This is a genomic window from Brevibacillus sp. 7WMA2, from assembly GCF_010748895.1.
In the GTDB taxonomy this organism is placed as follows: Bacteria; Bacillota; Bacilli; order Brevibacillales; family Brevibacillaceae; genus Brevibacillus_B; species Brevibacillus_B halotolerans.
In genome coordinates, this window is the sequence record NZ_CP048799.1 from 4,898,529 (window position 1) to 4,956,199 (window position 57,671).

The 57,671-nt window shown below is 40.9% G+C and carries 51 protein-coding genes and 1 pseudogene (2 of these 52 cut by a window edge); 35 read left to right on the forward strand and 17 right to left on the reverse strand.

Annotated elements, in window-relative coordinates; genetic code table 11:
- From nirD to GOP56_RS21245, 24 genes are all read left to right on the forward strand, one after another.
- A protein-coding gene (gene nirD, locus GOP56_RS21130; protein WP_163246556.1) for a nitrite reductase small subunit NirD crosses the window boundary here: on the forward strand, positions 1-114 show its final stretch. Its footprint begins 213 nt before the window's first position; only the last 114 of its 327 coding nucleotides appear in the window; the start codon falls outside the window, past its left edge; its stop codon occupies positions 112-114.
- A gap of 362 nt (positions 115-476) precedes the next feature.
- Positions 477-2,741: a formate C-acetyltransferase gene (gene pflB, locus GOP56_RS21135; protein ID WP_003339000.1), complete on the forward strand. Its 2,265-nt coding sequence runs from the start codon at positions 477-479 to the stop codon at positions 2,739-2,741.
- Positions 2,742-2,882: 141 nt separating this feature from the next.
- Positions 2,883-3,623 (forward strand): pyruvate formate-lyase-activating protein, encoded by a 741-nt coding sequence (gene pflA, locus GOP56_RS21140; RefSeq protein WP_003335101.1) that lies wholly within the window; start codon positions 2,883-2,885, stop codon positions 3,621-3,623.
- Positions 3,624-4,101: 478 nt separating this feature from the next.
- Entirely contained in the window at positions 4,102-5,571 is a 1,470-nt protein-coding gene (locus tag GOP56_RS21145; protein WP_163246557.1) for a PTS mannitol transporter subunit IIBC, read from the forward strand.
- Between the two features lie 34 nt (positions 5,572-5,605).
- Positions 5,606-7,774 carry a BglG family transcription antiterminator gene (locus tag GOP56_RS21150; protein ID WP_163246558.1) on the forward strand — a complete coding sequence of 723 codons (2,169 nt, stop codon included), beginning with the start codon at positions 5,606-5,608 and terminating at the stop codon, positions 7,772-7,774.
- A complete protein-coding gene (locus tag GOP56_RS21155) occupies positions 7,771-8,193 on the forward strand; it encodes a PTS mannitol transporter subunit IIA (RefSeq protein ID WP_163246559.1) in 423 nt (140 codons plus the stop codon). The genes GOP56_RS21150 and GOP56_RS21155 overlap by 4 nt, the downstream gene beginning before the upstream one ends.
- 1 nt (position 8,194) lies before the next feature.
- Positions 8,195-9,343, forward strand: coding sequence for a mannitol-1-phosphate 5-dehydrogenase (locus tag GOP56_RS21160; protein ID WP_163246560.1), 1,149 nt, complete (start codon positions 8,195-8,197; stop codon positions 9,341-9,343).
- Positions 9,344-9,480: 137 nt separating this feature from the next.
- Positions 9,481-10,617, forward strand: coding sequence for a KamA family radical SAM protein (locus GOP56_RS21165; RefSeq protein WP_163246561.1), 1,137 nt, complete (start codon positions 9,481-9,483; stop codon positions 10,615-10,617).
- On the forward strand, positions 10,614-11,978 hold the full coding sequence (locus GOP56_RS21170; RefSeq protein WP_003335093.1) for an ATP-grasp domain-containing protein: 1,365 nt from the start codon (positions 10,614-10,616) through the stop codon (positions 11,976-11,978). Before GOP56_RS21165 ends, GOP56_RS21170 begins: the two co-directional genes overlap by 4 nt.
- 11 nt (positions 11,979-11,989) lie before the next feature.
- A complete protein-coding gene (locus tag GOP56_RS21175; protein ID WP_163246562.1) occupies positions 11,990-13,234 on the forward strand; it encodes an MFS transporter in 1,245 nt (414 codons plus the stop codon).
- Between the two features lie 235 nt (positions 13,235-13,469).
- The gene (locus GOP56_RS21180; RefSeq protein ID WP_003335091.1) at positions 13,470-15,269 is read left to right on the forward strand and encodes a M3 family oligoendopeptidase; all 1,800 of its coding nucleotides are present in this window, start codon (positions 13,470-13,472) and stop codon (positions 15,267-15,269) included.
- A 116-nt stretch (positions 15,270-15,385) separates the two neighbouring features.
- Positions 15,386-16,864, forward strand: a complete 1,479-nt coding sequence (locus tag GOP56_RS21185) for an aminoacyl-histidine dipeptidase (RefSeq protein ID WP_163246563.1) — start codon at positions 15,386-15,388, stop codon at positions 16,862-16,864.
- A 42-nt stretch (positions 16,865-16,906) separates the two neighbouring features.
- Entirely contained in the window at positions 16,907-18,322 is a 1,416-nt protein-coding gene (locus GOP56_RS21190) for a sigma-54 interaction domain-containing protein (RefSeq protein ID WP_163246564.1), read from the forward strand.
- 171 nt (positions 18,323-18,493) lie between these two features.
- Entirely contained in the window at positions 18,494-19,858 is a 1,365-nt protein-coding gene (gabT, locus tag GOP56_RS21195; protein WP_163246565.1) for a 4-aminobutyrate--2-oxoglutarate transaminase, read from the forward strand.
- Between the two features lies 1 nt (position 19,859).
- On the forward strand, positions 19,860-21,284 hold the full coding sequence (locus GOP56_RS21200; RefSeq protein WP_163246566.1) for an aldehyde dehydrogenase family protein: 1,425 nt from the start codon (positions 19,860-19,862) through the stop codon (positions 21,282-21,284).
- Between the two features lie 271 nt (positions 21,285-21,555).
- Positions 21,556-22,020, forward strand: coding sequence for a DUF1284 domain-containing protein (locus GOP56_RS21205; RefSeq protein WP_163246567.1), 465 nt, complete (start codon positions 21,556-21,558; stop codon positions 22,018-22,020).
- A 165-nt stretch (positions 22,021-22,185) separates the two neighbouring features.
- Positions 22,186-22,515, forward strand: coding sequence for a hypothetical protein (locus tag GOP56_RS21210; protein WP_254068499.1), 330 nt, complete (start codon positions 22,186-22,188; stop codon positions 22,513-22,515).
- A 90-nt stretch (positions 22,516-22,605) separates the two neighbouring features.
- A complete protein-coding gene (locus GOP56_RS21215) occupies positions 22,606-23,133 on the forward strand; it encodes an ACT domain-containing protein (RefSeq protein ID WP_003335082.1) in 528 nt (175 codons plus the stop codon).
- Between the two features lie 561 nt (positions 23,134-23,694).
- Positions 23,695-24,714: a cytochrome c oxidase subunit II gene (gene coxB, locus GOP56_RS21220; RefSeq protein WP_003335081.1), complete on the forward strand. Its 1,020-nt coding sequence runs from the start codon at positions 23,695-23,697 to the stop codon at positions 24,712-24,714.
- A gap of 36 nt (positions 24,715-24,750) precedes the next feature.
- Positions 24,751-26,598: a cytochrome c oxidase subunit I gene (gene ctaD / locus GOP56_RS21225; protein ID WP_003335080.1), complete on the forward strand. Its 1,848-nt coding sequence runs from the start codon at positions 24,751-24,753 to the stop codon at positions 26,596-26,598.
- Positions 26,598-27,224 carry a cytochrome (ubi)quinol oxidase subunit III gene (locus GOP56_RS21230; protein ID WP_003335079.1) on the forward strand — a complete coding sequence of 209 codons (627 nt, stop codon included), beginning with the start codon at positions 26,598-26,600 and terminating at the stop codon, positions 27,222-27,224. Before ctaD ends, GOP56_RS21230 begins: the two co-directional genes overlap by 1 nt.
- Position 27,225: 1 nt before the next feature.
- Positions 27,226-27,540: a cytochrome C oxidase subunit IV family protein gene (locus GOP56_RS21235; RefSeq protein WP_003338982.1), complete on the forward strand. Its 315-nt coding sequence runs from the start codon at positions 27,226-27,228 to the stop codon at positions 27,538-27,540.
- Positions 27,541-27,858: 318 nt separating this feature from the next.
- Positions 27,859-28,764: a cytochrome c oxidase assembly protein gene (locus GOP56_RS21240; RefSeq protein ID WP_068792067.1), complete on the forward strand. Its 906-nt coding sequence runs from the start codon at positions 27,859-27,861 to the stop codon at positions 28,762-28,764.
- Positions 28,765-28,795: 31 nt separating this feature from the next.
- A complete protein-coding gene (locus GOP56_RS21245) occupies positions 28,796-29,254 on the forward strand; it encodes a DUF420 domain-containing protein (RefSeq protein WP_003335075.1) in 459 nt (152 codons plus the stop codon).
- 159 nt (positions 29,255-29,413) lie between these two features.
- On the opposite strand, the gene gerQ is transcribed toward GOP56_RS21245, so the two are convergent.
- Together gerQ and GOP56_RS21255 are read right to left on the reverse strand one after the other, a co-directional pair.
- Positions 29,414-29,896 carry a spore coat protein GerQ gene (gerQ, locus tag GOP56_RS21250; protein WP_003335074.1) on the reverse strand — a complete coding sequence of 161 codons (483 nt, stop codon included), beginning with the start codon at positions 29,894-29,896 and terminating at the stop codon, positions 29,414-29,416.
- Between the two features lie 18 nt (positions 29,897-29,914).
- The gene (locus GOP56_RS21255) at positions 29,915-30,337 is read right to left on the reverse strand and encodes a cell wall hydrolase (protein WP_163246569.1); all 423 of its coding nucleotides are present in this window, start codon (positions 30,335-30,337) and stop codon (positions 29,915-29,917) included.
- A gap of 184 nt (positions 30,338-30,521) precedes the next feature.
- Between GOP56_RS21255 and GOP56_RS21260 the strand changes: the two genes are divergently transcribed.
- Together GOP56_RS21260 and ald are read left to right on the forward strand one after the other, a co-directional pair.
- Entirely contained in the window at positions 30,522-31,931 is a 1,410-nt protein-coding gene (locus tag GOP56_RS21260) for an amino acid permease (protein WP_163246570.1), read from the forward strand.
- 258 nt (positions 31,932-32,189) lie between these two features.
- Complete coding sequence (gene ald, locus GOP56_RS21265) at positions 32,190-33,314, forward strand: alanine dehydrogenase (RefSeq protein WP_003335070.1); 1,125 nt, start codon at positions 32,190-32,192, stop codon at positions 33,312-33,314.
- Positions 33,315-33,499: 185 nt separating this feature from the next.
- Here ald and GOP56_RS21270 read toward each other — a convergent pair whose 3' ends face one another.
- Positions 33,500-34,075 (reverse strand): YqaA family protein, encoded by a 576-nt coding sequence (locus tag GOP56_RS21270; protein WP_003335069.1) that lies wholly within the window; start codon positions 34,073-34,075, stop codon positions 33,500-33,502.
- A 252-nt stretch (positions 34,076-34,327) separates the two neighbouring features.
- Between GOP56_RS21270 and GOP56_RS21275 the strand changes: the two genes are divergently transcribed.
- The 6 genes from GOP56_RS21275 to GOP56_RS21300 all read left to right on the forward strand — a co-directional run bounded on the left by GOP56_RS21275 (position 34,328) and on the right by GOP56_RS21300 (position 40,470).
- A complete protein-coding gene (locus GOP56_RS21275) occupies positions 34,328-34,546 on the forward strand; it encodes a hypothetical protein (RefSeq protein ID WP_163246571.1) in 219 nt (72 codons plus the stop codon).
- An 82-nt stretch (positions 34,547-34,628) separates the two neighbouring features.
- On the forward strand, positions 34,629-35,735 hold the full coding sequence (mqnC, locus tag GOP56_RS21280) for a cyclic dehypoxanthinyl futalosine synthase (protein ID WP_163246572.1): 1,107 nt from the start codon (positions 34,629-34,631) through the stop codon (positions 35,733-35,735).
- Positions 35,736-36,097: 362 nt separating this feature from the next.
- Positions 36,098-36,970 carry an FMN-binding protein gene (locus GOP56_RS21285; protein WP_163246573.1) on the forward strand — a complete coding sequence of 291 codons (873 nt, stop codon included), beginning with the start codon at positions 36,098-36,100 and terminating at the stop codon, positions 36,968-36,970.
- Positions 36,971-37,050: 80 nt separating this feature from the next.
- Entirely contained in the window at positions 37,051-38,931 is a 1,881-nt protein-coding gene (locus GOP56_RS21290) for an FAD-dependent oxidoreductase (protein WP_163246574.1), read from the forward strand.
- 134 nt (positions 38,932-39,065) lie between these two features.
- Positions 39,066-39,503: a hypothetical protein gene (locus tag GOP56_RS21295; RefSeq protein ID WP_003335064.1), complete on the forward strand. Its 438-nt coding sequence runs from the start codon at positions 39,066-39,068 to the stop codon at positions 39,501-39,503.
- Positions 39,490-40,470, forward strand: coding sequence for a polyprenyl synthetase family protein (locus tag GOP56_RS21300; protein ID WP_163246575.1), 981 nt, complete (start codon positions 39,490-39,492; stop codon positions 40,468-40,470). Before GOP56_RS21295 ends, GOP56_RS21300 begins: the two co-directional genes overlap by 14 nt.
- A 542-nt stretch (positions 40,471-41,012) precedes the next feature.
- Here the strand turns inward: GOP56_RS21300 and GOP56_RS21305 are convergent.
- The 14 genes and pseudogenes from GOP56_RS21305 to GOP56_RS21370 form a co-directional block, all read right to left on the reverse strand.
- A pseudogene (locus tag GOP56_RS21305) lies at positions 41,013-41,273 on the reverse strand (transposase); the annotation flags it as partial.
- 541 nt (positions 41,274-41,814) lie between these two features.
- Complete coding sequence (locus tag GOP56_RS21310; RefSeq protein WP_163246576.1) at positions 41,815-42,627, reverse strand: hypothetical protein; 813 nt, start codon at positions 42,625-42,627, stop codon at positions 41,815-41,817.
- Between the two features lie 273 nt (positions 42,628-42,900).
- Positions 42,901-43,068: an aspartyl-phosphate phosphatase Spo0E family protein gene (locus GOP56_RS21315; protein WP_096886555.1), complete on the reverse strand. Its 168-nt coding sequence runs from the start codon at positions 43,066-43,068 to the stop codon at positions 42,901-42,903.
- Between the two features lie 300 nt (positions 43,069-43,368).
- Complete coding sequence (locus GOP56_RS21320) at positions 43,369-43,506, reverse strand: hypothetical protein (RefSeq protein ID WP_163246577.1); 138 nt, start codon at positions 43,504-43,506, stop codon at positions 43,369-43,371.
- 19 nt (positions 43,507-43,525) lie between these two features.
- The gene (locus GOP56_RS21325; protein WP_163246578.1) at positions 43,526-44,800 is read right to left on the reverse strand and encodes a helix-turn-helix domain-containing protein; all 1,275 of its coding nucleotides are present in this window, start codon (positions 44,798-44,800) and stop codon (positions 43,526-43,528) included.
- Positions 44,801-45,320: 520 nt separating this feature from the next.
- On the reverse strand, positions 45,321-46,193 hold the full coding sequence (locus tag GOP56_RS21330) for a UbiA-like polyprenyltransferase (protein ID WP_163246579.1): 873 nt from the start codon (positions 46,191-46,193) through the stop codon (positions 45,321-45,323).
- Positions 46,168-47,622, reverse strand: coding sequence for a menaquinone biosynthesis decarboxylase (locus GOP56_RS21335; RefSeq protein ID WP_163246580.1), 1,455 nt, complete (start codon positions 47,620-47,622; stop codon positions 46,168-46,170). Before GOP56_RS21335 ends, GOP56_RS21330 begins: the two co-directional genes overlap by 26 nt.
- Before the next feature lie 27 nt (positions 47,623-47,649).
- Entirely contained in the window at positions 47,650-48,927 is a 1,278-nt protein-coding gene (locus GOP56_RS21340) for an aspartate aminotransferase family protein (RefSeq protein ID WP_101667589.1), read from the reverse strand.
- A 27-nt stretch (positions 48,928-48,954) separates the two neighbouring features.
- Positions 48,955-50,889: a peptidase U32 family protein gene (locus tag GOP56_RS21345; RefSeq protein ID WP_163246581.1), complete on the reverse strand. Its 1,935-nt coding sequence runs from the start codon at positions 50,887-50,889 to the stop codon at positions 48,955-48,957.
- The gene (locus GOP56_RS21350) at positions 50,873-51,703 is read right to left on the reverse strand and encodes an energy-coupling factor transporter transmembrane component T family protein (RefSeq protein WP_163246582.1); all 831 of its coding nucleotides are present in this window, start codon (positions 51,701-51,703) and stop codon (positions 50,873-50,875) included. Before GOP56_RS21350 ends, GOP56_RS21345 begins: the two co-directional genes overlap by 17 nt.
- Positions 51,697-52,596, reverse strand: a complete 900-nt coding sequence (locus GOP56_RS21355) for an energy-coupling factor transporter ATPase (RefSeq protein ID WP_163246583.1) — start codon at positions 52,594-52,596, stop codon at positions 51,697-51,699. The genes GOP56_RS21350 and GOP56_RS21355 overlap by 7 nt, the downstream gene beginning before the upstream one ends.
- Entirely contained in the window at positions 52,572-53,417 is an 846-nt protein-coding gene (locus tag GOP56_RS21360) for an ATP-binding cassette domain-containing protein (protein ID WP_254068500.1), read from the reverse strand. Before GOP56_RS21360 ends, GOP56_RS21355 begins: the two co-directional genes overlap by 25 nt.
- A gap of 22 nt (positions 53,418-53,439) precedes the next feature.
- Complete coding sequence (locus tag GOP56_RS21365) at positions 53,440-54,006, reverse strand: Gx transporter family protein (RefSeq protein ID WP_003338964.1); 567 nt, start codon at positions 54,004-54,006, stop codon at positions 53,440-53,442.
- Complete coding sequence (locus GOP56_RS21370) at positions 53,990-54,376, reverse strand: NusG domain II-containing protein (RefSeq protein ID WP_163246585.1); 387 nt, start codon at positions 54,374-54,376, stop codon at positions 53,990-53,992. The genes GOP56_RS21365 and GOP56_RS21370 overlap by 17 nt, the downstream gene beginning before the upstream one ends.
- 254 nt (positions 54,377-54,630) lie before the next feature.
- Between GOP56_RS21370 and GOP56_RS21375 the strand changes: the two genes are divergently transcribed.
- The 3 genes from GOP56_RS21375 to thrS form a co-directional block, all read left to right on the forward strand.
- Positions 54,631-55,683 carry an FAD:protein FMN transferase gene (locus tag GOP56_RS21375; RefSeq protein WP_003335046.1) on the forward strand — a complete coding sequence of 351 codons (1,053 nt, stop codon included), beginning with the start codon at positions 54,631-54,633 and terminating at the stop codon, positions 55,681-55,683.
- 183 nt (positions 55,684-55,866) lie between these two features.
- Entirely contained in the window at positions 55,867-56,784 is a 918-nt protein-coding gene (ytxC, locus tag GOP56_RS21380) for a putative sporulation protein YtxC (RefSeq protein WP_035317835.1), read from the forward strand.
- A gap of 333 nt (positions 56,785-57,117) precedes the next feature.
- On the forward strand, positions 57,118-57,671 hold the 5' end (the start) of the coding sequence (gene thrS / locus GOP56_RS21385; protein WP_022584098.1) for a threonine--tRNA ligase. The gene runs 1,360 nt beyond the window's last position; 554 of the gene's 1,914 nt are visible here — the first part of the coding sequence; its start codon is at positions 57,118-57,120; its stop codon lies beyond the right edge, outside the window.

Here is a 57,671-nt window from a genome sequence, read left to right on the forward strand (position 1 = left end):
TGGAAGATTTGCTTAGAAAGCGGTCAGGTTCAAGCGCCTGACACAGGCCAGGTCAAAACCTATCCATTACAGGTGATAGATAATATTGTTTCGATTAATATGGAGTGCAGGTGAAAATGAATGATACAGGTATATAACCTGTATCATTTTTCTTTTTTTATAATCCGAAATGTGTTATATATCAACGGTTTTTGGTTTTAAAACAGTTTTATGAATGAAATGAAACAAATTTGTGAACCATATCACAAAATAGGTGCATATGTGATCTTTTTCACACACCGAGCCGCAATCTCTCTTGTATGATGAAACTGTAAAGAGCAGTTGTTCAGAATCGAAACAAGCTCTTTTACGTATTAAATCCTTCAATAGCTTTTTTAATCATATAGATGGCCTTCGTTACAGGCAGAGACACCTCATGTAAAGAGTTGTGCTGCCGAGTACAGAACAACGAGCCAATACTTGAGGAGGTATGTAAGATGGCGATTCAAGAGAAAGACCTGCAAACATTTGAACACGCATGGAGAGGCTTTAAGCCAGGGAAATGGATGAAAACGATTGATACTCGTGACTTCATTGAAGAAAACATCACTCCTTACCATGGCGATGATAAATTTTTGGCTGGTGCTACCGCTAATACAAAAGCACTATGGGACATCATCTCTGACTTAACAAAAAAAGAACGTGAAAATGGTGGGGTTCTTGACGTAGATGTTAACACTCCTTCTACTATTACATCCCATAAACCAGGTTATTTGGATAAGGATAAAGAAAAGGTTGTAGGCTTACAAACAGACGAACCATTCAAGCGCTCTCTTCAGCCTTTCGGTGGAATCCGCATGATGATTGATGCTTGCAAAGCGTACGGCTTTGAAGTGCCAGAATCAATCATTAAGTTGTTTACCGATATTCGCAAAACCCATAACCAAGGTGTATTCGATGCCTATACAGAAGAAATGAAAAAGGCTCGTCGTGCAGGTATTATCACAGGTCTTCCAGATGCTTACGGTCGCGGCCGCATCATTGGTGACTACCGTCGCGTAGCTTTATATGGTGTTGATCGCCTAATCGCTGAGAAAAAAGGCGACCTCCAACAATTAGAAGTGGATGCTTTAACAGAAGATGTTATTCGTTTACGGGAAGAAATCGCCGAACAAATTCGCTCCCTTCAAGAACTAAAATTGATGGCAAAAGAACATGGATTTGATATCTCTGTGCCGGCTAAGAACGCACATGAAGCATTCCAATGGCTATACTTTTCCTACCTAGCTGCAATTAAAGAACAAAATGGAGCCGCAATGAGCTTAGGACGTGTTTCCTCATTCTTAGATGCTTACATTGAGCGTGATCTTGCTGAGGGTACATTGACAGAAGAAGCGGCACAGGAATTAGTTGATCATTTCGTCATGAAGTTGCGCATTGTTAAATTCTTGCGTACTCCTGATTACAATGAGTTATTCTCCGGCGACCCAACTTGGGTAACCGAATCCATCGCTGGGATGTCGTTAAGTGGTAAAACTCGTACAACGAAAAACTCTTTCCGTTTCTTGCATACACTCTATAATCTTGGTCCGGCTCCAGAGCCAAACTTGACTGTTCTTTGGTCTAAAGATCTTCCTGAGAACTTCAAAAAGTTCTGCTCAAAAGTATCCATTGAAACAAGCTCTATCCAATATGAAAACGACGATTTGATGCGTCCATACTTTGGTGACGATTATGGTATCGCCTGCTGCGTATCCGCTATGAGAATTGGTAAGCAAATGCAATTCTTTGGCGCACGTGCTAACCTTGCAAAAGCACTGCTTTATACAATTAATGGTGGTGTGGATGAGAAATCAGGCACACAGGTAGGACCTCAATTCGCTCCTATTACTTCCGAAGTGCTTGACTTTGATGAAGTCATGGCGAAGTTTGACAATGTTATGGAATGGCTCGCTAAGCTATACATGAATACATTAAACGTAATTCATTATATGCATGATAAATACTCTTATGAGCGTATTGAAATGGCATTGCACGATCGTGAAATCCTTCGTACGATGGCTTGCGGTATCGCTGGTTTATCCGTAGTAGCAGACTCCTTATCTGCTATCAAGTATGCGAAAGTAAAACCGATTCGTAATGAACAAGGTATTGCGGTCGATTTCGAAACAGAAGGCGAATATCCTCAATATGGTAATAACGATGATCGTGTTGACTCCATCGCAATTGATATCATGGAGCGCTTCATGAACAAAATTCGTAAGCATAAAGCCTACCGTAATGCGTTGCCAACAATGTCAGTACTCACAATCACCTCCAACGTAGTTTATGGTAAAAAGACAGGTACGACTCCAGATGGACGTCAAGCTGGCGAACCATTTGCACCGGGTGCGAACCCAATGCATGGACGCGATAAAAAAGGTGCTTTAGCATCCTTGTCTTCCGTAGCTAAACTTCCTTATGAGCATAGCTTGGATGGTATTTCTAATACATTCTCAATCGTGCCAAAAGCGTTGGGTAAAGACCTAGAATCTCGCGTTACTAATATGGTTGCGATGATGGACGGTTACATGACACCAGATGGCGGACATCACCTAAATGTAAACGTATTTGACCGTGAACAATTGCTGGATGCGATGGAACGCCCAGAAGAATATCCACAATTAACAATTCGCGTATCCGGTTATGCGGTTAACTTCATCAAATTGACTCGTGAACAGCAATTAGATGTTATCAACCGTACTTTCCATGGCAAAATCTAGGTTTACATGTATCCCGACTGTTTCCGAGGCAGCTAGCTGGCTGCTTCGGACAACAGCAAGGGAAGGAAAGTGACGGAGCATAACACACTAACTTAGAACAGCTTTCCTTCTCTTGCTGTTGTGTAGAAAGGATTGATCAACATGAAAGGTCGAATTCACTCCCTTGAAACATTTGGTACTGTAGACGGTCCAGGTATTCGATTTGTCTTATTTTTACAAGGTTGTGCTTTAAAATGCAAATTTTGCCATAATGCAGATACATGGGATACAAGCGGTGGAACAGAGATGACGGTAGACGAGGTCTTGGCTGAAATTGAGCCCTACCTGAATTACTATCGTAACTCTGGTGGAGGTCTGACAGTCACAGGTGGCGAGCCGACCTTACAAGCTCCTTTTGTAACGGAAGTATTTACTGCTGTTAAGGAAAAATGGGGTCTTCACACTACGCTAGATTCTTCAGGCTTCTGTGACACAGCTAAGGCGGATAAATTACTGGAAGTGACCGATTTGGTCCTTCTTGATCTAAAACAGATGAATCGTGAAAAGCATATCTGGCTTACCAGCCAACCAAATGATCGGACATTAGCATTTGCCAAGTTTTTATCTGATCGCGGCAAAAAAATGTGGATTCGTCACGTGTTAATCCCAGGTATTACGGATTCGGCTAGTCATTTGCTTGAAATGGGGGAATTTATCGGCTCCCTACAAGGAGTGGAAAAAGTAGAAATTCTACCTTACCATGAAATGGGTATATATAAATGGGAGGAGCTAGGCAAAGCGTATCCACTGAAAGGACAGCGCTCTCCCTCAGAGGAAGAAGTTAAACGTGCCTATGAATTAATTGAGAAAGGCAGAACCAATCAGCTTCAAGTCATTAAATAATAGATAGTTGATAAAGCCAAACTCTCCACTTTGGATTCAGGAGGGTTTGGCTATTTTATTGTGACAAATAATTCGGCGTGCAATCTTTTTATTTCTCATTCCTTTTTACGATAGAAAGGAATGGAATTTGGATATAGATAAGAAATGGTTTGGCCTTTTTTATGGTCAAGCTTTTTTACTGTTGCTTGATTAGTCCAAATCACTTGAGTAGCTGCTTACATTGCTCCTAATCCTCTTCAGTCACATATTCGAAAAAGAGATTCATGATTTCCTATCTACATAAAGTGCCAAATAAGGAGATTGGAAATGCCTTATAACAAAGCCTTTTTCCGCTATTAATTTAACTTTTGTCAACATTCTTCATGACGAAACTAGATTTTCATTTTGTTGAATAAGAAACGAGACCATTCTAGTATTAAGTCATGAACAAGACATTATTGTTACTCATATGGAGCTTGTGTTTGAAAGGAGTATGATTATGAATCAGACATCTGTAGCAGCGCAGCAGTCTCAAGATACAGGTCTACGAGTAAAGGTTCAAAAATTTGGACGTTTTCTAAGTGGGATGGTCATGCCAAATATCGGTGCCTTCATTGCTTGGGGACTGATCACTGCTCTGTTTATACCGACCGGCTGGATTCCTAATGAAGAATTGGGTAAAATGGTAGGCCCTATGATCACTTATCTTCTGCCGTTACTGATTGGCTACACGGGCGGTAAAATGATCTATGATGTACGCGGTGGCGTACTCGGTGCGATAGCTACAATGGGCATTATCGTTGGTGCAGAAATTCCGATGTTCCTTGGCGCGATGGTCATGGGTCCACTTGGCGGATACGCTATGAAAAAGGTGGACGGGTTATTTGAAGGGAAGATCAGGGCAGGTTTCGAGATGCTGGTGAACAACTTCTCAGCGGGGATTCTTGGAGCGATTTTGGCCATTATTGCCTACACAGGTGTAGGTCCTGTTGTTTCTGCTCTTACAAATGCTTTAGCGGCAGGCGTTCAAGCTATTGTTGATCTGGGGCTTTTACCGCTAGTTAGTATCTTCATTGAACCGGCAAAGGTTTTATTTTTAAATAATGCAATCAATCATGGAATCTTAGGCCCTATTGGATTAAAAGAAGCGGCAGAAACCGGTAAATCGATATTCTTCCTGCTTGAAGCAAACCCAGGTCCTGGATTTGGAATTCTGCTAGCTTATTGGCTGGTAGGGCGTGGTGCAGCAAAGCAATCAGCTCCGGGTGCAGCAATTATTCACTTCCTAGGCGGGATTCACGAAATTTATTTCCCTTATATTTTGATGAAGCCAAAGCTAATTCTAGCAGCAATTGGCGGTGGCATCAGTGGGGTATTTGTTTTCAAATTGCTAGGTGCCGGTTTAGTAGCGACTGCATCTCCGGGTAGTATCTTTGCGATAGCTGCTATGGCGCCGAAAGGTGGATTATTCCCAGTATTAGCCGGGGTAGTCATTAGTACGATCGTTTCTTTCCTACTTGCATCTGTATTCTTAAAAGCTTCTGCTGCATCAGATGAAGAGGATGGACTAGACAAAGCAACTGCACAAATGAAAGCAATGAAAAACAACAAAGAAGAAAGCGCTGTTGTAAGCGCTGACGTAAAAAATCAGGCAGACCAAGCTGCCACTAGCAATGCTTTACCTGCAAAGGAACAGGTGAAAAAAGTAATTTTTGCTTGTGATGCTGGAATGGGTTCAAGTGCTATGGGTGCTTCTATTTTACGCAAGAAGTTCCAAAAGGCAGGCATTGATGTAGAAGTAACAAATAAAGCAATAAATGATTTACCAAAGAATGTAGACATTGTTGTTACACATAAATCTTTGACCGAACGTGCTAAACAAACGGTACCCCAAGCGCATCATATCTCGGTAGATAATTTCCTAAGCAGTCCTAAATATGATGAGTTAACCACCTATCTAAGTAAGTAATCGATAGGAAATCCATGAGAAAGGCGGTGTACATGTGCAAATTTCAGCGAGACAACAACAGATGATCATGATACTACTACGGGAGAACAACGGGATTACGATTGCTAAAATTGCTGATGAAATCCATACGAGCACACGCACTGTACACCGTGAATTACCTGAGATAGAACCGCTGATGGAGCAGTACGGACTTCACCTAATGAAACGGTCGGGGGTTGGCTTGATTCTCCAAGGAGCGGAACAAGATAAAGAGCGATTAGAACGAGCACTGGAGAGGGCTATACAGCATTCCACCAAGCATGTATCTAATCCAGAGCAACATCAAGAGGCATTTCAAGTGACCCAAAGGGAGTTTAGCCCTGAGGAGCGACGCAGTATTATTTTGTGTACCCTGCTAGCGGCCAACGAACCCATCAAGCTATTTTTGCTGGCACATAATCTGAAGGTGGCGGTTCCTACTATTAGTCACGATTTAGATCAATTGGAAGAGTGGGTTAGAGGTTTGCAGTTACATTTGGTACGTCGCAGAGGATACGGCATTGAGTTGAAGGGGACGGAGGCAGCAAAGAGAAAAGCCATGATGTCCCTACTCTCCGAAAACTTAGATGAAACACAACTCATTGGGTTATTAAAAGAGAATATCCAGCAAAAAACGGCTCAAAGGGTAAACAGTGCTTCCGAGCAGTTATTAGGTCTGATTCAACGAGACAGATTGATTGCTGTGGAAAATACTCTACAGCGTGTACGGAATGATTTGCCTTATCCATTAGCTGATAGCTCCTATATTGCTTTAGTAGTTCATTTGTCCCTCATGATTGAACGACTCATGAAAGGCGAGCATATCGAGATTGATCAGCATTACTTTGAAGATTTGAAAAGGCAAACCGAATATAAAGTTGCTAAGCAAATCATTAATGAATTAGCAGGTACCTTTGCCATTTCATTTCCTGAAGCAGAAATTGCTTACATCACCATGCATCTCCAAGGCTCTAAGCTACGAATGAGTCAGCATGATCTATTAGAGATCAATAATGTAGAAGTAACCGCCGTAGCACAGAAGCTAATGGAGGGTGCCGGAAGAAGATTAGGGGTCAATTTTTATGAAGATCGCTCATTGTTATCAGGACTCTTAACTCATTTGGAGCCGGCAATGAATCGAATGAGGCGAGGCATGCACATTCGCAATCCGTTGCTCCATAAAATCAAACAAGATTATGAGCAAGTATTCAAAGTGATAGCGGAAACAGTCAAGGAAGCATTTCCCCCTGTACAGGTTCCAGAGGAGGAGATTGCTTATCTGGTTCTCCATTTTGGTTCCTCAATGGAGCGGTTAAAGAGAACACGTACCAAATACAGGGCACTAATCGTTTGTTCAAGCGGGATCGGATCTTCTCGTATGCTGGCAGACCGGATTGAAGCAGAAATTCCAGAAATAGAAGTTTTTAAACATGCTTCTATCTTTGAGGTACATCAAATTGCTTTTACAAAGTACGACCTAATTATCTCAACGATTCCTGTCCCATTTGAGCAGAAGCCGTACATTACAGTAAGCCCGTTATTATCACGTGAAGAAATTGTTAGTATTCGGAATTTCCTCAGTCAGGTACCAATAGAACCTTTGAATGATGCTAAGCCTAGTCAACCGCAAACGATAGAAAAAATTCTGGATCATATGGAGGCAGGCGAATCCTACTTTAGGTATACGCTAACTATTTGCAAGGGCTGGTATGATGTCCAACTAAATAACCAGAGCCAGGATATTATCGAAACGCTGGAAACGATATGTGAACAATTAGAGGATCTTGGGATCATGCGTGACTATCGAGAGGTTGTTCGTAAATTACTAGAACGCGAGGAGAAAAGCGGTCTTGGTATACCAGGTACCACGCAGGTTCTCTATCATGTAAAAAGTGCGGAAATCGTACAACCCTCCTTTTCCATTGGATATTTACAAGAACCGATCATTCGCCGGTCGATGAATGGGGAAGAGATGAGTGTTACTAAACTACTAATTTTGGTAAGTCCACAAGAAATGCGGAGTGAAGGAACAGAAATTCTGAGTGAAATCAGCTCTTTATTAATTGAAGAAGAGACAATGAATGTAATAGAAAACAAGCAGCCTATCGAGATTAAAACCTACTTTATAGAAAAATTGAAACAGTTTTGTTTCAGAAAAGTTAAAGAGAGAGGAAATCACCTATGACAAACATCGTAATTGCTAGAAATCAAAAAGCAAACAACAAACAAGAAGCAATTGAGCTAGCAGGTAAATTATTAATGCAAGCAGGTCATGTTGAAGCGGACTATATTACTAAAATGCAAGAGCGTGAAGAGCTGTTAACCACTTATCTTGGCAATGGTGTGGCAATTCCTCATGGTACGAATGAGGCAAAGACATTGATTAAAAGTACAGGAATTTCAATTGTACAGCTTCCAGATGGAGTAGATTTTGGGGAAGGGAATAAAGTGCGTTTATTGATCGGTATTGCAGGTGTAGGTGATGAGCATCTGGATATCTTGTCTGATTTAGCGATTGTGGTATCCGAGGAAGAAAATGTAGAGAAATTGGTTCATGCTACTACCGATGAAGAGATCATGGATATCATCAAGGGAGGTATGTAGGATGCGTGCCATTCACTTTGGAGCAGGTAACATTGGACGAGGCTTCATTGGACTGTTACTAGAACAGGCAGGGTTTGAGGTATGCTTTGTAGATGTTAATGAGGAGCTTGTTAAGGAAATAAACCAACGTAAATCTTATACCGTACAGATCGCTGAAGAAGAAACACAAGAATTCACGGTTCAACATGTAAGTGCCCTACATGGAGCAGACGAACAGGCAGTAGTTCAAGCCATTGCTACTGCCGATCTCGTCACGACAGCGGTTGGGCCTCATATTCTCCCATACATTTCTCAATCAATTGCTCTGGGCATGAAGGAACGTATGAACCAAACCAATGAGCCACTTAACATCATTGCTTGTGAAAATGCGATCGGTGGAAGCACTTTACTCAAGCAATACGTGTATAGTCACTTACATGAATCAGAGCAGGCAAGAGCGGATCAACAATTTGGGTTTCCAGATTCTGCTGTAGACCGAATTGTTCCGATGCAAAAGAATGATGACCAGCTAATGGTGATGGTGGAAGCTTATTTCGAATGGGTCATCGACCAATCACAGGCAAAAGGTAAATTACCTGAATCTTCTGATATATTGTATGTAGATAATCTAGAACCCTATATAGAGCGGAAACTATACACGGTTAACACAGGACATGCTACAGCGGCTTATCTTGGCTATTTAAAAGGTTATTCCTATATAGAAGAAGCGATGAAAGATCCACAGATTCGCCACTTAACAGAAGAAGCATTGCAAGAAACGGGTAACGTGTTGCAGAAAAAATATGGTTTTCAGGCAACAGAGCATGCTGCCTATATTAGTAAAATCCTTCGTCGCTTCGAAAATAAACACCTACAAGATGAAGTGACACGTATTGCGCGTTCGCCAATTCGTAAGTTGGGCTGTAACGATCGTTTTATTAATCCAGCTCGTCAAGCATTGATTTATCAAATGGAGCCCAAGGCACTTTGCTTAGGAATAGCAGCGGCTCTTTCGTTTGACTACAAACAAGATTCAGAAGCAGTCGAGCTGCAAAATAGTATTAGACAGCAAGGCTTGAAGGAAACGATCATGAAATATTGTGAGTTGCCAGAAGAGAGTCCGTTGATAGAATGGATTTTGGAAAAACATGAGATACTTCAAAAATCATAGTAAATTTTTCCTAGAAGGATCGGGAATTCCCCGATCTTTTTTCTTATGAACGAGCAAGAAACCTATTATTGACAAAAATGTAAATTAAATATAAGGTTTAAATGGAAAAATCAAATTATATTAAGGGAGGTAACAAAATGTCAAGAATGACGGAAACAATCGTTTCTGAAAGAGCAAGAGAGATGCAGAAGCAGGTAATGCAAAAATTCCGTTCCAAAATTAGTCCTTCTCTAGCAAAGATTGTGAAACAATCTCAGGGTGTAGCCAAGCAATTTGTACCAAGTCCCTATGAAGCATTAGAATATGGCACAGAAAAGCCTTTTGAAGAGGGTAAAAATAATAAAGGAATATATGGACTTGAAAGAATATACGAGGATCGAGCAGTATTAACTCCTTATTTCGAATGTTCTGCCTATTGTAGATACTGTTTTAAGAAAACCCGTACGTTAGCGGGAGAAGCCAAGCGGATGTCAGATGAAAATATTGCAGATGCGATTAACTATATAAGTAATGATGATCGGATTAAAACGGTATTAATTACCGGTGGAGACCCGTTTCTCGATGTAACATTACTGCACAAGGTTCTACAGCAAATCAAGGAAATTGATCATGTACGAAACATTCGGGTAGGTACCAGAAATATTTTATTTGCTCCTGAAAACATCACGGATGAAACAGCAGAGATGTTATCAGAATTTAATGAAATTAACTATGAAAATCCACGTTTATCCAAGAACCTTTCCATTGGCTTATCACTAAATCATCCAGATGAACTTACCCCAGAAGTTATTCGCGCTGCGCAAAAGATCATTTCCCGAGGCATTACGATAAGAGGACAAATAGTTTTGATGAAAGATATTAATGATGATACCAAAACGATGCGAGAATTAATAGAGCTGTTTCTCTGTAATGGGATTGTACCTTATTATCTGTTCCATTGTATGGCTGTAGTCGGCGCTAAGCATTTCCGTACATCAGTCCAAAAGGGAATTGATATTATACGTGAACTATCCGCTTTCTCTGGAAGCATTGCTCCGCATTATGTTTATGTAACCCCTATTGGAAAGCATAGAGTCGGTACGAATTCCCAGCTCGATTATGTAGAGATTGATGGTCAACGTTATATTCGTTCCACTACACCATATAAAGCGGCTGATTTCTTACATTTCTCTGATAACACGATGCTACCACCTCTTCATGAAATAAATGAAAACGGATACATTGTGTCTCATTATCTTGACGGGGATGATAATCCAATGGAGGCATTGATATGAAAGAATTAATCGTATTTATTGAAAATCTCTCGGTAGTTCCTACCATTAATCGCGCTGTTCATGTTACGAAAATGGGATACCAGTGTGCAATCATTACTCGCCCTCTCACAGAGCATGAAAGAACGAAAATCGCTCAATTAGAAGCAGAAAACGACATTCCTGCTTTATTTGCCGAAATAATGGAGACTACTGATTTTGGCTATGAGGAATTAGAAAAAAAGATGTGCATGCTTGAGGAAACATATAAAATTTCTGCTGTACTTAGTATTCTTGGGTTATTTTCAAGCGCTGGTTTATTAGGGGCTGATGTCGCTAAGATAGCAGAAAAAAGAGGATTACCATCTCAGGACTCAGATGCGTTGTATCGTACAAATAACAAATACCTTATGCGTGACGCACTAAGACATGCGGGAGTGCTAACGGTTGATTATGGACTAGCTGTCGATGTGGATTCAGCAGTCGCCCATGCGGAACGGATTGGCTATCCGGTGATTTTAAAGCCGATTAACGGAGTTGCTTCGCATTTAATTCTCAAATCCCACAATCAACAAGAGGTAAGGGATAATTTTACATACGCCCTGCAAAAGCTACCTGACTGTAATTATTCCAATCTTTATGCATCCTGTCACACCTATGCGACGAAGGATGGGAAGCTTATTGATTTTAATCCGATGGGTTGCATGCTAGTGGAAAAATATATGAATGGTCGGGAAGCTAGTGTAGAGATGGTGATCACAGAGAAGGAAATCATTCCTCTACTTGTGCATGATAAGCTAAAAGTCACAGAAGAAAAGCAGGTGTTCTATGAGCATCTTCTGGTCGTTCCCCCTCTTCGCTTTACGGAGAAGGAAATTGAGGAGCTCAAGAATTATGCAGTGGAAGCCGTTCGCGCTGTTGGCTTAAAGAATTCGTTGTCCCATGTTGAATTACGCTATGACGAAAAATTAGGCCCACAGGTATTAGAAATCAATCCGCGTATAGGTGGTATGTGTGTTAAGGATAGCTTAGAAACAATGCTTGGATTTGATTCTGTAAAAGCCCAATTGGGAATTGTTTTAGGAACCTTTGAACTACCAACTCTACCAAACCAAGAACAAACTCCTCATGCCATGTTTACTTTATATCCAAAGGAGAGCGGGATTCTTCGAGCGGTAAACGGACTAGAGGAGCTTGAAAAAATTCCTGGGGTATTAAGAGTAACACAAGTCTATCCAATAGGAGCAGAGATAAGAGGGGACGAGGAAGAAGTATTTCTCGTTATGTGCTGGATGCGTGGAGAAAGCTATGAACATATTGAACAAGTCTATGAAAAGGCGTGCGAGCTAGTCACGTTTGAAATCGAGAAATTGGTTAAGGTGTAGGAGGAAAGAACATGACAACAACAATTCCAGCAGGACAGAATAATAAAATGCGGTACATTTACCAGTTGATTGCTGGAAGAACCATTTCAGATATAGGCAGTTATTTAGATATGATTGCGCTAAATCTGTATGTGTACCTATTAACGGGCAGTGCTGTTTACATGGGATTATTTATGGCTGTTCGTTTATTGGGAAGCTTTTTAGCAGGTTTTTATTCTGGTATGCTAGCAGATAAATTTAACCGTAAAAAGCTAATGATTATTAGTGACGTTGCAAGGTTTTGTCTTCTCTTTTCTCTATTTATTACACCACAGGAATATCATTTTTATATGCTGTATTTTGTGATCTTTGGTATGGGAATGTTTAGCTCGATGTTTAACGTATCCATGCAATCCAGTATTCCTATGCTTGTGTCACCAGAAAATAGAGTAAGAGCCAATGCTTTATTACAGTCGTGGCAAGCCATTGCCATGGTTGTCGGGATGCTATCAAGTGGGATTCTCATTAATCTGTTAAGCTATCAAAATATTTTCTTGCTTGACTCCCTGACTTATTTGCTTTCGGCTGTGAACCTAATTAGCCTCCCCATTAAAACGAATGAAACACGAACCCAATCAGATCAAAAGGCTTCGTTTTTTTCAGAGTTTTCGTTTATTTATCGGTATTTACGTGTAATTCCTGTTTTATTATCTTTAATGACGATTCGATTATTTGATACGTTTGGTTCCGCAGCGCATAATGTAGGGATACCGATTTATTCGTCTATGATTAAGCCGGACAATCCCTCTATTATTATGGGCTTTATATGGGGAATCTGGGCAATTGGGAATCTTGTCGGTTCTCGTTTTATGAGTAAGCATTCTAAAAATGCTAAGGAAGTATTTACTGAAAAAGCATTTGGCATCTCGACGATTTTAATGTCGTTCTTCTTTATTTTACTGTTTGCATTCTCTACAACGTATCTTCTGCTTATCTGTGCTTTCCTAGCGGGAGTATCTGATGGTATATCGGCCATTTGCTATAACTCACGCCTACAGCAGGTATCAGATGATAAGCGCGGTCGTGTTTTTGGAGTATCCTCCACCTTGCAAACAATTGGATTTGCGTTTGGAATGCTAATTTGTTCCCCTTTATTTGAAATCATGCTGCCGATATGGGTAGTAGGTATCCTACATGGTGTACCTATGGTCATGGCGCTGATATTCACGATCTATTTCTATCGGAAATGGAAAGCACCAACTGAACTCACTTCATAAGAAAAGAAGAGATCAGCTTGGCACCGCCAAATGTAGCGGTGCCTTTTGTATCGTGGCGTCAGGTTATACACTCCGACACCTTGCTTTTAACCTTTACCTAGTTTTGCGTTATCGTTTACAATCAAAAAATTTTTTTCGGTAAAAAAAGCATACCATTCTAGCAGGAAACAGGTACAATGAGAGCTAAGACTTATACATAACAGGCGAGTTTTGCCAAGACAAAGGAGGATATTACATGCTACAAAATCTTAAACCCGTATGGGACTTAGATAGCATCTTTCCTGGAGGAAGCGAATCAAAGGAATTTGCTGCATTCTTGGATAAATTAAAGGAACAAACGTCTTCTTTAACGGCTGATTTAAAAGCATTAGAAGCTCCTACATCGCTAGAGCAGCTAAAAAAATTAGAAGCGATTGTAGCACGTTTTGAACAAGTACGCTCTGATTGGATGCAGGCAAGTTCATTCGTCTCCTGCCTTGAGGCACAGAATGTACATGATGGAAAAGCTCATTTCCTTCGTGACCGTGTAACACAATTAGGAGCGGCAAATCAAGAAACAGGAACATTGTTTGATCAGTACATTTTAGAAGTGCCTGAGGAGCTTTGGAAGCAATTCCTAGCGTTAGATAGTATGAAACCAATCGCTTTTATTCTAGATGAGCGCCGTCAATTAGGGGCAGCTAAGCTTCCTACTGAGCAAGAGATTTTGGCAGGAAACTTAGCAGTAGATGGGTATCATGCATGGTCGCAGTTATATGACGTGATCGTTGGACGCATGCATATCCCAAGTGAGAAAGATGGGAAAATTGAGAATTTATCAGTTGGGCAAGCCTTTAACCTGCTATCTGATACTGATCCTACAGTTCGCAAGCAGATGTTTGCCAATTGGAAACAAGCTTGGTCTGAAAATGAAGACCTATGCGCAAAAGCATTGAATCATTTAAGCGGTTTCCGTTTAGCCTTATATAAAGAGCGTAAATGGGATGACTTTTTGAAAGAGCCGGTCGAGATTTGCCGTATGAGTGAGAAGACGCTGAATGTCATGTGGGAGGTTGTAGAGAAGAATCGTGAGCGCCTCGTTCCTTATTTAAAACGGAAAAAGGAATTACTTGGCATCGATTCTCTGTCTTTCTACGATTGGACGGCACCATTGCCTGGCAGTACCAGCAAAATGAGCTATGATGAAGCAGCCCAATTCATTACAGAGCAGTTTGAGAAATTTAGTCCCAAAATGGCTGAATTCGCAACAATGGCTTTTGAAAAACATTGGATTGAAGCTGAGGATCGTCCTGGTAAGCGACCAGGTGGCTTCTGCACCGATTTACAGTCCAGCAAAGAAACGCGTATTTTCATGACGTTTGACGGTAGTATGTCTAGCACCTCTACACTAGCTCATGAATTGGGACATTCCTATCACACGTATGTAATGAAGGATTTGCCTGAGCTGGCGAAGGATTATGCCATGAACGTTGCCGAAACAGCTTCCACCTTTGCAGAATTAATCGTGAAGGATGCTGCCTTAAAAAATGCCAAATCTGATGCAGAACGTATTTCCATGATCGATGATAAGCTTGGTGATGCCGTTTCCTTCTTTATGGATATCTTTACTCGCTTTACATTTGAGAAGAAATTCTACGAACAACGCAAGAATGGAATGCTAAGTGCGGAAGAAATGAATCAACTAATGGAAGAAGCGCAGAAGTTCGCATTTGCGGGAGCTTTAGACGAATACTTCCCTAACTTCTGGTCCGCTAAGCTTCACTTCTATATTAGTGATGTTCCGTTCTATAACTTCCCATACACATTCGGATACATGTTAAGTGCTGGTTTGTTTGCGCAGGCACAAAAAGAAGGGGCTTCCTTTGAGGAAAAGTATATTGACTTCTTAAAAGACACAGGTCGCATGACAGTAGAAGATCTGGCGAAGGCTCATCTACATGTAGATTTGACACAACCAGATTTCTGGCAAAGTGCTGTAGATGCTGCTTTGGCAAACATTGATGAATTTATGACGCTTACAGAGAAAAAAGCGTAAAAATTCTATCTAACGTAACAAGCAGGAAGAAAAGGGAAAAGCTCTCATATAAGAGGGCTTTTTCCTGCATCTAAAGCAATCATCTAATCTACTAATTTAGAAGCGAGGGACTACATATGGCTAAAACACTTGAGGAAGTTTTACAGCATCCCGTATTTCATTATTTTGCAGAAATATCAAAAATTCCAAGGGGATCAGGCAATGAACAAGCAATCAGTACCTATCTATTAGATTTTGCGGCACAGCATGGATTAGATGCTACACGGGATGAGGCATTAAATGTAGTGGTTCGCAAGCCAGCTTCCGCAGGTTATGAGGCATTGCCCACCATTATTTTACAAGGGCATATGGATATGGTTTGTGAAAAAAATCAAGGAACCGTACATAATTTTCTAACAGATCCCATTCAGCTACGGGTAGTGGACAATATGCTATATGCTACGGAGACCACATTAGGTGCAGATAACGGTATAGCCGTAGCTTACATGCTTGCTCTGCTAGCTGATACGACTCTCCTGCATCCTGCCCTGGAAGCACTTATAACCACCGAGGAGGAGTCATCAATGGGTGGGGCTATGCATTTTGATTTTAATCAATTAAAGGGCTCCATTCTGCTTAATATTGATTCGGAAGAAGAAGGACGTTTGCTGGTAAGCTGTGCAGGTGGTGTCACGGCGAGACAACGACTTGAAATAGAATGGGCTGACGCCGATGATCAAAGTACCGCATTTCGATTGTCTGTACATGGATTACAAGGAGGACATTCAGGGGCTGAGATTCATAAGGGACGCGGCAATGCTAATAAACTGCTAGGTCGTGTGCTGCATGGTCTTCAGCAAGTGATCCCTTATCAGCTCCAGCATGTGCAAGGTGGAATGAAAACCAATGCGATTCCCCGAGAGGCAGAGGCCATTTTGTATATAAAAGGGGAAGAAATAGAAAAAGCAAAGCAGCTAGTGGGCGATCTTCAAGAACGATTTGTTACAGAATTACGGGCAAGTGATCCTGAGGTTTGTGTCAAACTCACAGAAGTACAAGGGAAAGAAAAGTGTGTATTTACTACCCAGACATGTGAACATGTACTTGCCTCTCTGATGCTCACACCAAATGGAGCTCAAAGCATTAGCCAAGAAATCGAAGGACTCGTAGAAAGCTCCACGAATTTAGGTGTTATACGAACAGATGACACTTACATTTATTTGGAAAATGAGGTAAGAAGCTCTGTGGCTAGCTTAAAGGGAGTTATTGTGAAACAGTTGGAAATGCTCGCCTCCTTAACAGGCTCTGAGCTTATCACCGATTCCGATTACCCAGAGTGGGCATACCGCCCGGATTCTGTGATTCGGGAGATTTGTGAGCAGGTATATGAAAAGATGAATGGTCAAAAACCAGAAATTACGGCGGTTCATGCTGGCTTAGAATGCGGTGTATTTGCAGAGAAAAATCCCAACCTAGATATGATCTCTTTTGGGCCAAATATTTATGGAGCACATACACCACAAGAGCATGTTGAAATTGATTCAGTGACTCGCATTTGGGAATATCTAGTAGCAATTCTGGCTGCAATGAAAGAGGCCGAGCGTTTCGCTGCATAGCAAGCGTGTTATGATGGAGGAAAAGATTTACGGAGGATAAAGATGGACAAGGCAGACACGGACAAATGGATGGGTCGTATTTTAGAACAGATCGTCCACTATTCGCATGAGCACCTGCTTATTACCGATGGAGATGGTGTAGTTCGGCTAGTTGGGCCTACGTGCGAAGCCATTTATGGTAAAAAGCAACAGGAATTACTTGGACGAAATGTAAGGGAATTGGAGGGAGCTAAAATTTTTTCTCCGTCAGCTACTCGTTTGGTTCTGGAATCAGGGGAAGCCCAGACAATGATGCAGGAGACGATTTATAAGCAAAAGCTGATGGTGTCTGCCTTTCCCATTTGGAAAACGCCTGATGAATTGGAAGGTGTAGTTAGTTTTTCACATGATTTGACTGAGATTCTTGAATTAAAACGCCGCTATGAGAATCTAACACAGCAATTGAAGCAATTCGAAAATGAGATTGAGGAACTGCGTGAGAAAAATAGTGGTTCCGATCAAGTTGTAGCAGTTAGCCCAGCTATGAAAGAAATTTATCGTTTAGTAGAAAAAGTAGCGGGGGTAGATTCAACGGTTCTTATTTTAGGGGAATCAGGCGTGGGGAAAAACGTTATCGCCCGGGAAATACATCAGCGAAGCCGTCGTTCACATGGAGAATTGGTGGAAATTAATTGCGGGTCAATACCCGATGGACTATTAGAGTCTGAGCTATTTGGTTATGAGGCAGGTTCTTTTACGGGAGCTGCTAAAGCTGGGAAGATGGGGATAATCGAACGGGCTAATCAGGGAACCCTATTCCTAGATGAATTGGGAGAGCTACCCTTGTCCTTACAAGCCAAGCTGTTAAAAGTCATTCAGGAAAAGCGGCTACAGCGTATCGGAAGCACTACGTATCGAGAGGTGGATTTTCGCCTAATTGCGGCTACGAATCGAGATTTGGAGGAAATGGTCAGGAATGGGACGTTCCGCCAAGACCTGTACTTTCGCTTACATGTGATTCCGCTACGAATACCACCTTTACGTGAGCGAAAGGAAGATATCGCTGCCCATTTGAAATGGACCTTACGTTCTTTAAATGATCGGTACGGACTACAAAAGCGACTTTCCTCTCAAGCGACCCAAGTACTCCTAAAATATGATTGGCCGGGTAATGTTCGAGAGCTTGAGAATGTTTTAGAAAGAATGGTGGTCATTGCTGACGAGGATACGCTAACAGCCGAACATCTACCAGCTGAAATCCGTTCGTTACGTCTTCCTGCAATTCTCTCAGGTGAACATTCCTTACCTCCAACTGTTCCCCTGAAAGAAGCTGTGGAGAGATTAGAGAAAAGTATGCTAGAACAGGCAGCTAACATTTGCCAGACAACGGTAGAAATGGCACAAATGTTAGGAATCAGTCAGCCTTCTGTAGTGAGGAAGGTAAAAAAGTATCAGATAAAACGATTCAAAAATGAATAATTATTTATAAATGAATAAAAATCTGATTTCTAGATAGAGTGTTTTGTATGGTCATGTTATTTTCTCCACTTCAATACTTTGGCACGATAATTGCTAGTGATAAAATAGTAGAAAATTGGCTGAGTAGCAAATATATAAAAGCGTAGCCAAAATATGAAGGGGGAGTATAACATGGCAACTACTAGATGCGTATCCATAAACACCAGCATTCCAGGACCAAAATCAATGGAGCTGATTGAGAAGCGAAAGACCTATGTACCTAAAGGTGTAGGTAATAATTCACCTATTTTTGTAGAAAAGGCAGATGGGGCACTGGTTCATGATGTAGATGGTAACGTGTTGCTTGATTTTGCAGGCGCAATTGGAACATTGAATGTAGGGCACCGCCCGGAAGAAGTCGTTGAAGCCATCAAAGCCCAGTTAGATAAATACATTCATACATGCTTTCATGTAGCGATGTATGAGCCCTATCTTGCTCTTGCTGAAAAATTGGCAGAAATCACTCCAGGCTCTTTTGAGAAAAAAACAATTTTATTGAACAGTGGGGCAGAGGCAGTTGAGAATGCCGTAAAAATTGCTCGTAAATATACAGGCAGATCAGGTATCGTTTCATTTACACGCGGATTTCATGGGCGAACATTGCTCGGCATGTCTCTTACCAGTAAAGTGAAGCCATACAAATTCCAAATGGGGCCGTTCGCACCAGCTATCTATAAAGCGATGTTTCCCTATCCCCTACATCGTCCAGGTGGTATGACAGAAGAGGAGTATGCTGAGTTCTGTGTTGGACAATTTGAGGATTTCCTGTACACAGAAGTAGCCCCGGAAGAATTGGCTGCAGTAATTATGGAGCCGGTACAAGGCGAAGGTGGCTTTATAGTTCCACATCAAAGATTCGTGCAAGGCATATATAACATCTGCCGCAAGCATAACATTTTATTTATTGCCGATGAGGTACAAACAGGCTTTGGGCGCACCGGTGAGATGTTTGCCTCCACGCATTTTGGTATTGAGCCGGATTTGATTACTATGTCTAAGTCTCTTGCCGCTGGTTTACCCATCAGTGCGGTTCTCGGGCGTGCGGAAATTATGGACGCACCTGCGCCTGGAGAAATTGGCGGAACCTATGGAGGAAGTCCGCTTGGATGCGCAGCCGCCCTAGCTGTTATTGAGAAGATAGAAAAAGAAAATCTAGTAGAACGAGCTCGCCAGATTGGTGAACAAATCATGGAGAATTTTACTGCCTTACAACAAGAGGTGCCGATTATCGCAGAAGTTCGCGGGTTAGGGGCAATGTGTGCCATTGAACTTATTCATCCTTCGACCAAGCAGCCGATGAAAGAATTTACGGCTATTTATACAAAAGCCTTATGTGAACAAGGTGTCATTGTGCTATCAGCAGGTGTACATGGGAATGTGCTACGCTTTTTGACACCACTTGTTATTACTGATGAGCAATTGCAAGAAGGTCTAAGCATAATGAACCGTCTTTTAGTCAGCATGTATCAATCAACAGTAGCGACGGAGGTAAAATAACATGAAGAAGCATTTATATATCAACGGTACTTGGAAGGAAGCAAAGGAATACCAAGCACTTACATCACCATTTTCGAAAGAAGTCATTGCACAGATTGGTCAGGCTGATCGAGATGATGTAGAGGAAGCGATTGAGGCGGCAAAGCAGGCAACTGCGATTATGGCGAAAATGCCTGCCCACCAAAGAGCTACCATTCTGGAAAAAGCAGCGGCGATTATGGAAAATCGCAAGGAAGAATTAGCTCGACTCCTAGCATTAGAAGCGGCTAAACCATTGAAGACTGGTCGAGCAGAACTAGCCCGTACCATTCAAACCTATAAATTTGCTGCGTCAGAAGCCCGGAGTATTCACGGTGAAACCGTTCCGTTAGATGCCGCTCCTGGCGGAGAAGGCCGACTTGCTTTTACTGTACGCAAGCCAATCGGAGTTGTAGGGGCAATTACTCCATTTAATTTCCCATATAATCTCGTAGCACATAAAGTAGGCCCAGCTATTGCTGCCGGTAATACAGTCGTTTTAAAACCTGCCGGGCAAACTCCACTCGCCTCCTTGGTATTGGCTGAGATTTTTGAAGAAGCAGGTTTACCAGCAGGGGCACTTAATGTGTTGCCAGGGAAAGGAAGCGTAGTTGGAGAGGCACTTGTTACAGACCCGCGTATTGCTGCTATTACCTTTACTGGCAGCCCAGAGGTTGGAATCTCTCTAAAGGGAAAAGCAGGATTAAAACGCGTTACTTTAGAATTAGGCTCCAATGCGGCACTGATTATCAATGATGATGTAGAGCTGACCCAAGAGCTGATTGATCGTTGTACATTTGGTGCATTCACATTTGCAGGACAGGTTTGTATTTCTGTACAACGGATATTTGTACACGAGAGCAAATTTGCAGACTTTGTGGAAAAGATGAAGCTAGCCGCAGAGAAGATGGTAGTGGGAGATCCGCTTGATGAGGCAACGGATCTGTCCTCCTTAATAGCTCCAAAAGAGATTGATCGAATGGAGGAATGGGTTAGTCAGGCTCAGGGCTTAGGTGCTAACGTGGTGACAGGTGGGAAAAGACTGGCTGAGCGTTTGTATGCACCAACGATCCTAACCGATGTGCCTACTCATGCAAAGGTATCTTGCCAAGAAGTGTTTGGACCACTAGTAATGATAACCCCATTTTCAACATTAGATGAAGCAATTGCCATGGTTAATGATTCTCGTTATGGCCTACAGGCAGGTATTTATACAAATAATATTCATGCAGCGATGAAAGCGGCCGAAGAGCTTGAGGTCGGTGGCGTTATGATTAATGATTTTCCAACATTCCGTGTAGATAACATGCCGTATGGTGGTGTTAAGGAAAGCGGTTTTGGTCGTGAGGGCATTAAATATGCTGTTGAAGAAATGACTGAATTAAAGCTAATCAGTATCAAATTATAATTAGGATAAAATTGGAAGGGGTCAGAAAGCAGGGAATAAATATCCCTATGAAGAAATAATTACATTTGTTCAAAAATAAGAAAAGATGGTATTATGAATGCAAGGATCTTTGTCCATATTGTTTTTTTCATAGACAAAGTTCACTTACTACCCAATCCAAATCTTTACCCTGTTCGAGCAGTTTGCTTGGATAGGGTATTTTTTTATTCGTTTTTAGGTGGGGCTTTGGGGGATTACATGCTATAGTCGAAATGACACGGGAGGTGGTTGGGTGGTAACAGATAGAGATGCCAAAAATAGTATTACATTACGCGGACATCATTTATTGTGTGTACATGGGTTTAGGGGAATGGGTTATAGCCCGGCCTTTGCGGTCAAAATGAAGGAGATTGTTGAAAGAATTAGGGATCATCAAGACGACTTCCCTATTCGAGTGGTTCATGCTTTAGATGATACCTGTCAATATTGTCCGAATAAAGGAGAAGGGATTTGTGTAGCTGACCCAACCTCAGAAGAGCATGTGCAGACAATGGATTTGGCTGCTCTTGAACAACTGGGTCTGATACCTGGACATATATACCGCAAGTCTGAATTGATTGAGCGGACAAAAAACAGGGTGGAGCCTGCCGACTTAGATCGGATTTGTGCAGGCTGCTCTTGGTTATCTTACGGGGTTTGCAAAAAAGGAATTGCGTTGCTAAAGGAAAACAAGTACATGGAGATAGATGCCATTTGATGGTTTAGAGCAGGGAGCAGATCACTTTATCGCAGCAGTAGCAAGATCTGTACAAATCTTTTAGGCATAGTCCATCGAGCATTTTTTAGTCAGGCTCTGTGTGGAAAGGTATGGAAAAGGAGAGAGGAGGGCATAAAGAAAGAAAAAAGCAGGTAAAGAAAGGAGATGTCTTACTTGTCAACAACACCAGCTCCTGATAAAAAACCATATTATTTATCCATTCACCCTCATTCTGTAAAGGGAGATATTATCGACAATCCTACAGATACGTCTTTTGATTATGAAGTATTAGCTACACCAGGCGAGATTAGACAGCTTCAGGAGTTATTTGAAATGGCCTACGACGAAGACCTAGGCGGCGAACCTGAGGAATATGATGAGGCTCTTGATCAGATCTATCAGCTTATTTACCACTTAGGCAGCTCAGACACTCGCAGGAGATTAGAGAGTATTGGCATCCATGGTGAAGATCACAGTGGAAGTACAAATATGTAAAAAAGTAGAGTTTTCCCTTCTGTAGGCATTGCTAATTATCCTCGGACGATGTATATATATGATACATTGACAGACGAGAGGGGAAACAGTATGACAGACTACTCAGGGCTACGCTCATTGGCTAAATTAGTGGAGCGTTTTGAGTCCAACATGGAACAAGTAACACTTACCATCATGACTGCAGATGACCGAGAACAAATTGTTACTTTGTTACTTGCCGGATTGCACGAATTAAATCCAGATATGCAAATAAAAATAGAAAATAGTACAGGGGAATACGCCAGTCATGTTGCCCAGCTTATCGTGGGAGACAACAAGTATGTGTTCTCCAAGGATTATAGAGAAACCTTTATAAGTGAGATGAATGTATACGCGTGCCGTATAACAGCAGAGACTCATGGGTTATTGGTGTACCATCATGATTACCCTGGCGTTATTCACGATGTTTCACGTATTTTGGCGCAGCATGAAATTAACATTTCAAAATTGAACGTCTCTCGTGAACAAAAGGGAAAGCTGGCGTTACTGGTTTCACTAACGGATGAGGAGATACCAGCCGAAGCAATTGAACAGATTGAAACGTTGCCTAATGTTACGAAAGCGATTTCATTGCAGTAACTTCAAGGCAAAACAAAAAAGCATGAAAAATGGAGAAAAAGGAAACTAGAGCGGAAAACATGGGTTTTCCGCTCTTTGATAGCGCTTGCAAAACATGATATGATTATTTTGTGATCAATGAAAAAAATCACAAAGGAAAGAGTCACCAGAGTCAAAAGAGTTACATTTGTATGAACAATTTGTGAATTCTTATCGCTCTTTTCCTAAAACAGCCGGAAATTGTTTACAATAGATGTATCTGTTTTTAAAATTAGCTTTTGTCAGTCTAGCCTCAATTTATTGTTTATTTACAATTGCGGCAAAACGACGCTACATATGAATGAGAAGGGGGCTATAATGGAACAGATAACCCAGTTTGTAAAAATTTTCATTTAGTAAGAAGAAAGATTTGTTATCATGATTTGTTCTTTTTACCAAATTTACATAATAACTATTGCCTCTAGTGGTAAAGATACGGAGCACATTCTAGATAACAAACATGATTGCATTAGTAGACTTAGTGTGATTACTATTAGTAAGTCTATTAAAGGTAAAAAGGAGAGAAAGTGAGGCTAGATCGCAATGATGAGACGATTGCAGCAAGTCGGGCGCCTGCTTCCTATGTTAGTAATGGTAGCGCTTTTACTAACTGGATGTGGCGACCCTTATCTGTCTGCACTGCAGCCTAAAGGGACTGTAGCAGGCATGCAATATGACTTGATTAAGCTTAGTGTTACCATCATGTTAGGCGTCTTCACTGTGGTTGTCGTTATCTTTACCTATGTATTGATCCGATACCGTAAACGTAAGGGCGATAACAGTATTCCAGAACAAATCGAAGGAAACCACAAGTTAGAAATTATTTGGACGGTTATCCCTTTCATTCTTTTGATTGTTCTTGCGATTCCGATGGTTTCGACAACATTTACATTGGCAAAGGATTATTCAAACGACAAGGATGCTCTTCAAGTCAAGGTAACAGGACACCAATTCTGGTGGGAGTTTGAATATCCAGATTTAAAAATTAACACTGCTCAGGAATTATACATCCCTGTCAACAAAAAAGCGTACCTTTCTTTAGAGGCTTCTGATGTTATTCACTCTTTCTGGGTACCAGCACTAGGCGGTAAAAAAGATACAAACCCAGGTATGACCAACCATATGTGGCTAGAAAGTCCAGTTGAAGGAACCTTCCAAGGACGATGTGCCGAGCTCTGTGGTCCGTCTCATGCTTTGATGGATTTCAAAGTAAAGGTTGTATCACAAGAAGAGTTTGATAAATGGGTAGTACAAATGACAAAAGGTGAAAATGCACCTGCTGAAAATAAAGCTGTTGCAACGCAAGGAGAAGAAGTCTTTAAACAAAGCTGTATTTCCTGCCATGCTGTTGATGGCAATGGTGGTAAAATTGGTCCAGACTTAACTAATTTTGGTAATCGCCAAACTGTAGCAGGTGTGTTGCCTAACGACAAGCAACACGTTGCTGAATGGTTGAAGGACCCAGAATCAGTGAAGCCTGGTAACTTGATGCCTAACCTGAAGTTAAATGATGATCAGGTGGATGCTCTTGTTGAATACCTGTCCAGCTTGAAACGTCAATAATAGCTGAATTTTGAATCTAAAAGAGGGGGCAAAACCGTGGCTCAACATGTTCGTCCAAGAAATACGGGCTTGTGGGATTGGATCACAACCGTGGACCATAAAAAAATCGGCGTTCTGTACCTATTAGCCGGTGGATTCTTTTTCTTGCTTGGTGGACTTGAAGCATTGCTGATGCGTATTCAGCTCATGTATCCAAATAGTAAAATGTTCATTGGCTCCACGTTTAATGAATTGCTAACGATGCATGGTACCACTATGATCTTCCTAGCTGCCATGCCATTGATTTTTGCTGTCATGAACGCAATCGTACCGCTACAAATCGGTGCGCGTGACGTAGCATTTCCATTTGTAAACTCACTAGGCTTCTGGCTGTTCTTCTTTGGTGGGTTGTTGCTTAACGTAAGTTGGTTCATGGGCGGTGCACCTGATGTAGGTTGGACAGCGTATGTGCCATTATCTTCAAACACATACAGTCAGACCGCTGGGGTAAGCTTCTATGTACTAGGTTTGCAGATAGCTGGTTTGGGAACATTAATCGGGGGGATTAACTTCCTGGTTACAATCATTAACATGCGCGCACCAGGGATGACCTTTATGCGTATGCCGATGTTTACTTGGACAGCATTTATTACTTCTGCATTAATCTTGTTCGCGTTCCCTGCGATCACTGTAGGTTTAGTTCTATTGATGTTTGACCGAATTTTCGGAGCACAGTTCTTTGAAGTAGCTGGCGGCGGTAACGTACTGTTATGGCAGCACTTGTTCTGGATCTTTGGTCACCCAGAGGTTTACATCCTAATACTTCCAGCATTTGGTATGATCTCTGATGTTATCAGTACCTTTGCGAAAAAACGTCTGTTTGGATATTCCGCTATGGTTTTTGCGACCATGGTTATCGGTTTCTTAGGCTTCATGGTATGGGTTCACCATATGTTTACAGTAGGTTTGGGTCCGGTAGCTAACTCGCTCTTCTCGATTGCGACGATGCTGATTGCCGTTCCTACCGGTATTAAAATCTTTAACTGGCTATTCACTTTGTGGGGCGGTCAAATTCGCTTTACCACAGCTAATCTGTTCGCTACAGGCTTTATTCCGACATTTACCATCGGTGGTATGACCGGGGTTATGCTTTCTGTAGCACCAGCAGACTATCAATATCAGGACTCTTACTTTGTAGTAGCTCATTTCCACTATGTTCTTGTTGGTGGTATGGTGCTGGGGCTGTTTGCAGCCTTCTACTACTGGTGGCCAAAAATGTTTGGTAAATTACTAAATGAAGCAATTGGTAAATGGAACTTCTGGCTATTCTTTATCGGTTTCCATTTAACATTCTTCCCTCAGCATTTCCTTGGCTTGATGGGTATGCCGCGTCGTGTATACACCTTCTTACCAGGTCAACAGCTGGAATTAGGAAACTTGATTTCCACTGTAGGTGCCATCATTATGACTGTCGGTACCGTGTTGTTTATTGTTAACGTGATTTACACGAATGCAAAAGGTAAAAAGGCTGTGGCAGATCCATGGGATGGTCGTACGCTTGAGTGGTCAATTCCTTCTCCAGCACCTGAGTATAACTTTGCTCAAACACCTCGCGTGCGTGGTCTTGATGCTTTCTGGGTTGAGAAAATGGCAGGCAACAAAGCAATGACTCCGGCTGAACCGCTTGGCCCGATTCATATGCCGTCTCCATCTGTTTTGCCATTCCTGATGTCTGTAGGGATGTTTATTGCAGGATTTGGTTTTATCTATCACAAATATGTGCTGGTCTTCGTAGGATTGGGGCTGTTTTTCCTTTGCATGTTTGCCCGTTCCATTAAGGATGACCATGGTTTCCATATCGAAGTAGACGAGATTAAGGAAACAGAAAAAGGGGGTAGGCTGTAATGCAACACACGGATCATGGTGTTCTACCTGCTGAGCCTGAAAAGGCAACCCTTGAAGGCAGAAATAAAATACTTGGCTTCTGGCTTTTCCTAGGTGGAGAAATGGTATTGTTCGGTTCTCTATTTGCTACGTATTTGGCTCTTAGAGATCAATATGTATCAGGACCAGCTCCGCATGAAATCTTTAAAGTTGAACTGGTTGCTATGGCGACAATTTTACTTTTGACCAGTTCTTTAACGAGTGTATTTGCCATCATCGGAATGCACCGTCATAACTTCAAAATGATGATGTTCTGGTTTGCTGTAACCGTTGTACTAGGATTTGCGTTCTTAGGGCTAGAAATTTATGAGTTCTATCACTATTACCATGAAGGTCATACAATGACTAGTAGTGCATATGGTTCCGCTTTCTACACGTTAGTCGGATTCCATGGAGCGCACGTATTGTTCGGGGTTACATGGATAGCAACCCTGATGGTTTCTGCTATGAAAAAGGGTCTGACAGTGGTTACTGCACCGAAGTTCTATATTGCAAGCTTGTACTGGCACTTCGTTGACGTAGTGTGGGTATTCATTTTCACAGTCGTGTACCTAATGGGTATCATGTCTGGACAAGGAGGAGCATAAGATGAATCAACACAATCATTCATCTCAACCTTCAAAACATTCCCATGCCCATAACACTAGCATGAAGCCACATATCGTTTCATTTATTTTGTCCATTGTATTAACAGCATTAGCGTTTGCGGCGGTTATCTACATGCCAGATAAAAAAGGTTTCGTTTATCCTTATATTATCCTGTTAGGTACCGTGCAGGCATTAGTGCAATTATACGTGTGGATGCACTTAAAGGATAAAGGCCATCTATTTCCAGTGGTGGCAATTTTCACTGGGGCGTTTATCATGGTAACATGCGTTGTCATGGCGCTGTATTGGGTATAAAGGTAAGGGAGAAGGTCCAACTTTGATTCTACAAAGGTGAAGACTTAGCCCCGATCCTGTTAAAAGCGGGCTACTTGAGTAGCTCGCTTTTTTCGTAAAGACTAGCTTGTTCTGCTAGTAACCAGACTGAGTAATTGGTTTGTTTTAGTGCTTTTATAGAAAATATGGCAAACAAGTGAACAGGGAGAATGCATTTCCATTCTAACCTACTAAAAAGCAAGTTGGTTGCTAGCTTGTCCGAGATCGGTTCAGTATAATATACATGTATGTTTCCACTTATCAGAAAATAGAAACCTTCCGCATGAGAGGGGGATATGGATGGGTACCCATGAACAGCATTTACTTTTGCATGGTTATCAACCGAAGTTTGCGGAGTTATGGAATCCTGAATTTTTAGCTTTTGTTGTCTTGCTTGGTGTGGCATATTTTATGTTAATTGGCCCATGGCGTAAACGGTTTAGTAATGCAGAGCCTGTTTCAGTAGGAAAGCAGATTACGTTTATGATCGCTCTTCTTACCTTATATGTAGCGATGGGAAGTCCACTCTATTTTTACGGGCATGTGTCGTTTACCTTGCATATGACCCAGCAATCATTGTTAGTAATGATTTTCCCACCACTTTTTGTGCTGGGCCTGCCAGTGTGGTTTATAAGAGCAGTTCTACAACCGGTTTTTGTAAGAAGATGGTTTGATCGTCTAACAAAACCGTTGATATCTTTATTTATGTTTAATTTATTTTTCTCTGTTTATCATATTCCGCTTGTACTTGATTTCGTGATGCAGTACCATGGAGTTCATATTGCTTATAAGCTCCTGTTATTAATTACAGCCTTCATGATATGGTGGCATATTATCTGTCCCGTTCCAGAGTTACAACGGATTAAAAACGTCAAGCTAATGGGGTATATCTTTGCAGCGGGTGTGCTTATGACACCGGCCTGTGCGTTAATCATATTTGCTTCCCAATTGGTCTATGAATCTTATAGCTATGGACCGCAATTGTTTGCCATCCTACCGATACTCGATGATCAGCAATTGGGTGGTGTTGTGATGAAGATGGTACAGGAAACAGCATATGGAGTTGGGCTATGGCATGTGTTTTCTAAATGGTACCGTGAGGAAAATCCGACAACGGGTATTGATGAAATCGATCCGCTTGAATCCTTTGAACCCATGGAACAGCGAAAAGAACTCACTATCGTTCCCACTAGTGGGCGAGTATAAATTTTAAAAAAGAATAAGAGGAAGTGATCGAGTGCTAACGTTGTTGCCTGCACTTAGTACAAGTTTTATTGCCATCAGTGCAATCCTTGTAGCAATCGGTTGGGTTCAAGTAGCCAAACGAAAATTTGAGGCCCATAAAAAAACAATGATTGTTGCATCCGTGTTTGCCCTAGCATTTTTCATTATTTATATGTCTCGAACGATTTTCGTGGGAAATATGAATTTCGGCGGACCGGATGAATTGCGCTTATACTACCAAATCTTTTTGATATTCCATATCACCTTGGCTACAACAGCAGCCGTTTTTGGATTGGTAACGTTATATTTAGGTTTTACCAAGCAATTTGCTAAGCATCGCAAATGGGGGCCAGTTACTTCTATTATCTGGTTCGGTACAGCGATTACCGGTATAGCTGTCTACTTTTTGTTGTTTATCATTTATCCAGGTGGAGAGACATCAAGCTTATTCCGAACCATTTTGGGCTTCTAAGTAAAGAATAACATACGCATTCAAAAAGCAAGCAACAAGCCTCCAGAGTTACTTTCAAGTGTACGTGGAGGCTTGTTGCTTATATTGTTCCACTACTCATAATAGGGAACCAGTTTATTTGTACATGGACGAGTTGTCTCTCTTGGTAATGACTAAGGATTAACGTGTACGAGCAAATGGATTTACTGGTGGAATGTAGTTAATTTCTTCATCAAAGGTAACATAATTTAGGTTTAGCATCAGAAGCAAATAACGCATACCGGTTTGCGGATCACTAAGGATGATATGATCTCGACCAGCAGTTTCGATGACTCCGCGGAAAATTTTTGCATTCCATTCGCTGTTATTTTCATAGGTCATATAGAAGGTACCGACTTTTCCTCGATTGAGACGTAAAATATTTTCTACGTATGATTCTTCGACTACTGGAAGGGGACCACCGGGTATAAAGCTTCCATTTGCATTCGGAGGCACGAGTTGCTGGGGCTGTTGCTGGATTTGTAGGTTAGGACTTACCTGTGTGGGACCCATTTGTGCGGATGGTGTCTGCTGTTGTGGAGTAGGGTAACATGGATACATATAGCATTGTGGATAATAAGAAGTGGGCTCGAATTCTTGCTGAGCATAAGTATTATAATACATCTGGTTTTTCTCTCCTCTTTAATAAACTCTAGGGCAATCCTGAACGGTTGGTGCAAAGAAACAATGTGCCTTAAATCGTCCTGTGTTTCTCTGGTTGAACCAAGTGGGAGGGCAGCTACCTACCGGGCGAAAGAACCAAAGTCCGTTGCTTGCAGGATGTGTCCTTTCTCCATTAATTACGCGTTTGGCCAAACGTTTCTCTGATTCTCTAGCCATTTGATAGAAATACGGTTTTTGAACAGATTCATATCCGCCGGGACTTTGATATACCATTTGAGGGATGGTTCGTATGTTTTTAAAATCTAAGCAGTTGGCAAGGACACGGTTAACAGAAACATTTCCGACCATTAACATTCCAAGATTTCCTTCTCCTTCAGCTTCTGCTCGAAGCAGCCTAGCTAGCATGTTAAGATCACTGGTGTTGTACTTAATAACAGCCATTCATTCACCTCCCCTTTATCTCTCCTCTTTCAATATATAAGTGTTTTCTTCGATAGGTGATTGTACAGTATAAAAAAACGAGTTTTTTTGAATTTTTAAGAAAAATCTATAAATAGAACAAAATGAATATTGTGTGGTAGGATACTTATGTGAAGGAAACAGTTATCAATCAAGGGGGGGCAATATGAGCAATCTTTTGAGAAAAAAATCAGTTACTGACTTATTGAAACAAGGTCAAAACAAATCATTAAACAAAACACTAACATCCTTTGATCTTTCTTTACTAGGCATTGGGGCAGTGCTAGGAACTGGTGTTATGGTACTTACAGGTATTGTAGCAGCTAGAGATGCTGGTCCTGCTGTTATTCTTTCGTTTATGATTGCTGCACTTGTTTGTGGTTTTGCTGCCTTTTGCTACTCAGAATTTGCTTCGACCATCCCGGTTTCTGGAAGCGCTTACACCTATACGTATGCAACACTAGGTGAATTTGTAGCGCATCTGATGGGATGGACATTATTATCTGTTTATTTTCTTACCACTTCAGCAGTTGCTGTTGGATGGTCTGCTTATTTTAATAATCTGCTGACTGGTTTTGGCTGGGGGTTGCCTGAACAGTTGGTCAGTACGCCGATGAGTGGCGGAATTATTAATCTACCGGCTGTTATCATTGTCTTACTAATCACTTTTGTATTATCTCGTGGAACAAAAGAAAGTAAGAAGTTTAACAACTTCATGGTATTAGTAAAGCTACTGGTGATCTTACTGTTTATCGCTGTAGGTGTATTTTATGTTAAGCCTGAAAATTGGAACCCATTCTTGCCGTATGGCGTTGAAGGAGTTTTTGCTGGAGCAGCAGCGGTATTCTTTGCGTTCCTAGGCTTTGATGCAGTATCAACCTCTGCAGAGGAATGTAAAAACCCGCAAAAGGCTTTGCCAGTAGGAATTATCTCATCACTTGTTGTTTGTACGATCCTTTATGTTATTGTGTGTCTTATCATGACAGGCATCACTTCTTATAAGAACTTAGATGTACCTGAAGCAATGGCGTATGTCCTGGAGCTTGTAGGTCAGGATACGGTAGCGGGAATCGTTGCTGTAGGAGCCGTTATTGGTATTATGGCTGTTATTTTTGCTTATGTATTTGCTGGCACTCGTGTAATCTTTGCGATGAGTCGTGATGGGCTGCTTCCAAAACGCTTCTCTAGTGTTAATAAAACAGATACACCTGTATTTTCTACATGGCTAACAGGATTAATCAGTGGTGGAATTGCAGGATTTGTAGAAATTAAGGAACTATCTAATTTAGCAAATATCGGTGCGTTACTCACGTTTGCTATGGTTGCATTATCAGTTATCGTACTTCGTAAAACGCATCCAAATTTGGAGCGTGGCTTTAAGGTTCCATTAGTTCCGTTCATTCCTATCTTAACAATGGTATTCTGTGCGTTCCTCATGATTAATCTTCCAGGAGCAACCTGGATGTATTTTGCAATCTGGGTGGCCATCGGAACGGTTGTCTATTTTGTCTACTCTAAGAAACATAGTTTGCTAGAGAACGTGGGCTCTTCGGACGGATCTAAGAAAAGAAGGTAATTTGATAGGTAAAAATCATATTTTCATGTAAAGATAAGAACAAGTCACCAGTAGGGGATAGCTGGTGACTTGTTCTTTTTATATACTTCAAAACTATCAAACAACTTAGGAGAATGTGAATTTATAGATTTTTTGTAAGCGCTTTCATTTTCGGTTCGTACATGATACAATCAATGCGTGGATAAAGCTTCTACTTTTGAATTAATCATCAGAACTGTTTGAAACTATTTATGTTTAACTTACTGAGGAGGTCGAAACATGCGCATCGGTATTCCAAAGGAAATTAAAAACAATGAAAATCGAGTAGCTATGACACCAGCAGGAGCAATGAATTTGGTGAAGAATGGACATGAAATCTTCATCGAAACATCCGCAGGGTTTGGCTCTGGATTTACTGATGAACAATTTGTAGCAGCTGGGGCTAAAATCGTCCAGACTGCACAAGAAGCTTGGGGAATGGACATGGTTATGAAAGTTAAGGAACCATTGCCTTCCGAATATCAATATTTCCGTGAAGGACTTATTCTGTTCACATACTTACATTTAGCTCCAGAACCAGAATTAACGAAAGCGTTAGTTGATAATAAAGTTATAGGGATCGCTTATGAAACCGTTCAACTGAGCAATGGCTCACTTCCGTTGTTAACTCCTATGTCAGAGGTTGCAGGGCGCATGTCTACCCAAATCGGCGCTCAGTTCCTAGAAAAACAGGAAGGCGGTAAAGGTATTCTCCTCGGCGGTGTGCCAGGGGTCCAACGTGGCAAAGTAACCATTGTTGGTGGAGGAGTAGCCGGTACTAATGCTGCGAAAATGGCAGTAGGTTTAGGTGCTGATGTTACCATTATCGACCTAAATCCTGATCGCTTGCGTCAAATAGAGGATATTTTTGGACATAGCGTAAAAACCCTGATGTCCAATCCATTTAATATTGCACATGCCGTACAGGAATCTGATCTAGTGATTGGGGCTGTTCTTATTCCAGGAGCAAAAGCACCAAAATTGGTTTCAGAGGAAATGGTTAAATCCATGCAACCAGGCTCGGTTCTAGTAGATATTGCAATTGACCAAGGCGGTATTTTTGAAACAACCGATCGTATCACTACTCATGATAACCCAACGTATGAAAAACATGGTGTAGTGCATTATGCGGTGGCTAATATGCCTGGCGCTGTTCCACGCACATCTACGTTTGCTTTGACAAACGTGACGGTTCCATATGCGGTGCAAATCGCCAATAAAGGCTATCAAAAGGCATGCTTAGAAAACCCTGCATTACTAAAAGGTATAAATACATTGAATGGACATGTAACATATCAGGCTGTTGCACAAGCATTGGGCTATGAGTCTGTAGATGCGAAGGAATTGCTAGAGCAGCAAAGCTAAAAAGCATAGAGTTGATATAAAAAGGGCTATCGTACATCGTAGAAGATGGATAGCCCTTTTTGGTGTGATTCTTATCGTTTGAGAGTTTCGTATTTTACAATCATCGTTGAACAAAAAGTCATCTCGACCAAAGGACTCTACTTTGAATGTAGGAGCCTCAAGGGCCAGGATAGCGATTAAAACATTTACTTTTTAGCAGCACGTCGCTTTCTTATTTGCATAAAGATCAGCCAGCCTACGGCAAGTAGAACAGCTACAATTAAAAGAGAAACATCCATATACTCATCAATTAACAATTTTGCTTGCTTTCCATATAAATGGAAGATTAAACCGATGAGAAAAAATTTAAAACCCCGACCAATAACAGCATAAACCATTAGTTTTTTGAAGGAGAAGCCGAGTACACCAGATAGGATGGTAAATACCTTAAAAGGAATAGGTGTAAATGAGCCAATGATAATGGCAGCATCACCGTTTTTAGTCATTTGTTCTGTAGCGAGACTGATCCATTTTTCCGGAACGATTTTGTCCATCAGCGGTTTACCGAACAGTTTACCGAGAATAAAGCCGCATGGTGCCCCCAGTAAAGAGCCGATGAAAGCAAAGAGAGCATATTCAATAGCAAGTGAAGGCTCCAATAGACTCATTGCAATCTGTAAAAAGAATGGGGGAAACGGCAAGATGATTGAATCTAGAAAGGAGAGTGTAAATAATCCCCACGCTCCGTATTGCTGAAAGATTTCATTGATTTGGTCAAGCATCGTAGTCTCCTTTATGTATAAAGTCGATTTTTCTTGTAGTCAAGGATCGAACAAAATTCGTACTTATTTAGATGTATGGTCGTCCAGTCTGGGATATGACAAGTTCGACCAATATTATAGCATGCTACAAGGTTATACGCACACTTGGGCAAAAAGGATTCAGTTTTTTCTCAATCTACACAGATAGTTGACGTTCTCAAACTTCTCTACTACTATTAAGATAAAAATTTTGAGAATTCCGAGGGATTGCATATGAAAGATATTGGTTCTGGAGTCATAATTTTCTGTTCGCCAGATGGAAAGCGTCAAGAGCTTAAAGGAGAAATTGTAGTACGAGGGGATCGTGTCTCCGTAACGGAAATCATTCGCTTCAATGGTCAGCCGAATGGTGCACGTGAAATTAATTTACCTCTAGCAAACTGTGTCATTTATTGGGAACCGGAAGTTTACGAAGAGATTGGCTACGAATAGCACTATACTTCTAGCGTAGGCAGGAATTTAATTTTATGATAGGATGAAAGGTGGAATATGCACAGGATAGGAGGAATTCCTCTTGATTGATCATATATTGGACAAAGCTCTTCGTGGCGAGCGACTTCAATTAGAGGATGGTTTAGCCCTTTTTGCTTCTGATGAAATTGAGAAAATAGGTCATGCAGCGAATCAGATCATGCAAAAGTGGCATCCTGAACCGATCACGACCTTTGTCATCGGACGGAATATCAACTATTCCAATGTCTGTGATACCTATTGCCGTTTTTGCGCCTTTTATCGCCCGCCTGGCTCGAAGGAAGGCTATGTTCTTCCAAAAGAAACAATTTTCGAAAAGATTCAAGAAACAGTTGATGTTGGCGGAACAGAAATTTTAATGCAGGGTGGTACGAATCCTGATTTAAAACTATCCTATTTTACGGATTTGCTACGCGAGATTAAACAGCGCTTCCCGACCATTACGATGCACTCTTTATCTACAGCCGAGGTAGCTAAAATGGCTGAGGTCTCCAATGTATCAGTTGAAGAGGCCCTAAGACAGCTAAAAGAAGCTGGTTTAGATTCTTTGCCAGGAGCAGGCGGAGAAATTCTGGACAATCGGACACGTAAAAAGATTTCGCGTTTAAAAGGAACCTGGGAGCAGTGGGTGGATATCCAAAAAGCAGCCCACCGAGCAGGTCTGCCTGGAACGGCTACGATGGTTATCGGTTTTGGTGAAGAAATGGAAGAACGAGTGTTATCTTTGCTGCGCATTCGTGATGCTCAGGATGAGACAAATGGATTTAAGGCTTTTATTGTCTGGACCTTCCAGCCTGATAATACCAACATGAAAGCTACGAAAAACACTCCAGAAGAGTATCTAAAAACATTGGCGATCAGCCGTTTGATGCTGGATAACATACCTAACTTTCAATCCTCCTGGGTAACAATGGGACCTGAGATCGGTAAACTGTCCTTGTCTTATGGAGCTAATGATTTTGGCTCGACTATGATGGAAGAGAATGTTGTATCAGCAGCGAAATGTGCTTACAAGGTAAATACAAACAAAATCCTAGAGTTAATCCGTGAAGCGGGAAAAATTCCTGCTCAACGCAATACCGCCTATGAAACTCTACATGTGTTTCAAGAGAGCGAATGGGCAGAGACGGATTTTGTTATGCAAAATTAATGAGTGTAGAGAACCGAATGAAAGCTGGCTTATTGATAGGTAATCGTCAGCTTACTTGATACAAAATCATAGTGAAAACTCGTCTTTTTATAGGACGGGTTTTTTTGTATATGAAGATTGTATGACGTTTTAAAGCGTTTTCATGCTGGGAATATTCATATTTTTCATTCATTTATCTCGTAGATTAGAATAAACAAAATCGTTCTCCAGATTGTCAAAAAAAGGCCTGTTTTTTAGCCTAATTTAACATAAAAATGGAAATAAAAGGTCTTGATTATTTAGTTAGGAATGTTAGAATGATGGCGTAATGATATTTGTGTAATTTTTCACATGCGTGTGGAGAAAAAGGGAGGAGAAAGAAAATGAAAAAACTTTCACTGATGATGGCAAGTGTATTAGCAGTTTCTATGCTAGCAGGATGCGGTGCTGCTACACAACCTGCTCCTGACAAGAAAACAGAAACAGCCGCCCCGGCTAATGCAACGGATAAAAAAATGGCGGATGGCGTGTATTACGCTCAACAAAAAAATGCTGATGCGGATTGGAACTATGCAGTTGTACTGGATGTAAAGGATGGAAAAATTACCAATGTGAACTGGACTGGGATCAGTAAAGATGCGGGACCAGATAAAAAAACAGTATCTAAAGATGGCAAATATGGCATGAAGGAAAAAGCAAAAGCTCAAGCTGAGTGGCATGAACAAGCCGAAAAAGTAGAAAAATTCTTGATAGAAAAACAAGATCCAGCGGCAATTACAGTGGATAACGAGGGAAAAACTGATGCCGTTTCAGGTGTATCGATTAAGATAAATGACTTTACTGCTTTGGTAACGGAAGCATTAGCGGCAGGTCCACAACAACCAGGTCCTTATAAAGACGGTGCATACCATGCGGAACAGCCAGAATTCGAAAAAGATTGGAAATATACAGCGGACTTTACTGTGCTAAATGGTAAAATTGTTGCTGCGAACTGGAATGCAATCAACGAAAAAGGTGAAGCAGACAAGAAAACCCAGTCTAAAGAAGGCAAGTATGGCATGAAGGAAAAAGCAAAAGCACAGGCTGAGTGGCATGAGCAAGCAGCAAAAGTAGAACAGGCTCTAATTGAAAAACAAGACCCAGCAGCAATTACAGTAAATAATGAAGGCAAAACAGATGCGATTTCAGGTGTATCTATTAAAGTAAACGATTTCGTGAAATTAGCTGAAGAGGCTCTAAAAGACGCGAAAAAATAAGGCAATTATGCATAGGGGGATTACCATTGCTGGTGAAAATCGTCAACGGGTAATTATCTATGGAAATGAGAGGACATGCTATGAAAAAAATAATTGTACTAGGCGGAGGTTACGGTGGTGTCTTGACAGCGAAAAAGCTGGCAAGCAAATTTAAAAAAGATACCGACGTCCAGATTACATTAATAGACCGAAAGCCATTCCACACTCTTCTAACGGAATTACATGAAGTAGCGGCTAATCGTGTTGAAGAGGACTCCATAAAAGTTGACCTGAAAAAGATTTTTGCAAAACGGAAGGTTGATGTGGTGCTTGATGAAATTTCCACGATCGACTTTGCTAGCAAAAAATTAGTGTCCGAGAATAGCACCTATGAATATGATTACCTAGTAATGGGGACAGGCTGTAAGCCATCCTTCTTTGGAATCCCTGGTGCAGAGCAGAATGCGTTTTCTCTTTGGTCCTTCGAGGATGCTGTTCACCTACGCGAGCAAATTCGCAGTATGTTTATTAACGCTTCAAAAGAAACGAATAAGCAAAAGCGTCAGGATATGTTGAGCTTTGTGGTAGTCGGTGCTGGTTTTACTGGCATTGAGATGGTGGGGGAATTAGCGGAATTCCGAGATGAATTATGCAAAACCTACGCCATAGAGCCATCTGAAGTGCAACTACACGTTGCTGATATGGCACCAAAAATCTTACCCATTTTGCCTGACAAGCTCATTCAGAAGGCAGAGCGACATTTACATAAGTTAAACGTTAACATTATTACAAACAGTAAAATTACTGGTGTTTCTCCAGATGGAGTTGAGTTGGGCGAGAGAGGATTGCTTCGCTCTAAAACAGTTGTCTGGACAGCAGGTGTCGAAGGCTCTGACCTATTGGAAAAGGTCGAATTAGAACAAAAGGGTCGCAAGCGTATCGTGGTTAATGATAAGCTACAGAGCCCTGAGCATAGCAATGTGTATGTCGTAGGGGACAACATTTTCTTTATTCCAGAAGGTGAAGAGCGCCCTGTACCCCAAATGGTAGAGAATGCTGAGCATTCAGCTCCAATCGTTGCGCATAACATCTATGTAGATGTGAAAGGTGGTACACACAAGTCCTACAAGCCTACATTCCATGGCTGTATGGTATGTATCGGTAGCCGCTATGGTGTAGCTAGTGTAGGAGTGCCAGGAAAAATGTTCTTGATGAGCGGCTTCATGGCAATGTTTGTTAAGCACTTTATCAACATGGTATATCTGGTTCAAATTTGTGGTTTTAATAAAGTTTGGTCTTATCTCATGCATGAAATTTTCCATGTTAATAATAGACGCAGTTTCTTAGGCGGGCATTTTAGTAAACGATCCCCTAACTTCTGGTTAGTACCTTTACGTGTTTTGGTCGGCGCCATGTGGTTGTCAGAGGGCTTAGCGAAAATGAACAAAGTGCTAAAGGACCCTACTAACATCTTCTTAATACCGCCATCTCCAAAAGCGGTTGACGGAATTACGTCAGCCTCACAAGCCGTACAGGATGTGGCCCAAACGGTAGATACTTCTTCGGCTGCTTCAGCAGTCGCTACAGCGAAAGAAGCGGTACAGGCACTCCCCGTACCTGGGTTTATTGACAGTATGGTAAAAGGCTCAATGGATATGTTCTTCTACAATGCAGATGGAAGCTATACAGCATTAGCCTCTGTGTTCCAAACGATGATGGTCTTCGCTGAAGTAATATTTGGCGTATTGTTGATCATCGGTTTATTCACAGCTATATCTTCCATAGCTACAGTCTGTATGGGTTTAATGATTTGGTCTTCCGGAATGGCTCCATATGAGATGCTTTGGTACCTTGGAGGAGGTATTGCCCTCATTGGTGGTTCTGGAAGCACATTGGGTCTGGACTACTATGTATTACCACAACTAAAAAAAGTGTGGAAAAAAATCCCGTTCGTCAAACGTTGGTATTTATACGTAGACTAATTGTATAACAAGATAGCTATATCATGGAATGGGGGAATGTGCTGTGAATTGTACATTCCCCTTCTTTCCACATATAGACCCATTAGTAGATAGAGAGATACGAAAAAGAAAAGCGTGAGTAGGGGATGAGAGAGATGAATGGAATTCGGGAATCATTGCAGAAGCTAGAAAAGCAAATGTCACCACAAGCTGGCATCACGCTTGAAGTGGATAGGCGGCTGTTGGAGGAGATGGGACATCTGCTTGATTCATTTGAGCTTTCATCTGCACGCAAAGAGCATATATTTGGGTGCTATGTCCTGTTGCAGGCTGCTTTTCGCAAGCATAAAAAGCTGACATTCGACAATCCTTGTTTGACAAAGGATATTTTAGATGGTGATTATCTGCAAAGCTTTTATTATGAATATGCATGTAAGCATGGAGAAAAGGATTTCGTGAATTTTTTGGCTCCTATTCTAAAGCAAATTCAAATCCGTTTGATCCAAGGTAAATCAATAGAACGTATTCTCTTTCAACGCATAGAAAAATTCCTGACAAAAACAGAGCAGCAGGTGACTTATGAAGTTAGCTGACCAATTGCACATTAATCTAGACATGATTGATAAAGAGATGCTGCGCATAGTTCGGACGGATATGAGTTTGCCCATGCTTTCATCCATCGCTGGCAATATAAGTCGTATGATTTTAGCAGGGGGGAAACGATTACGCCCCATGATGGTAATGGTCGGCAGCCGTTTTGGCAGAATGGCAGACCCACAAAAAGTATTGCAGATGGCAGCTGTGACAGAATTTATCCATGTAGCTTCACTAATCCACGACGATGTGATTGATCAAGCGGATACGAGACGTGGAAAACCAACATTGCATGTGCTTACTGACATACCCACAGCAATTCATACGGCTAATTATATGATGACGCGAGTAGCTGAGCTATTGAGCAAAATGGAGGATGATAGACACCCGTATCGGGAAGAGATTACTGGTCTATTAACCTCGCGACTTTGTTTAGGCGAATATCAACAGATGGCAAACCGATTTAATTTTGATTTATCTATGGATGCCTATTTAAGCAAAACGCGCAATAAAACAGCCGTGTTGATGGCAACCTGTCTAGAGATTGGAGCAAAGCTGGGACATGCAACCCCAGAAGTAACAGCTAAATTGGCGCAATTCGGTGATGATTTAGGTATGGCCTTTCAAATTCGCGATGATGTGTTAGATTTTACAGAGACATCAGAAGCGCTAGGAAAGCCAGCAGGCAGCGATTTAGCTAATGGCAATATTACGTTACCAGTTATGTATGCGTTGCAGGACGAGTGCTTGAGCAAGTGTGTACGCCAGCTCCATGAGCGATCCACACCGAGAGAAATACAAAATGTAGTCAAGCTAATTCTCGATAGCGACATTTTAGAAAGAGCAGACCAACTAGCAGATCAGTATTTGCAAAATGCGATGAAAATTGTCGGGGAGTTAACTGAGTTTGTGGCACATAAGGATTTGAGTGTGCTGATTGCGTATTTTGGGAAACGGAAGATGTGATAGCTACAAGACTAGTATTTTCTTCGTGTTGTATACCATTTTACTTCTTTTGTTTATTAAAGAAAAATAACAGATCAATGATGATTCCAAGTAGGATGTATGATACAAAATGTATAACATACCCTCCCAATAAAATGTTTCCTTCAATTTGATTATCATTTATTATCCAATCACGAAATGATTCCTTATAGACCATATAATCTAGAAGAGGGTTCAATCCAATTAATAATATATGTTTTTGGTCATTTCCATAAAAATCGTTTAAGCAGACTATAATGCTTAAAATTCCCAGCCAAAACCAAACTTTTTTAAAAATAACCATCTTTGGTATTCCTTCTTTCCTTTTTAATTAGCACTAATTTCATATGAGGAAAAAGAGACCGCATATAACCTATTACGGTCTCTTTTTTTCTACCAAGAGCCATGTTTTAAGATACGACTTAACTCATCTGTATCATAAATATCATAAGGAGCGTATCCGCCTATAGCAGCAGTTGGATTTTGATCCCTAAAGTTGATATCAGCACCATTGTAATATGCTTGTAATGAGGGATTGGCTGAGTGAAGTCATAACCGATAAACCATCGATAAGTAAGATTTGTCTTCAGTTCTTTGATTGTCTGACGCATAGAGCTTATTCAAATAAATATGGAATAAATACGATCTTTATTAGCACAACAGGGGCGACACTCGGTCTCCCATTATCTTTCGAGTATTTGTCTTTTACAAGTTCATATATAAAATCAATTTTACGAACTAAATGATCAGAAGGGACAAGGCTCCTTTAATGAAACAACGGACAGTTAGTAATGGGATTCTGCATCTAATATAGAGTGTTTATTAATAAACAATGATGACTGAGGAGTGATATTGGACTACCACAAAAGATGACTAGTAGCCCAATTAATCAAAACTATTACATGAGTTCATGGGGTACATATTTTATTTTTTGTAGGCTAAGATATAAATTGTAATAAACAATAAGAAACTAATAAGTGATAGTATCCGACAAGTCTTATAACGAGACATGTTTTTTTCTAATAATGATTTTATTACTTCAAAAAAATTAAACAAAAACGTAAAAGCAAATATCAATAACAAAGATAAATAATAGTATTTCATAAATACCTCCTAATATAGGTTTATCCTCATCGTCAACTAATGGGAGATAGACGAGAAAGTCCCCTTTCAAAAAGAGGACTTGTCTTGAAGTTTAGGAGGGTAGCAATATCTCTGTCTACCCTCGAAAAATATCTTGGAAGAGATTCAAGAAGGCAAAAAAAGTTGTTATATTCAAACTAATATTATTAATTTAAGGTTTCTTTCGAAAATACGAGGAATTAATTAATAATCAAATTCAATACCGAAATCAATTACCTCACTTACTGATTGAGGTTTAATTGAAAGTCCAGCTGGAAATATAGCAAATTCTACATTCCCACCCCAAGTTTGGTGGCCGTATTGAAATTTAATATTTGTTGACCCTGAATTCCTTTCGTCTGTGTATACATATTGACCAATATATCCTTTGTGAAGGTTGTTACTTGGCATTGCTTCTAAATCTATTTCTCCACCAACGCCTACACCCGGATCCCAATCTTTTGGTTTGTAACTTTTGGAACATTTCCATTTTTTATCTACGTTTTCTGGCTTATGACAATAGCGAAGTGCAAAATCTTTAACTTTCCCATTTGCTGACATCGGTAAAGTCCATTTATTACTTACTGGATACCCAATACTTATTCCGTCTGTTAATCCCCAACGTGGACTATCTGTCCATTCATACTTTCCATATAAATAAAACTTCTTTTTCCCTTTCTTATCACTTTTTTCTTCGAAGGCAGTTCCTCTTAACTCCAAAGTACCACCATCTATATCTTCACCAGATAGACCTTGTATTGCCTCTTCTTTGACGACTTTATAATTAGTTGCTATTTTCTTAGCATCATTTTGAATTAGTTGGTGAAGAACTTGGACCGGATAATCATTAATCTCACTTTCTTCCATTCCAACATCATATATCAATTTCTGTATTTCTTGTTCATTTAAGGAGGAGTCTTCTCCCCAATCTGAATGTTCTTTGCTTTGTGCTGCAAAGCCGATTGAAGATATCATCGTCATAAAGACTACAGCTAAGGATACAATTTTTTTCTTCATTTTAGTACCTCCAACTTGTAATTTAATAGTGATATTTACTATCTAACATTTTCTTGTCGTTCTCCTAGTTTCAACTACCAGTTCAAGTCTGCGTTCAGACCCATGGTTGTTGTAATTCTTGTTTTCGTAATATTCTTGCTGACTCTTTCTATTTCAGTTGATAAGATTGATCTCATATGAATAGAAAATACTCTAGCTATTTTTTCTGAATAGCTAAAACACGGCTATAGTTGTTCTAAAAGGTTTTCCGTACAGCTTATTCATAATGACCAACTAGTGTCTAAGCTTCTGAAAGATAGCGATGTACTCATCTAGTTGTTGGCTCATTTGTATTACGGTTGGGTTTAAAAATGAACCTTTTTTCAAATATAACCGTTCTAATTCTTGGCGGAGGATTTCTATAAGCTTCTGCAAATCATCTTTCGATTGGGTATTTTCCATTTCACATTCCTTTATTTGAGTGATACAATTAATCCGAATAACAATTTTTGTTATTTGTGATGTGGGGCGTTCCAGTTAGTATGCCGACTAGGGAACGTCCCTTTTGAATTAATAAACAAACTAATTTTAATACCTCCTTTCTTCCTCCTGTGTATTAAATTACCATATGTCCTATAAATTTCTGTAGTTCAAAAAAATGTAGGACGTTCTGTAAATTATGACAAAATATTACAAAACAAAAAGAACGCGATAAATATTGGCGTCCTTTAAATAAAATCGGTTTATTGTGGTCCTTTACTATTAACCTTGTGGATCATCATGGAATGTTTTTGCACTTTGCTGTTCTCCGTATTTCTCGAAATCTAAGAAGCTTGCTACAGTAAAAAGAGAGCAAATTACAAAAGAAACAGTTGCAATTATGGTCAGATATTTTTTCAACTTCTTCTCCCTCCTTTGTTTAACCTTTATTTACCACATTATATACTTCTTGTAATCTTTTCAGAAGTCCTAATTCCATTACTTTACTTTGCTCATTATGATGAGCGTAAACTTTTTCAGAACATTTCATTATACCGCTACGGTCATTAATTTTACTGTAGAAATCCATAGCTTTTAAATATGATTCCATACCTTGATTAAATAAACCGTTTCTAACAAGAAATGTTCCCTTTAATCTATAGTATTTACCTAATTCTGAAATCTTGTAAGCTGTGAAAAGCTTAACAAATGTATTTTTTTCCTCTTTATCAAGAATCTGTTGAGCAGTGTACAAGTCGTTAACTTTAAGAAGAACCTCTAATAAATCATTTACTCGATGTAATCGGTGATTATCTTCTGCTTCCTCAACACATTCTTTTAGCAAGGGAATTGCTTCGAATTCTTGACCAGTATTTGACAGGATTATCGCACGATAATATTTAATACGTTTTATAACAAAGTCAAAGTTTAGTTCAGCATACCTATTAAGATGTTCCTCCAAAGCAGTATAGTTGCCCATTCTGGAATAAGCATTACAAATTGCTAAAGCTACACGCTCTTTTACCTCATTATCAGTTGTATCTTCGGCATGTCCCATTTTACCTAGCTTAATACATTGCTCATATTTTCCTATACCATGTGCATCAAAAGCCATTAGATAGTAAAAATTGATTTTCTCCTCTTGGTCTAAGAAATCTGTGTAATATAGAATCTCTTCACCGCTTTTAAACGACTCTTCTTTCTTTTTTAGGTTTTGACTTTCTATGAAGTATTTTTGTAATAAACCCTTTGCTATATACTTAGGTACACCATGTAATCTTGCGTACTTTATAATGACATCGTATATAGTTAACTTTGCCTCATTGTCAGCTACAGTACTACTAAGATCATAGAGATGTTGTAATATTATATATGTATCCTCGTTAGGGGACTCCATGATCTGTTGTGATACCTTAGTAATCAATTGGTTGTTAGAAAGTTCAATCGATTCAAAAAGCAATTCACCTAGAATATCTATCCGATGTTCTATATCAATATAGCGATCCATAATCTCTTCGTAAGGAATTTCCAAAGCTTCTGAAAGTGATTTTAAAGTCTTTAGCTCCGGGCGTCTTGTTTCTCCCGTTTCTATTTTGGAAATAACTCCTTTACTTACTCCTGACACTCTTCCTAATTCCGATAGGCTTACACCTAATTCTGTTCTTTTTCCTTTTATCAGTTCCCCCAGTGTTGTGAAAGTTAAACTTTCAGCCATGTTAAGCTATTCCCCTTCCTGAATTTAATAAAGCATGATATTTCTTAACATTCTAACTTAATTGTATAATTATGTAAATATGAATAAAATTATGTAATGGTTCTCTGAGCATATCTTTCAAAAAATAAAATACCTCCGCCAAATTGTTATTTACGATTCAGGGAGGTGTTTTTCCTTGTCAGTTCATAATAGGGTGCAAGGTGTTTTATATGTTGATTGTATAGCGCTTATGGTGCTTCAATTTATAAACTTTTCTTCTTTCATAATATATTTCTAAGGTTAATATCTTTTTAATTAAAGAAACCGTATTTATTTCGCAACTAACTGTTTCCATTCCTTCTCAATCAATTCCCGACCATCCATCACTACTTTGAATTTTTTCTGTAGGTCTTCATTCGGAAAGATCAATAGAGGAGGTAGAGGAGAAGATCAAAAACTCTCTGGAGGTCATTAAGTAGTACCCCTTCCTACCTTGACATCTAAAAAGAGCCCCGCAATCCCCCTGAGAGTTTTCGATAAATTAGCTCATCATGTAAAAATCAACTAAGGTGCAAATCAAAATAACCATACTAATTACTTGATTCAGTTTATAGGAGGCCACTTTCATGAGGCTTCGATTAGCAGGTTTGATTATTTTATGTTCGGTTAAAAGCAGTACGGTCGAGATTGCTAAGCCCACTAGGTAAACAAAGCCCAAATTTTGATAGAAAAATAGGAATAACAGCAATAGAATCATGATGAAATGTAGGCCTCGTGCGATCCACAGTGCTGTTTGCAGTCCAAAATAGCTTGGGATAGACCATAGCCCTTCCTTGCGGTCAAATTCAATATCCTGCGTAGCGTAAATGATGTCAAAGCCAGCAATCCATAGCATCACGATGGTCCCCAGTACAAATGGTACAAATGCAATCTCACCGGTTACTGCAAACCAAGCCCCAATGGGAGCAGACGCGATGGTAAAGCCTAAATATAAGTGGCTCAGCCACGTAAAGCGTTTCGTGTAAGAATAGGAAGAGATCAATAAAATGGCTACGGGCGACAATAGCAGACACAACGGATTTAACATAGAAGAAGCAAAAATAAAGACTGCATAGTTTATGAGAATAAAAGTGATCACTTCTTTTTCGTGTAACAAGCGTTGTGGCAGATGGCGATGGCTTGTGCGTGGGTTTTTGCCATCAAATTCTTGATCCACGAGACGGTTAAAGGCATTAGCTCCATTTCGCGCCGCTACCAATGCCACCAATGACCAAATCAATACCTGAGCGGGGGCCAGTCCCTCGGCTGCCCATACCATTGCAATGATGGCAAAGGGGAGCGAGAACAATGTGTGGGAGAACATAACAAGCTCTCCGAACATGCGGGTTTTATGAAGGATCGTTTTCAAAACCATACTCCCTCCATTTCGCATCGACCATGCTCTTCACTTCGTCAGACATCTCTATATCATCGGGCCATTCACGTGTATGACCTTCACTTGGCCATTTCTTAGTAGCGTCGATACCAAGACGGTGACCATAGTAAGCGGTTGGAGAAGAGTGATCGAGAGCATCCAGAGGGCCCTCTGTTATGACAAGGTCTCTTTTTGGATCGATATTGTTAAACACTTTCCACATTACTTTGGAAACATCGTGAGGGTCTATATTTTCATCTACTATGATAATCATTTTGGTGTACATCATCTGTCCCATGCCCCACAAGCCATACATGACTTTTTGAGCGTGTTTCGGGAATGCTTTTTTGATTGAAACAATAGCGCAGTTATGAAACACTCCCTCAAATGGCAAATGCATATCCACGATTTCTGGTAGCATCAATTTCATTAATGGCAAAAATACACGCTCTGTAGCTTTTCCTATATAGCAATCCTCCATAGGTGGTTGACCCACAATTGTTGTGGGGTAGATCGGTGATGTACGGCGTGTCACCTTCTCCACATGAAAGACTGGATACATGTCCGCCAGTGAATAGTAGCCCGTGTGATCACCAAAAGGGCCTTCCAAGCGCCTTTCATCTAATTCCACATAGCCTTCCAAAATAAATTCGGCTTCAGCAGGAACATATAGCTCATTTGTTATGCATTTCACAACCTCGATCGGTTTCTTGCGCAGATAACCAGCAAATAGCATTTCATCAATCATCTTTGGTAAAGGAGCGGTAGCCGAGTAGATTAATGCCGGGTCACCACCAAGGGCGACTGATACAGACATGCGTTTATACCCTAATCTGCGATATTTTTCATAGATTTCCTTGCCATCCTTGTGTAAATGCCAATGCATACCTGTCGTGTTTTTATCATAAACCTGAAGACGGTACATCCCCATGTTTTGTTGTCCTGTTTCAGGGTCCTTCGTAATTACCAATGGTAGTGTAACGAATCGACCTGCGTCCTTTGGCCAACAATGAAGAACGGGAAGCTGTGTCAGGTCAGGTTCCTCTATTACCTCCTGGCAAGGAGCAGATGCTACTTTCTTTGGAAAAATTTTGGATAGCTTGTATAGGTCAGGGGCCATTTTGAGCTGATTCCATAACCCCTTGTAATTAGCCAAATCCATGAAATTTTGCATTTCTTCTGCAACCTGATCATAATTCTGCACGCCTAAAGCCATGCTCATGCGTTTATCCGTCCCCATGCTGTTAATTAACACTGGGTATGGGGAATTTTTTACGTTGGTGAACAATAAAGCCTTGCCATACTGTTTGGAAATACGATCAGTAATCTCCGTAATTTCTAAATAACTATCGACTTGAGTGTCAATCGTGTGAAGCTCCCCCTGATCCTGTAGGTCTTTTATAAACGCGCGTAAATTATCGTATGCCACAGTATGCTCCTCCAGTAAGTTTAGGTATTAGAGTAATCGTTTGAGGGTGTCTGCTAATGCCTCCAGCATGTTTGTAATATCTTGTTCGGTGATGACTAGGGGAGGCTGGAAGGCGATTACGTTGCGATTTACACCATTCTTTCCAATGATAAAGCCACGATCTTTCATTTCCTCTAAAATGGAATCAACAAGAGGAGCTGCTTTCTCAGGTTCATTGGCATAAAGCTCCATACCGATCATCAGGCCAAGACCGCGGACATCCGTAATAGCTGCTCGATAAGCTGTCTGAATGAAAAGCAACCCTTCTTTTAACTGCTTACCGAGCTGTTCTGCACGAGCTATTAGTTGTTCATTCTCAATATAGGAGAGGACAGCAAGAGCCGTCATAGACGAAACGGGATTACCTCCAAGCGTAGAAGCAGAAGGGCGGTTATAATGAGCCGCAATTTCGTCAGTTGTGGCAAAAGCGGCAATTGGCACGCCATTCCCTAACGCTTTTGCCATAGTTAAGATATCTGGAACAATGCCGTAATGATCAATGGCGAACATTTTGCCTGTACGGCCAAACCCAGTTTGTATTTCATCTGCGATCAACAGGACATGATGCTTCTCCAATAGCTTCTTTACCTCTGTGAAGTAGGAGAGCGGGGCAGGAACAATACCGCCATTGCCTTGCATGGGTTCTACAATCATGGCAGCGATGCGATCTCCTTTTTCCTCCAGCACCTTCCGCAGAGCTGATAGAGAGCGTTCTACTGCTTCTTGTTCATTCAGATTAGGATCATAAGGGCGAGGAATAAAACTGACTCCTTCCTCTAAATAGTTGTCAGAACGCCACATGGGAATGCCAGTTACGCTCATGGTTAAGAATGTCCGGCCATGTAAGCCATATTCCAATGCGATAAATTCCTTTTTGCCAGTAGCGAGACGAGCGAGTGTTAAAGCAGCCTCATTTGCTTCCGAACCACTGTTTACAAAGAAGGTTCGCTTCATATTTCCAGGCAGGATGCTTGCCATTTTTTCAGCCAGCGCTACATTTGGTTCCGTTAAATAGATGGTGCATGTATGCTGTAATGTTTCCAGTTGCTTGATCGTTGCTGCCGTAATTGCCGGATTGCAATGGCCGCATGCGACTACGGACACCCCGGAGAAAAAGTCTGTATACGCTTTGCCGGTGCTGTCGTATAAATATTGCATGTCACCTCGTACTAGCTGAGGGGGTCTTTCATAGAAATGAGCGGTGCACGGATAAAAATATTCTTTGCGCTTATCTAAAATGCCAGATGGGCCTAAGTACGTAGTCATATCTTTTTACTCCTTTTTATAAATGGTTTAGTCAAAGGATAGGGTGCCAAGCGTATATCCTGCATGGACAGGAATTGCTCTTTCGTAGATCTGCATAGATCGTTGTGGCTGCTGTAAAGCCTCCCGATACATACGGATAATGCTTTGTAATTGCTCAGTCGTATAGCTAGCGCCCTCAATACGGAAATGACTAACACCAACAGCCAGTAAGTCTTTTACTAGGGGCAGGAGACAAAGCTCCTTTGCTGTGGTCAAATGATTTCGTCCAAACTGATCGCAATACACAGGATTTTCGCCTTTATCTGTTAATAAAACGAGATATTTGTTATCCACATGTTTGTTATCCTCTTGGGCAATTGGTTCCAGCACACGGGTATTTGCATATAGATCGTGCTCTAGATACATCACAACAGGAGTGCCATGCACTAATACTTCAACAGGCAATGGTGAATGCAAAATGAGCTCAGCTAGGTTTTTCTGCTTCAGCTCAATGGAAGCGAATGCACGTGTCAATCCGAATTGTTGATAAAGTTCAATTGCTTTATGGTTATACAGGTTAAGTGATAAGTCTCCAATCATTGGCAGATGATATGGTTTACATGCATACATAGCTCCAATATTCGTAGCTACCAGCCCGTCTATTTCTACATCTAATGTAGATAAGAAATGATTGTATTGATCAAATTGCAGACCAAACATCATGCGTGGCATACCCAAGTAAATCTTGCTGTCGCCTTTTATAGCTACAAGGTGTTTTATCTGTTCTTTCGTAAATGGCAGATCAGGCAAGAAAACATCTCCAGCTAAATAGATGTGCTCCACTCCCTCAGCGATCGTCATTTCCGCCTGCTCCTGATTGTTTACACGAACACATAATTCTCCCTTTGCTTTTGCAGAGGATGATCGGCACTGATATTCTTGGAAAGCGTTTTGTAGTGCTTCTATGCGTTGATCACGAATTTCGCGTTCTTCTGTTGGTGTACTAAAGACTTTTCCCGTGCTATAAAATTTACCCGTACCCTCATAGCGTCGATTAATGTAAGCAAGTCCAGGCGAACCAAAGGCATATCCTGTACTAAAGTCCCGCTTACGATTTTCAAATAAGCTTTGTTTATCTTTGCAACGATCAAACCCGATTGGATCTTGGATGTAACGGTCAATGGCATCGCCGTAGCTGTTGATTAGCGTAACTAGAAATTCCGCGTCTCGCATGCGACCTTCCATTTTAAATGAAGTAATTCCAGCTTCAATTAACTCTGGTATATGCTCGTACATGTACATATCCTTAGCTGCTAGGGGATATTCTGTTGGGTAGACATAGCCATCCTTCTTCACGCGGTAGTCCCACCGGCAAGGCTTCATACACCGTCCACGGTTACTGCTGTTACCAAATAGCATCGAGCTGAATAAGCAGTTCGCACCATGAACCGTACACATGTCACCATGGACAAAGTATTCAAATTCCATTTTGGTCAAGGCTTGTAGCTGTTTAGCTGTTTGCAAATCCATTTCACGGGATGCAACGATACGTGTTACACCCAATGTTTGTAAGGCTTTGATCATTTCTAAATTGTGTACGTTCATCATGACAGAGGAGTGGAGAGGTACTGTTAGCTCTTGTTCCTGAATTAATGGGAAAATGGCCATATCCTGAACAATGAGAGCATCTGGGCGAATGCTGTCGAGAAAGCGTAGATATGTTTTCGCTTCTTCCAGATCAGCCTCGTCAAATAAATTATTTACCGTAATATAAACACGCTTGCCCTTTTCATGGGCGATTTGGATAGCTCGCTCCAATTCCTCATGAGTCAGGTTATAGCCTTTACGCATCATTCGCATATTAAGGACCGGTCCGCCGCAATAGATCGCATCACAATTGGTTTCTACAATTGTTGTAAAAATCTCAAATGTTCCAGCAGGTGCTAATAATTCAATTTCTTTGCCATTAAAATAACGAGCCATAGGTAAGACCTCCACAATCATTTAAAATGAATCCTACAAGGATATTTATTGCCAGCAACAAACCTAAAAAGATCGAATCTTGGCGCTTCCACTTCAACATTTCATACGGGATTCGAGGAGCGCCTAGCACATACCCCCGAGCTTCCATCGAATAGACCAGATCTTCTGCTCGGCGAAATGAGCTTACGGTAACGGGCACCAACAGCGATAAGAGCATTTTGCCTTTTTCGCGCCAAGGCAAGTCGGCTACATCGGCACCACGGGAAGCCTGAGCTTTCATGATTTTCTGTGTTTCTTCAAAAATGGTTGGGATAAAGCGCAGAGAAATGCTGATCATTAACCCTAGTTTTTCAGGTGAGATGCCAGTAAAACGAAATGGCTGTAAAATTCCTTCCACTCCTTTTGCTAACGATAAAGGTTTGGTTGTAAAGGTTAATAAAGAGGTGAATGCGAGTAATAAGATCATGCGCCAAGCTGTCATACAGGCAAGGCGTACTCCTTCCGCATAAAAAGAAAATGGGCCGATGGATAGCAAAAAGCGCCCTTCCTTTATAAAGAAAAGCTGGAACAAAAATAAGAATAAAATGAGAAACCGTAACGGTTTGACAGCTTTTACGAAAAAGCCAAAAGGTATTCGACTACTTGCCATAATGCCTATAGCGAATAGAAAAACAGCTATGCATGCAAGTAAGGAATTAGTCATCATAATTAAAAGAACAAACAGAAACATCCCGAGTAGCTTGGAACGCGGGTCTAAGCGATGAAGCCAGCTATTTGTGTCAATGTAGCGTCCAAACATCACTTTGTTTAACATGATGGATCACCCGCTTGTTGTTTCTTATCTTCCCGAAGATGCATCTTACGTTCTCCAAGATACCTAGCCCAGCCCTGTACGGATTGATCTGTAGGTAACGGGAGTTCGGGAAATCTTTGGCGAAAAGCGTGCTGAAAACGAAGCTGAGCAGGAATCGTAATCCCTAGTGTGGCTAAAATATCTGTTTGCTCACGTAACTCATGTGTCTCACCTTGAAAGGCAACTTTGCCCTCCTGCATAATGACCACCCGGTCGCAGTAAGATAGAACTTCCTCCAATCGATGAGTTACCATGATAACGGTCTTGTGCTCCTGTTTACATAGATGATGCAAAAGCTGTAGAAGCTCATGCCGACTTTTACAATCCAAGGTAGCGGTTGGCTCATCTAATACAAGGATGTCCGGGTTCATAGCGAGAATAGAGGCAATTGCGACTTTACGCATTTGACCACCGCTTAATTGAAACGGATTCTTATCTAAAAGCTCTGTATCTAAATTCACTTGATGTAGAGCCTGAACTGCTAATGCTCTTGCTTGTGAGGGGGAGGCCCCGTAGTTTTTGGGACCAAACACAATTTCCTTCTCTACTGAATCAGCAAACATTTGATGCTCTGGAAATTGAAAAATAAGTCCAACGCGTTGCCGAAGCTGGCGAATCCCTTTTTTCGAACGGTGCGGGGTAATTACATGATCAAGAATGTGAACGTGCCCCTTCGTGGGTAATAAAATGCCATTCATATGCTGTAATAAAGTTGATTTTCCACAGCCGCTAGGCCCGATAATGGCTGTAAACGAGCCGCTAGGAAATCCTACATCGATATTGTCCAAAGCAGTTTCCTGAAACAAATTTCCAAGTTGATACGAGTAGGTTACTTCATGAAAGTGAATCGCCATAAGTCCTCCATCAAAGCTTGTTCGTCTGAATGAACAGGTATTTCTGGATGTAAATCATGAATCATCTGACTTACTGCCAAAGTAAAAGGCAAATCGAGATGGCAAGCAGCAATCCAATCTGGTTGGGAAAATAATTCAAGGGGTGTAGTATCAGCCAGTAATCTCCCACCAGATAGAGCTATTACTCGATCAGCCGCTAAGATTTCTTCTGCATCATGGGTGATGGACAAGCTTGTGTAAGCGCCTTCCAAATGTAATTCATCGATTAGTTTTCCGATCTGGTTTTTCGCTGTTTCATCAAGCATTGAGGTAGCCTCGTCAAAAATGATGATCTTCGGCTGCATGGCAAGTATGGAGGCGATCGCCACTCGTTGTTTTTGTCCACCAGATAGCTCATCTGGATGTTTATATAAAAAAGGCGTAATATGTAATTTTTCAGCGTAGTGGGTTAATCTATCGTGCATAACAGAGCGTTCCAAGCACATATTTTCTAGACCAAACAGAATATCATCAGCAACGGTTGTTCCAACAAATTGATTTTCAGGATTTTGAAAGACCATGCCAATCTGCCGGCGAATACTCGGCAAGCTGTCATCCGATAAAGCTTGCCCTCCCACACTAATTTCTCCTTGCGTATGTCGAAGCAGACCATTCAGCAATTTAACTAAAGTGGACTTTCCACACCCGTTATGCCCTACGATGGCGACGCGTTCCCCTTGCTTGATTTGCAAAGAAATATCTGTGAGAAGCGGAGGCTGATTTGGAAATTGAAACGAAACCGATTCAAGCTGAATCAATGGTTGCTGGGACAACGCCTTCACCTGCTTTCGGATGTACTGATTCTTAGTCGACTGGAACGTAAGGCTGAAATAAAGCCATCTTGGATAAAGAACGAATTAAATAACGGACAGCAATACCAATAAATACTCCGGTAAGAATTCCTGTTATGAGTAAGGCTGGCAGATAATAAAATATTTTGCTTGTCTGAAAAATAAGTACAGCCGCAGTTAACTGCCCAATATTATGTGCCACCCCACCTAGAATACTAATCCCGATCAGGCTAAAGGATTTTCCGGTTAGCTTCATTAATCCGAACATAACGATGAAGCTAAATACAGCACCAAAAAAACTAAATAAAAAACTGGAGAACGTACCTAAAATCATGGCTGTTAACAGTGTTTTTAAGATGATCAGGGTAAAGGCGTCCTTACCAGATAAAAAATACAGGCAGGAAAGTACCATGATGTTAGCTAGTCCAAGCTTGGCCCCGGGCAACTGTAAGTTAATGGGGAGGGTTGATTCGATCAATCCAAGCACCACAGATACGGCAGCGAAGATGGCGATAATCACTGCTTTTTTTAATGCCTGTGATTGGGTATTTACCTGTGAAGAATTATTTGGCAAGGCCATCTACGTCAGCTCCTTCATCTGAAACGATTTCCACCAATACGCGATGAGGCAAGCAAACGATGGTTTGACTAGGATCAGTGATAAACCCGAAGGATAGGCAAACCTTATCATCACAATCAGCATCAACCATTTCTATGCCATAATCATGTATCTTCAGGATATTTTGGCCGTGCTCGGTATCAACCTTAATGGTTTGTTCTTCTTTGGTAAGTTCAATGGCTTTGTATAATTGGTTATTTACGGTAATCTTTGCTACTTTATGGACATTGTGCATTTTTTCACTTGAATCTGTACCAAACGAACGAGGCACAAGAAAAGCCAGAGCCACGACGAGCACAATGCCAATTAAAATAAAATCCGCTCGTTTCATGTTTTTGTCTCCTGTTATCATTTTTTCTCATTTTCTAAACATGCAGTGTCAATACGTATTATACACGATCTAAAATATGGAGGTGTGATACTCTTCCTTTCCAAAATATTATCCTAGTGGTATAATGCGCCACGTTCACTTTTGTCCGAAAGTCTACGTTTACAAGAGTGATTCTTTGGATAAGAGCGGGTAAAACTCCCGTAATGACCTTACTTTTGGCTCGAAACGGGAAAAGACAGCGGAGGACTGGCAACATGAAACCCAAATTTGCGCTTCTGTTTTTTTTACTATTCAGTCTCATCGTAAATGGCTGTGTCTCTAAACCTGATGAAGAAATTGTGAAAAATGCAATCCAACCACATTCTGAAAGCTTTTTTATTTATGACACGATTGTGACTGTACGTGTATATGATGACCAAGTGACAGACAAGCATTTTAAAGATCTGGAAGCCCGTATGAAAGAAATCGAATTCCATTTAAGCCGCACCTTGCAAGGCAGTGAGGTTTATCGAATCAATGAACAAGCGGGAAAACAAGCAGTTCCTGTATCTGAGGAGACGTATGGAGTCATCAAGAAAGCCGTGAAATTTGCAGAGCTATCAGAAGGAAAGTTTGATCCAGCGATCGGGCCATTAGTGAGTTTATGGAATATTGGGCAGGATAATGCTAAGGTACCTTCCGAGGAGAAGCTTAAAGAGGCGTTACAGGTGATTGATTATCATCAAATCGTCTTAGATGATGCGAAAAGAACGGTGTTTTTAAAACAGCCGGGCATGGCGATTGATCTAGGTGGAATAGGCAAAGGATATGCTGCTGACCAAATTGCTGCCTATTTAACAGAAAAAGGCTTTAACAGTGCCATTATTGATTTAGGTGGAAATATATTAGCATTGGGAAAGAAACCGGATGGAAAGGATTGGGTGATTGGGATTCAAGATCCTGATCGCAACCGTGGAAATCAATTAGGAAAATTGAAGGTTATCAATAAGACAGTGGTTACCTCAGGAATTTATGAACGTTATTTTGAAGAAAATGGTAAGCATTATCATCATATATTAAATCCAGCTACAGGATTTCCTGTGGACAATCATTTGTTTAGCGTTAGCGTTATCACGAATGAATCTGCCGATGCAGACGCATTGTCAACGACCGGTTTTGCATTAGGGCTTGAAAAAGGCATGTCATTTATGGAAAGCTTGCCCCATGTCGAGGCGATTTTTATTACAAAAGACAAAAATGTCTACATTACCAGCGGATTAAAAGGCAATTGGGAATTGACAAATGAACAGTATAAAATGGCTAATTAAATAAAGACTGAGATTTTCATGAGTCACAAAAATAAAATATTTGCAGTTTGCTAGCACCCTTTTTACTCGATAAAACCGTCAGATGAACGTAGCGTTCGTTTGATGGTTTTTCCAATGGTTTAAAAGTATATCGCCAAGGCTTGGGCATATACTGATTGTATAAACGGGTGGGGGGTGAACCACGTGCAAACAGTATCCGTATTCCTACAAACAACAAATCAACATTACATTGAGAGGTTCTGCCATATTCTCCAGAGCATGCAGGAGAAAATAGATACATCCCCTGTTCGCATTGAATGTCGAGTAGAGGAGCATGGATGTCATACGCAGTTTCGCTTTGTGAGTTGGTCACGGGAAGAGTATACCTGTGAGACCCTGGAATATATGGCTTCCTTTGTTGCTTTACTGGTTACTGAATGGACTGTGCAGGTTATAGAAGTAGAATTGTTGCGCACCTTTTTAAAACGAAAAGCAAAAGGAGCGTTTATTCATAAGTTTGACGAAATTTATCCTTATATTCAATTTGTATTCCATGAGTTAGACGAAGTACGGGAAAATATGAACCGATCTACGCGCAAAGCGGCCATTTACGAACAGGTATTCCGCTATCTGGATGAAGAACAGTACCTATATTTGGAAGGTTTTGTGAAATTCCGCTTGAAAAATTATCGTATCCTGTTGGACAAGGCCTTTGAAATGGGATTGCAGCAATATCAGCAGGATAAGGAATATCAGGAGTTTGTCGAATTACTGCGCTTCTTTGTATCGAAACAGGAGCATCGTTATCCGCTCGTTCATGTTGTGCTGCGGGAAACGCAAGAATTCATTATGTACGATCAAGACGATACCAAAATAGACCTAAGCCAAGTAGATACCATTTTAGGGTTCAGACCGGATCGACAAGAGGATCATATCATGAGTGCATTAATTGCGCTTGCACCGGAGAAGATCGTTATACACGGGGTGGAAGATAGCAACGTTTTGATGCAAACGATGCGGGCTGTATTTGGAGATCGTGTATTAGCGTGTGTGAGTTGTGCTCATTGTTTAACGACTCCTGGAAATCTTGACTTCCAATTCTCCAGTCACTATAATACATAAGTAATAAGAGTCAAATACAGTGAGAAGGACAAGAATCTTGTTTTAGCGTTATAGAGAGGAGAGCCCTGGCTGAAAGCTCACCACGCAGCGAACAATGATTTACCACCTTCGAGTAGCAACTGGGAACGGCATTTAGCCTAGTATCGGTTAGCCGGTGTAAAAGCCGTTATCGTTTACGTAGAGGGATTTATCCATGCTTTAGAGGATAAGTCTGAACTAGGGTGGTACCACGAGAAATAGCGCTCGTCCCTTTTGGGATTGAGCGTTTTTTTATTTTTTCAAGCCTGAGATGACTCGGGTAAAAGATACACATACGGAAGGGAAGTTATGAAAATGGCGCAAGTAAAAGTAACTCTGCCAGACGGCTCTATTCGTGAATACGAAGCGGGCGTAACAATTGAAGATATTGCAGGGTCCATTAGCACCAGCTTGAAGAAAAAAGCGATAGCAGGAAAAGTAAATGGAAAGGTTGTAGATGTAACTACACCTATTCATGAAGATACAAACGTGGAAATCGTGACGCTAGATACGAAGGATGGCCTAGAGGTATACCGCCACAGTACAGCCCATTTGCTAGCTCAGGCGGTAAAGCGTGTATTTGGAAACGATGTGAAATTGGGGATTGGTCCTGTTATTGAAGACGGTTTTTACTACGACATGGATATCCCTGTTAGTTTAGCTCCTGAGGATTTAATCAAATTGGAAGCTGAAATGAACAAGATCATCAAGGAAAACTTGAAGATCGAGCGTAAAGAAGTAAGTCGTGAAGAAGCATTACGCATTTTTGGTGAATTAAATGATCATTTGAAGCTAGAATTGATTCGTGATTTACCAGAGGGTTCCGTCATTACAATGTATCATCAGGGTGAATTTTTCGACCTATGCCG

Bases quoted from the DNA above. Each gene is read 5' to 3' on its own strand.
- pflB (WP_003339000.1), top strand. From the start codon at position 477: ATGGCGATTCAAGAGAAAGACCTGCAAACATTTGAACACGCATGGAGA.
- pflA (WP_003335101.1), top strand. From the start codon at position 2,883: ATGAAAGGTCGAATTCACTCCCTTGAAACATTTGGTACTGTAGACGGT.
- GOP56_RS21145 (WP_163246557.1), top strand. From the start codon at position 4,102: ATGAATCAGACATCTGTAGCAGCGCAGCAGTCTCAAGATACAGGTCTA.
- GOP56_RS21155 (WP_163246559.1), top strand. From the start codon at position 7,771: ATGACAAACATCGTAATTGCTAGAAATCAAAAAGCAAACAACAAACAA.
- GOP56_RS21160 (WP_163246560.1), top strand. From the start codon at position 8,195: ATGCGTGCCATTCACTTTGGAGCAGGTAACATTGGACGAGGCTTCATT.
- GOP56_RS21165 (WP_163246561.1), top strand. From the start codon at position 9,481: ATGTCAAGAATGACGGAAACAATCGTTTCTGAAAGAGCAAGAGAGATG.
- GOP56_RS21170 (WP_003335093.1), top strand. From the start codon at position 10,614: ATGAAAGAATTAATCGTATTTATTGAAAATCTCTCGGTAGTTCCTACC.
- GOP56_RS21175 (WP_163246562.1), top strand. From the start codon at position 11,990: ATGACAACAACAATTCCAGCAGGACAGAATAATAAAATGCGGTACATT.
- GOP56_RS21180 (WP_003335091.1), top strand. From the start codon at position 13,470: ATGCTACAAAATCTTAAACCCGTATGGGACTTAGATAGCATCTTTCCT.
- GOP56_RS21185 (WP_163246563.1), top strand. From the start codon at position 15,386: ATGGCTAAAACACTTGAGGAAGTTTTACAGCATCCCGTATTTCATTAT.
- GOP56_RS21190 (WP_163246564.1), top strand. From the start codon at position 16,907: ATGGACAAGGCAGACACGGACAAATGGATGGGTCGTATTTTAGAACAG.
- gabT (WP_163246565.1), top strand. From the start codon at position 18,494: ATGGCAACTACTAGATGCGTATCCATAAACACCAGCATTCCAGGACCA.
- GOP56_RS21200 (WP_163246566.1), top strand. From the start codon at position 19,860: ATGAAGAAGCATTTATATATCAACGGTACTTGGAAGGAAGCAAAGGAA.
- GOP56_RS21210 (WP_254068499.1), top strand. From the start codon at position 22,186: ATGTCTTACTTGTCAACAACACCAGCTCCTGATAAAAAACCATATTAT.
- GOP56_RS21215 (WP_003335082.1), top strand. From the start codon at position 22,606: ATGACAGACTACTCAGGGCTACGCTCATTGGCTAAATTAGTGGAGCGT.
- coxB (WP_003335081.1), top strand. From the start codon at position 23,695: ATGATGAGACGATTGCAGCAAGTCGGGCGCCTGCTTCCTATGTTAGTA.
- GOP56_RS21230 (WP_003335079.1), top strand. From the start codon at position 26,598: ATGCAACACACGGATCATGGTGTTCTACCTGCTGAGCCTGAAAAGGCA.
- GOP56_RS21235 (WP_003338982.1), top strand. From the start codon at position 27,226: ATGAATCAACACAATCATTCATCTCAACCTTCAAAACATTCCCATGCC.
- GOP56_RS21240 (WP_068792067.1), top strand. From the start codon at position 27,859: ATGGGTACCCATGAACAGCATTTACTTTTGCATGGTTATCAACCGAAG.
- gerQ (WP_003335074.1), bottom strand. From the start codon at position 29,896: ATGTATTATAATACTTATGCTCAGCAAGAATTCGAGCCCACTTCTTAT.
- GOP56_RS21255 (WP_163246569.1), bottom strand. From the start codon at position 30,337: ATGGCTGTTATTAAGTACAACACCAGTGATCTTAACATGCTAGCTAGG.
- GOP56_RS21260 (WP_163246570.1), top strand. From the start codon at position 30,522: ATGAGCAATCTTTTGAGAAAAAAATCAGTTACTGACTTATTGAAACAA.
- ald (WP_003335070.1), top strand. From the start codon at position 32,190: ATGCGCATCGGTATTCCAAAGGAAATTAAAAACAATGAAAATCGAGTA.
- GOP56_RS21270 (WP_003335069.1), bottom strand. From the start codon at position 34,075: ATGCTTGACCAAATCAATGAAATCTTTCAGCAATACGGAGCGTGGGGA.
- GOP56_RS21275 (WP_163246571.1), top strand. From the start codon at position 34,328: ATGAAAGATATTGGTTCTGGAGTCATAATTTTCTGTTCGCCAGATGGA.
- GOP56_RS21285 (WP_163246573.1), top strand. From the start codon at position 36,098: ATGAAAAAACTTTCACTGATGATGGCAAGTGTATTAGCAGTTTCTATG.
- GOP56_RS21290 (WP_163246574.1), top strand. From the start codon at position 37,051: ATGAAAAAAATAATTGTACTAGGCGGAGGTTACGGTGGTGTCTTGACA.
- GOP56_RS21295 (WP_003335064.1), top strand. From the start codon at position 39,066: ATGAATGGAATTCGGGAATCATTGCAGAAGCTAGAAAAGCAAATGTCA.
- GOP56_RS21300 (WP_163246575.1), top strand. From the start codon at position 39,490: ATGAAGTTAGCTGACCAATTGCACATTAATCTAGACATGATTGATAAA.
- GOP56_RS21310 (WP_163246576.1), bottom strand. From the start codon at position 42,627: ATGAAGAAAAAAATTGTATCCTTAGCTGTAGTCTTTATGACGATGATA.
- GOP56_RS21315 (WP_096886555.1), bottom strand. From the start codon at position 43,068: ATGGAAAATACCCAATCGAAAGATGATTTGCAGAAGCTTATAGAAATC.
- GOP56_RS21325 (WP_163246578.1), bottom strand. From the start codon at position 44,800: ATGGCTGAAAGTTTAACTTTCACAACACTGGGGGAACTGATAAAAGGA.
- GOP56_RS21330 (WP_163246579.1), bottom strand. From the start codon at position 46,193: ATGGTTTTGAAAACGATCCTTCATAAAACCCGCATGTTCGGAGAGCTT.
- GOP56_RS21340 (WP_101667589.1), bottom strand. From the start codon at position 48,927: ATGACTACGTACTTAGGCCCATCTGGCATTTTAGATAAGCGCAAAGAA.
- GOP56_RS21345 (WP_163246581.1), bottom strand. From the start codon at position 50,889: ATGGCTCGTTATTTTAATGGCAAAGAAATTGAATTATTAGCACCTGCT.
- GOP56_RS21350 (WP_163246582.1), bottom strand. From the start codon at position 51,703: ATGTTAAACAAAGTGATGTTTGGACGCTACATTGACACAAATAGCTGG.
- GOP56_RS21355 (WP_163246583.1), bottom strand. From the start codon at position 52,596: ATGGCGATTCACTTTCATGAAGTAACCTACTCGTATCAACTTGGAAAT.
- GOP56_RS21365 (WP_003338964.1), bottom strand. From the start codon at position 54,006: ATGGCCTTGCCAAATAATTCTTCACAGGTAAATACCCAATCACAGGCA.
- GOP56_RS21370 (WP_163246585.1), bottom strand. From the start codon at position 54,376: ATGAAACGAGCGGATTTTATTTTAATTGGCATTGTGCTCGTCGTGGCT.
- GOP56_RS21375 (WP_003335046.1), top strand. From the start codon at position 54,631: ATGAAACCCAAATTTGCGCTTCTGTTTTTTTTACTATTCAGTCTCATC.